The organism is Priestia sp. TGN 0903, assembly GCF_050846855.1.
GTDB lineage: Bacteria > Bacillota > Bacilli > Bacillales > Bacillaceae_H > Priestia > Priestia zanthoxyli.
Map to the genome: position 1 here is coordinate 228433 of NZ_JBOZGL010000006.1, position 57671 is coordinate 286103.

A 57671-nucleotide genomic window follows, 5' to 3' on the forward strand; every position below is an offset into this window, starting at 1 on the left:
GCTGAGCCGTTACTGTAACAATTGCTTCGAACTCTTCTGGTCGCTTTTTAAGCTCTAATACTAGAGGAGCCATTTTAATTGCTTCTGGTCTTGTCCCGAATATCGTCATTACTTTAATTGGCTGCTTCATGTTCATCACCCAAATCTACAAATTATTTTGTACCGAATAAACGATCCCCTGCATCACCTAAACCTGGAACAATATATCCATGGTCATTTAATTTTTCATCTAATGCTGCAATGTAAATATCTACGTCAGGGTGTGCTTCTTTTACAATTTCCACGCCTTCAGGAGCAGCAATTAAACACATAAATTTAATGTTTTTAGCGCCTCTTTTTTTCAGAGAGTTGATTGCTTCTACAGCTGACCCTCCTGTTGCAAGCATAGGATCTACTACAATAAAGTCACGCTCTTCTACATCATTAGGTAGCTTTACATAATATTCAACAGGCTGTAATGTTTCTGGATCACGATATAAGCCAACGTGTCCAACTTTAGCAGCTGGCATTAGTTTTAAAAATCCATCTACCATGCCGATACCAGCACGAAGAATTGGAACGATACCAAGCTTTTTCCCTGCAATAACTTTTGACTTTGTTTTGCAAACCGGTGTTTCAATTTCAACATCTTCTAGCGGTAAATCACGTGTTGCTTCAAAAGCCATTAAGCTTGCCACTTCATCAACTAATTCACGAAACTCTTTCGTTCCCGTTTTTACATCGCGTATGTAAGTTAATTTGTGTTGAATAAGCGGGTGATCAAATACGTATACTTTGCCCATTGATATCTCTCCTTATATATAAAGATGTACACATTAAAATACCATTCAACGAATTGAATGGTACGTACTAGTAAAAACATATCTCTTGCTAATTAAATTTATACATTGCATTCATTTTACAGAAAAAAGTTTTTGAGTTCAAGCATTATTCAAAAAATGATTGGATTGCTACCACTTTCTCCATAAAAAAACAGGCACAAAGGCCTGTCTCTCTTAAAGTGATTTATACATTTCAAACTTGCTTGTTAAAGCTTCAACACGTGTTTTAGCTTCAGCTAACTTTTCTTCATCTTCAATATTTTTAAGCGTTAATCCGATGATAGAAGCAATTTCATCCATCTCTTCTAAGCCAAATCCGCGAGTTGTAACCGCAGCTGTACCAATACGGATACCGCTTGTTACAAATGGGCTTTGCTCATCATAAGGAATTGTATTTTTGTTTGTTGTAATACCTACATCATCAAGCGCTTTTTCAGCTACTTTACCTGTCAAATTCATTGAGCTTACGTCGATTAACACAAGGTGATTGTCTGTTCCTTCAGATACAAGAGCAAATCCTTCTTTCTTTAATCCTTCTGCTAAACGATTAGCATTGTCGATGATATTTTGAGCATAGTGCTTAAACTCATCTTGTAATGCTTCACCAAATGCTACTGCTTTTGCAGCGATAACGTGCATCAATGGACCACCTTGAATACCAGGGAAGATCGACTTATCAATCTTTTTCGCAAATTCTTCTTTACATAAAATCATACCGCCGCGTGGTCCGCGTAGTGTTTTATGTGTTGTAGTTGTAACGAAATGAGCATGTGGCACAGGATTTTGATGAAGTCCTGCAGCTACTAGACCAGCAATATGAGCCATGTCTACCATTAAATAAGCGCCTACTTCATCAGCGATTTCACGGAAACGCTTGAAGTCGATTGCGCGTGGATATGCGCTTGCACCAGCCACAATTAATTTTGGTTTGTGTGTACGAGCTTTTTCTAATACGTCATCGTAGTTAATGCGATGTGTTTCGCGATCTACACCATATTCGATGAAATTGTACTGAACACCACTAAAGTTAACAGGACTTCCGTGCGTTAAGTGACCGCCGTGCGATAAATTCATACCAAGTACTGTGTCTCCAGCCTCTAAAACAGTGAAGTATACAGCCATGTTTGCTTGTGCACCTGAGTGAGGTTGAACGTTCACGTGCTCTGCTCCGAAAATTTCTTTTGCACGATCACGAGCTAAGTCTTCTACTACATCCACGTGTTCACAACCACCGTAGTAACGTTTAGCTGGATAGCCTTCAGCATATTTATTTGTTAAAACTGAACCTTGTGCTTCCATTACCGCTGTTGTTACAAAGTTTTCTGAAGCAATTAGCTCAATCTTAGTACGTTGTCTTTGTAATTCATCCTTGATCGCATTATAAACTGCTGGATCTTGTTGCATTAGTTGTTTCTCCATCAAAATCCTCTCCTCGTTTCGTATTCGCAATGTTCGTTATTTGTTAATTCAACTACATTGTAACATGATTTATTTAGAATAAAAAAGAAAAAATGTGTATTATTTTAATATATTTAATTACGAAAGTTCGTAAAACGCTCTCATTCCACCGATTAGTTTTGGACGCGTCTTTGCTAAAGTAACATGAGCGTGTCCAACTGCGTTCAACGTACAACGAACGGGTACTGCGACATGCTTTAAATGCATACCAATGAATGTATCTCCAATATCAATCCCAGCATCAGCTTTAATAAACTCTACTAAAACAGGATCTTTAAGCTGGCCATAGGCCTGTGTAGCCATTGCTCCACCTGCTTTATGAATAGGAACAACACTAACGATTTCTAAGCGTTCTTTACGAGCTAATTCTCTTTCTACTACCAGTGCTCGATTAAGATGTTCACAGCATTGAAATGCTAAGTGGACACCCGTTTTTTTTCGAAAATCTGCTAGTGTATCAAAGATCATTTCTGCAACTTCCATTGCGCCTGCGGTTCCTATTTTTTCACCAATTACCTCGCTTGTACTGCATCCAATGACAAGTGTATGTTCTGAAGATAACTGCACTTGTGCTGAAAAATCAGATAAAACTGTTTCCAACTGCTCTTTCCATTTCGTAAGTTCAGACACGTTTTTCTTCCTTTCTTCCATTGAATACGTTCACATTATGCCGTTACTGTTGCATCACTTTGCTGCTCATACTGTTTAATTTTATTCACGCGATTTTCATGTCGCCCGCCTTCAAATTCTGTCGTTAACCAAATTTTCGCAATTTCACGTGCAAGTCCCGGCCCAATGACGCGTTCACCCATTGCTAAAATGTTGCTATCATTATGTTCTCTTGTGGCTTTTGCACTAAACGTATCATGCACTAGAGCGCAGCGAATTCCCTTTACTTTATTAGCTGCTATGCTCATACCGATGCCTGTTCCGCAAATAAGAATGCCTCGACTTACTTCTTGGCTCGCCACTTTTTGAGCAACGGGAAGTGCATAATCCGGATAATCGACAGATGCTGAGCATTCACACCCTAAATCCACATATTCAATATTTAATTCTTCCATTAAAGAGATAATTTCCTGTCGTAAATTTATACCGCCGTGGTCAGATGCAATAGCTACTTTCATCTTTGTTTCCTCCTCATACATACCTTCATCTTCTATTAATTTTTGTTCAGTTTAAGTCTGCAAAAATTTATGGGACCTTTTATAATTTGTCGACTATTTTGTTAATCATACGCTCTAACTCTTCTAAAGTCTGTTCGTACGTCTGTAATGATCCGCCAAACGGATCAGATACTTCACCTTGCTCGCCGGCAAATTCTTTTAGCGTAAATAATTTATCACTTACGTATGGAGCTTGGTTCAAAATTAGCATTTTATGCTGCTCCGTCATCGTAAAAATATAAGTAGCCCACATCAATTGTTCTTCCGTTAATGCTGCCGAAGCATGAGAACAAGCTATGCCTTTCTGTTGAAGGGCAACTTGTGCATGAACAGAAGCTTCACTTCCATTTGAAGCGAATACACCTGCAGACTTCACGTTTATTCCATCTATTTTTTTAGCTTTCAGCAACGCTTCTGCCATAGGGCTGCGGCACGTGTTTCCTGTACATACAAATAAGATGTTTTTCAAGATACATCCTCCCTTGCTTTCACTATGTGCGACTATGTTGATATTCCACCCTATTGTATCTCTATTGCTGGCATAAATCCAGTTAGCTTTTTTGGGTGTTTTTTATCCATGATCTCTTTATTTATCTTGAAAAAAACACCTTCGCTTTCCTTTTTTTATTGCTGTAATTTAAAAGAAGCAAAAAAAGACCATAACCTGCATGGTCATGATCCTTTACCTATTTATATATAGTTAAAAAGGTAATAGCAATTTGATGCCAAAAGCTAATAAAATGCTCCCGCCCAGTGCCTCACTATATGAACCAAGCCAGCCTTGTACTCTTCTGCCGAGCAACAGTCCTAACCAAGTTAATAGCATACTCACTACGCCAAAAACAATAATGGTCAAAAACGTTCTTGCCCCAAAAATACCTAAGCTAAGTCCAACAGAAAAACTATCTAGACTCACGCTGAGCGCAAAAAATAACAGTCCAAAGCCAACTGGTTTGATAAACGGCGTATCGTCATGCTTAAAGGAGGAATAAATCATCTGCGCCCCAAGAATCAGCAATAAAATTCCACCGCCATAGGTAGCAAACATTCCAAGTTTATCAGACAAAAGTCGTCCAATAAACATGCCCAATAGCGGCATCCAAATATGAAATATACCGATAACAACACCAATGTAGAAAATTTGGCGAAAGCGTAAACGAATTAACCCCATTCCCAAACCAACTGAGAAAGCATCCATGCCTAAGGCAAACGCCATAATGACTAACGTGATCATTTCACTAATTAACTGAGATACATTCATCTTTACCCTCCTCGGACGTGCTCCTATTTCAAAATATGCACATTCGAAAAGGTTTAGAAGATGAATTTTATTGCTTAATCACGTGATGTCCTGCAGCTTTCATTAATCGATTCATAACGGCATGACCGACTCCTTCTTCAGAAAAACTTTCACTAACGATAATATCTACATCGCACTCATTAAATGAACGAAGAGACTCATATAAGTGGCTAGCAACCGTCTCTAAATTTGAGCGAGATCCACATGTAATGACGGCATCGGCTTTATACACATTTTCATGTTCAGATGTCGTTAATACCCCTACTCGCTTACCCTGATCTTGATAGTGATCAATAATAGATTGGAAAAAATCTGAACTGCCGTCAACAATGACAAGCGGTGCATCAGGTGCGTAATGCGTATATTTCATACCTGGAGATTTTGGCGCTTCTTTATCACTTAGTAACGCTCGATCTACTTTTACGGGACCAATTACACTTTCTAACTCTTTCTGAGTAATGCCGCCTGGACGTAAAATAATAGGAATCTCTTCAGTACAATCAAGGACAGTCGACTCTACTCCTACCCCTGTCGCTCCTCCGTCTACAACTCCGCTAATACGCCCTTCTAAATCATTCATCACGTGGTGAGCTAAAGTGGGGCTTGGCTTGCCGGAGAGGTTTGCACTAGGAGCCGCGATAGGCAAAGCCACTTTTTTCAATAATGCAAGAGCTACCGGATGTGATGGCATTCTCACTGCAATGCTGTTTAAACCAGCCGTAACCTTATCTGAAACTTGATCTTTTTTAGGTAATATCACAGTAAGAGGACCTGGCCAAAAAGCATCAATCACTTTCTCTGCTTTTGAAGGAATTGACTCTACAAATGTATGCAGCTGCTCTTTATCTCCAATATGAACAATAAGAGGGTTATCACTAGGACGTCCTTTCGCTGCAAAAATTTTATCCACAGCTTTATCCGATGTTGCATCTCCTCCTAATCCATACACCGTCTCTGTAGGAAAAGCAACCACTTCGTGGTTGCGCAGCAAATCTGCTGCTTCTTCTATCTGTGGATAAATATCTTTTTCGTTCATAAAATTATCCACAACCCATAACTTAGTTTCCATCTTCTTCAACTCCTTTTTCTTTCTATATCTAGGTTTTTTTTACTTTAAAAGTACAATATGTATCAAAAACAGTAAAATACATGTATTCATTATATCAGCAAACAAGCTTTATCCACAAAATGTGGATAAAGCTTAGGTTTTTGTGAATAACATTGTGGATACCCCATTAAAATGATTTATCCACATTTCCTTTTAACTAGCTGCATAAAACATCACGTAGACATCCTTAGGATTTGGTAACTGTTTTAAATACGAATGTTCTTTTAACAAATCAGGTAGAGCACTATAAGATGTTTGCTGAAAATTCATCATTTGAAAAAAATGCAGAGAGGATGCCTTATTTGTTAGTAAATATAGTTGCTTCACACCATGCTTTTGAGCCAGCTGAACGATACTTTTAAATAGCAGCAGAATATCAGATTGCATCAAAGAAGGTGACACGACAAGGGAGCGAAGAATTCCGTCCATGCCTTCTTTTTCAAACCCAACTGTTGCTAGCAGCTCGCCTTCTTCACTTTCCATGATGACAAATTGATGAATATGTTCTTCTACACCCGCTGTGCTAATACCCGCTTTTTGTAAAAACTTCTGAATTCGAATATAATCATTTTCACTGGCAATTTTTAATTGTTCTCTCATTTTAATCACCTCAACTTGTTTTCTAGTAACAAATCTATGAGATGGTTAAAAAAAGTAGAACTGAATTTTATTTTTAATGATTCTATTAATTAAATACGGACGATACCCATTCTACTACAAAAAACTTAACTTCTACAGAATCTTCTTTCGATTTAGCATCAGCTTTTTTCTTAGATGAAACAGACTTTTCAGCTTCCTTACTTTCCTTTTTCTCAGCCTTAGCGCTTGTTTCTTCTTTTACTGTGTTGCTTGTATCCTTTGCAGCTGCTTCTTTAGAAGATGCCGTTGGTTGAGAAGGTTCCTCAGCTTTCTGCTTAATAGAATCCGATGTAATAGTTGCAGATTGAATTTCTGTCTTCACTGCGGGTTCTTTACTTTCAGCCGACGTATCATCTGTTTTGTCTGCAGATTTTAATTCAGAAGCTGCTGGTTTTTCTTTTTCTACCTTTGGTTCTTCTTCAGATGGCTCTGGCGCTTTTACCGCTTCACCGTTTGAAAAATCTAAGAAGCATAAAGGAGGAAATAGTACACACCACCAGTTTGCTCCTTCTCCTTTACCAAGAGTAATAAGCACGGCTTCATACTCACCTGCTGGATATAAAAACTGACCGTACAACTTAGTAGGAAACTCTACTTTTCCGAATTTAACGTGAACAGATTCATTTACGCCTTCTTCTTTTAGCACTTCTTTCGCAATTGTCTCAAGCGCTGGCAAATTTTCTTTAATTGTTTTTCGAGCTACAGTTACAGATGTTAAATCTTTTACCCATTCTGTAATTTGTTCGTTCACACGGTCACGAATCAGACGTTTTACGTACTGATCTTTTTCACCGTCGCTGTTTGCTAAAATACGCAGTCGAATTGCCTCGTCTGGAATGACTGCAGGCTGATCTGCCTGCACTTGGTTATGTGTATATATAAGTTGAGCATTTGCTCCAATAATTAATAAAATAAAATAAATGATAGCATATTTCTTCATTTCGGCCACCGCCCTTTCATAGGAACAGTATGGCCGAAAGCAAGATATCTTAAACTAGTAATTTAGTAAAAAAATGCATGATTTTCAAAAACCAAAGGGAAAATCATTCCCTCTGATTTTTTTAGTTATCACGAAGTTGTGCAAAAACCATTCGATCTTTTCCATTAATATCATATACACATTCTACAAAAGCTGTCGGAAACGTTTTTTGCAGCATCTCAGCTACATCTTTTGTCTGTCCGGCCCCCACTTCAAATCCAATAATACTGTTTGACTTCGTTACATATGGCAACTCTTCCATAAAACGTCGATAAAAATCCAGACCATCTTTTCCACCAAAAAGAGCTCGATTTGGCTCATGATCTTTTACCACTGTGGACAATTTATCATCTGCTGGAATATAAGGCGGATTAGACACAATTACATCAAATTTCTGATTTGATGATAGGAATGGTTGTAATAAATCTCCCTGTATAAACGTGACAGCAGCGTCCAGATTTTGAGCATTCTCCTTGGCTACATTTAAAGATTCTATAGCTATATCTGTTGCTGTAACATTGACGCTGTCAAGCTCCAACGCTAAAGTGATAGCAATCGCCCCACTTCCCGTTCCAATATCGACAAGCTCAATAGACTGGTGTTGAAATTCTTTTTTCATTCGAGAAATCATTCCATATACGAGCTCTTCTGTTTCCGGTCTTGGAATTAATACATGTTCGTTTACAATAAATGAACGTCCGTAAAATTCTTCTGTCCCGATGAGATATTGTACAGGCATCCCTGCTTTATGAGCATGGACATCTTGTTCAAACCTTTTTAGCGTTTCTTCTTCTAGTTCTTCCTGCAGAGCACCTAGCAAATGAGTTCTCGTCATCTGTAAGTGATGGCGAAGCAAGAGTTCTCCCGCGTTTTCATCTCGCTTTGCCTCTTTCAAAAAAGAAGAAGCCCACTTAAGGGCTTCAAATACTTTCATTAGTTCGAATCTTCCATTCGGCGCGCTTGGTCTTCCATTACTAATGCATCGATGATTTCATCAAGCTTGCCTTCTAAGATTTGATCTAGCTTTTGAATCGTCAGACCAATACGGTGGTCCGTTACGCGATTTTGCGGGAAATTATACGTACGGATACGCTCAGAGCGATCTCCTGATCCAACTGCTTGTTTGCGCGTTGCATCGTACTCTGCTTGTGCTTCTCGCTGGAATTTGTCGTACACGCGAGCACGCAATACTTTCATTGCTTTTTCTTTATTTTTAATTTGAGACTTTTCATCTTGACATGATACCACTGTATTTGTTGGTAAATGTGTTAAACGAACTGCCGACATCGTCGTATTAACACTTTGGCCACCAGGTCCACTTGAAGCAAATGTATCTACACGGATGTCTTTTTCATGAATGTCCACTTCAACTTCTTCCGCTTCAGGAAGACATGCTACCGTTGCTGTAGATGTATGAATACGACCGCCTGATTCTGTTTCAGGAACTCGCTGAACACGGTGTGCACCGTTTTCAAATTTCATCTTTGAGTACGCACCTTTACCGTTAATCATAAAGATAATTTCTTTATAACCGCCTACTCCAGTAGTCGTTGCTTCCATTACTTCTGTTTTCCAGCCTTGTGATTCAGCAAAACGAGAATACATGCGGTACAAATTAGCTGCAAATAACGCTGCTTCATCTCCACCAGCCGCTCCACGAACCTCCATGATTACGTTTTTATCATCGTTTGGATCTTTTGGAATTAATAAAATACGTAGCTTTTCAACTAGCTCTTCTTGCTGCGTTTCTAACTCGGCAATTTCTTCTTTGACCATGTCGCGCATATCTGCATCAAGCTTATCTTCAAGCATTGTTTTCGCTTCTGATAACTGCTCTTTTACATCTTTGTATTCCTGATAAGCGGCTACCGTTTGTTGTATATCTGATTGTTCCTTCGAATATTCTCTCAACTTAGAGGGGTTGTTTACGATCTCAGGGTCACTCAGAAGTTCGTTTAACTTCTCATAGCGCGCCTCTACCGCTTCTAAACGATCAAACACGTCATTCACCTCATTCTTTATCCATAACATTGTAATTATAGTATAGCTTTAAAATAGAGTCAAAACCTTGTTAATACACGTATATGAACAAAAAAACAGAACTGCGCGTTCTGTTTTTATCATCATAAAATTCTTGCTTTATTTTTCGACCATTTCGCTTGAGTCCACAGACACAGCCTGTCCTTTGGACTTTTGCACAACGTGGCAATGACGACATCTTGGTTCGTACGATTCAGACGCACCGACTAAAATAATAGGGTCGTCATAAGAAGCAGGCTCACCGTTAATCAAACGCTGCGTACGGCTCGCAGGAGAGCCACATGAAGCGCACACGGCCTGTAGCTTTGTTACCGATTCTGCAATAGCCATTAACTGGGGCATTTGTCCAAAAGGTTCACCTTTGAAGTCTTGGTCTAACCCTGCTACAATCACACGAAAGCCTTGATCTGCTAAAGATTGAACAATTTCTAAAATATCTGTGTCAAAAAACTGTACTTCATCTATCGCTACTACGTCTGTCTCTTCATTTACTCGCTTTAAAATATCGCGCGATGCTGAGATTGAATAAGCCATAACAGATGTACCATTATGTGAAACGACAGCTTCTTCACTATATCGATTATCAATTGCAGGCTTGAACACTTGTGCTTTTTGTTTAGCAAACTGCGTACGGCGCACACGTCGAATCAACTCTTCTGATTTCCCTGAAAACATACTGCCACAAATTACTTCTATCCAACCGCTTTGTTTCATTACGTACACCACTGCGGGACTCTCCCTTCTTCTCGTTCCGTTTCTGAGCGAACCGCTACTAACTTAATCTACGTCTTCTATGTAGATCTTATTCCTATGATAAAGTACCCACTTTTTTATCAAGCAGACACTGTTTTTCTACTTTTTTAAGCAAAAAAACAGGCAAGAAGTTAAGCTACTTGCCTGTTTGTTTCGACAATGTGATTACTTAAGACCGTATTTTTTGTTGAAGCGATCAACACGGCCACCAGCTTCAGCGAATTTTTGACGACCAGTGTAGAATGGGTGACATTCAGAACAAGTCTCAACGCGGATCTCTTCTTTTACAGAACCACTTTCAAATTCGTTTCCGCAAGTACATTTAACCATAACTGTTTTATAGTTTGGATGAATTCCTGTTTTCATTCGTTTCATCTCCTTCCGCCCTGAATCATTCTGAAACAGAGTTTATTGATAAAGATAGTGATGAAATAATAACTATTTCACTGTGTACTTTATCAACACACATGATGAAATTATAACAAGGGTTGTATGCTTTTGCAACCACATGTTTTATAACTTATCGTTTATTTGCTAGAAGCGTTTTTTTCTCTTCCGTTAACATCGAAAAGAACTCTTCATTTGTCTTTGTTTGACGTAAACGTTTTAAGAATTTTTCTGCAAAATCAGGAGCATCTGCCATTGATTTGCGAATTGCCCATAAGTGGTCTAAATGCTCTTTTGGAATTAACAGCTCTTCTTTACGTGTGCCTGAACGACGAATGTCAATCGCAGGGAAGATACGTTTTTCAGCTAGTGAACGATCTAGATGCAGTTCCATGTTACCTGTACCTTTAAATTCTTCATAAATAACATCATCCATACGAGAGCCTGTATCAATTAAGGCTGTTGCTAGAATGGTTAAGCTGCCTCCATCTTCAATGTTACGCGCAGCTCCAAAGAAGCGTTTTGGACGATGAAAAGCAGCTGGATCAATACCCCCTGATAGTGTACGACCGCTCGGTGGAATAACTAAGTTATAAGCACGAGCAAGTCTTGTAATGCTATCCATCAAAATGACAACATCTTTTTTGTGTTCGACAAGTCTCATCGCACGTTCAAGGACAAGTTCCGCTACTTTAATGTGATTTTCTGGCACTTCGTCAAATGTAGAACTGACAACATCACCATCAACCGAACGCTCAATGTCCGTTACTTCTTCAGGACGCTCATCAATAAGAAGAACAATCAATTCCGCATCAGGATGATTGGTTGTAATGCTATTGGCAATTTCTTTTAACAGCATCGTTTTACCTGCCTTTGGCGGCGCAACAATTAGTCCCCTTTGCCCAAATCCAATTGGTGAAATCAAGTCAATAATACGCGTAGAGAAACTTCTTGGCTGAGTTTCCAGCAGCATTTGCTCATTTGGATAAATCGGGGTTAGTGCTGGAAAATGTACGCGTTCTTTTGACGTTTCTGGGTCTTCTCCGTTTACTGCTTCTACATGCAGTAACCCGTAGTAGCGCTCATTTTCTTTCGGAGGACGAACTTTCCCCGATACCTTGTCTCCATTACGCAGATCGAAGCGACGAATTTGTGAAGCTGAGATATAAATATCTTCTGAACTCGGTGAATAGTTAATTGGTCGTAAGAAACCGAATCCTTCTGACTGAATAATTTCAAGAACGCCTTCCATAAATAAAAGCCCATCTTGTTCAGCTTGAGCCTTTAAAATAGCAAAGACAAGTTCTTTTTTCGTTAATTTACTATAGTACGAAACTTTATACTCACGAGCATGTTCATATAGCTCTTTTAATTTCATATTTTCTAAACTGGATAATGTTAAGTTCATTAGGACACCACGCTTTATAATGAATAATTTTTAACCGTTCCTCCCATATTAAATTCAAATATAAAATTGAGAGATGATATGGATGGAATAAATCTGTGAAAATGGAGAATATAACCTTTGAAGTATAATAAGTAGAATCAATTGATTAACCATACACTTTTAGAAGAATAATTCCGACATAAAACCATTTATATTATCTTGATAAATTTAACGTAGCAATTTATATTCTAACCTTTTTCTATCTTTTTAATCAATCTTTTTTTACTTTAGAAGATGAATAAAAAAAAGGAAATTTAATAGCTTAAGAGAAGCAAGGAAAACCTTTTCATAATTTCACATTAAAGGAAATAAACTGGACGTTAAAATAAGAAGTGAAATTTATCTTTTAGCTTCCCCTTTTTATCTATTTACCCTATTCATAAATATATAAGCTACACAGACATAGAAGAACGTTCCTACACCTGTGTAGCTTATTTAACGGCTCATTTCTAGAATTTGCTTTCCTGACTGTTGTGCAATTTGCCTCTATGAATTTTGAAATTGTTCAATTTCTTCTTGAGTCATCTCTTCACGCCAAATCATTGCCCCTAAATCCGATAGCTTGTCTACTAAATGGCTGTAACCTCGGTCAATGTGCTCTAAACCCGTTACTTCTGTAATCCCTTTGGCCATTAAGCCTGCGGTTACAAGGGCTGCTCCTGCTCGTAAGTCCGACGCTTTCACACGTGCACCTTGTAAGTGAATGGGACCATTAATAATAGCTGAACGTCCTTCTACCTTAACAGATGCATTCATTCGTCTCAGCTCGTCAATATGCTTAAACCTTGCACCGTAAATTGTATCTGTCACAACGCTTGTACCTGATGCTCTTGTTAGAAGCGTCGTGAATGGCTGCTGTAAATCAGTTGGAAAACCTGGATATACTAACGTTTTAATATCTACGGGCTTCAACAGCTGACGAGTCGCTACGAGAATCTGATCTGAGCTTGTTTCGATATGAATACCCATTTCCCGCATTTTAGCCGTTAATGACTCTAGGTGCTGAGGGATAACGTTGTCAACAACAACTTCTTTTCCCATACTCGCTCCCATAATCATATACGTGCCTGCTTCAATTCGGTCTGGAATGATGGAATGACGGCATCCTTTTAATTGATCTACGCCATCAATTCGAATAACGTCCGTCCCTGCACCTTTAATACGGGCACCCATACTTGTCAGTAACGTAGCTACATCGATAATTTCAGGCTCTTTAGCAGCATTCTCGATAACGGTACGCCCTTTTGCTCTCACAGCAGCTAGCATGATATTGATTGTTGCTCCTACGCTCACAACGTCTAAATAAATTCGAGCACCAATCAGTTCATCAGCTCGAATGTAAATAGCTCCTTGCTCATTTGTTACTTTCGCACCAAGAGCTTCAAAGCCTTTAATGTGCTGATCGATTGGTCTTGGACCAAGGTAACAGCCTCCTGGAAGACCAACTACCGCTTTTTTAAAGCGTCCCAACATCGCCCCCATTAAATAATAAGAAGCGCGTAATTTTTTTACTTTTCCGTTCGGTAAAGGCATTGCAACCATTCCGGATGGATCTACTGTTAATTCGTCGTTATCAATGGTTACTTTCCCACCAATTTCTTCAACTAAATCCCCTAATAACTGCACGTCTGAAATATCAGGCAGACCTTCAATTGTAACAGGTGACTCGGCTAAAATTGTTGCTGGAATAAGCGCAACGGCACTATTTTTAGCACCACTGACGCGGACGGATCCACTTAAGGTAAAGCCACCTTGTATTTTTAACTTTTCCATTTATAGCTCCCTTCTAGTGAAAGAAAGTTTCTCACCTAGTAATTGAGGAAAATTTTGGTACAAAGAATACCTAAAAGAATGGTTATTTTTCCTATTACCTACTAGTGTACACGAAAATGAAAAAATCATGTATAGTTTCGACAAGATAAAAGAAAAATATGGCATTCACCTGTCAGGATGGTAAATGCCACACAAATTTATACATGTTTAGACATTTCGTTTTTCCCAATCTGCTAAAAATTGGTCAATTCCTGCATTTGTTAACGGATGTTTGAACAATTGCATTAAAACTTTGTAAGGAATTGTCGCAATATGTGCTCCATTTTTTGCAGCTTCTGTTACGTGCATCGGATGACGAATAGATGCTGCAATAATTTCGGATGGAATGTCATGAATTGCAAAAATACCTGCAATATCTGAGATTAAATCGAGGCCATTAAAACCAATATCGTCTAACCTTCCCAAGAAAGGCGATACGTAAGTAGCACCTGCTCTTGCTGCCATTAACGCTTGGTTAGCTGAGAAAATAAGCGTAACGTTTGTCTTAATACCTAAACTAGTAAATTCTTTTACTGCTTTTAAGCCATCTGGAGTCATCGGTACCTTGATTGTAATATTCGGCGCAATCGCAGCAAGCTCTTTTCCTTCGCGAATCATGCCTTCTGCATCAAGCGCAATCACTTCTGCACTTACAGATCCTTCAACGAACTCTGTAATTTCACGAAGACGATCTTCAAACGTGATGTTCTCTTTAGCTACTAAACTAGGATTTGTTGTAACCCCCGCTAACAAACCTAATGAATGCGCTTCCTTAATCTCGTCTAAATTAGCCGTATCAATAAAAAACTTCATGAATGCCATCCCCCTGTGTTATGTATTCAGAATGATAAGAAAATTATAGTAAAAATAAAACCGCCTTACAATAAAAATAAGACGGTTTTATTTTTCAGACTCAACTAACTGCAAACAGGCCATCCGAAGATTTCAAATTATGCTTTGTTAGAAGAACCGAATTCACGCATTTTACCTTGAACCGTTTCTTTGATTGCTTCGCGAGCAGGTCCTAAGTATTTACGTGGATCATATTGTTCAGGTTGCGCAGCTAATACTTCACGAACAGCTTTAGCTGAAGCAATTTGGTTTTCAGTGTTTACGTTGATTTTAGCAGTACCTAAAGAAACTGATTTTTGGATATCTTTTGTTGGAATACCAGTTCCACCGTGTAGAACTAATGGTAAGCCTGTACGATCTCCGATTTCTTTCATTTCAGCAAAACCTAGGTTTGGTTCACCTTTGTATGGTCCGTGAACTGATCCTAATGCTGGAGCTAAGCAATCGATACCTGTACGGTTAACAAGTTCTTCACACTCGTTAGCATCTGCATAGATAACACCCTCAGCAATAACGTCGTCTTCTTGTCCACCAACAGTTCCTAGTTCTGCTTCTACAGATACTCCGTGGAAGTGAGCTAGTTCAACTACTTTAGAAGTAATTGCAATGTTTTCTTCAAATGGGTGGTGAGAAGCATCGATCATTACAGAAGTGAATCCAGCATGGATTGCTTTTGCACATGATTCAAAGCTTGAACCGTGGTCTAAGTGAATTGCAACTGGTACTTGAACGTCGTAATCTTCGATTAGAGCTTCAACCATTGCTACAACAGTTTTGAAACCGCCCATGTAGCGTGCTGCACCTTCAGATACACCAAGAATAACTGGAGAGTTTTCTTCTTTTGCTGCTTGAAGAATAGCTTGAGTAAACTCTAAGTTATTTAAGTTAAATTGACCTACTGCATAGCCTTGTTCTTTTGCTGTAATAAGCATTTCTTTCATTGATACTAAAGGCATATTGAAATCCTCCTTAAAATCAACCTTAGATTAGATGCTAACCAAAAGGCACACTCAAATAGTATGCTCTTGAATTGAGTGTTTCATGTAGAAACAACGCGCATCTTTACATAATAGATTGTCGAATTATGAATACAGTAATTAGGATACCAACTAACAATGAAAACAGCAACATTTTTAGGCTGATATTCAAAATTTGTTAGGATGAAAACCCTACCAAAACCTTAATTCGACTTTACTGGTATATATTCCCTAACAACTTTGCGGATTTCATCAATATCAAAAGGTTTTGCAAAGTGAGTTAACGCTCCTAGATCTTTTGCTTCTTGAATCATATCCAATTCACCATAAGCGGTCATAATGATGACTTTAATCGTTTCATCGTGCTGCTTTAACCTTTTTAAAATTTCGATTCCATCCATTCCTGGAATTTTCATATCTAATAAGACAAGATCCGGTGCTTGCTCTTTTGTAATATCAATCGCCTGGAAGCCGTTCGCCGCTTGAAATGTCGTATAGCCTTCTTTTTGCAGCACTTCCGTTAATAAAATACGTATACCATACTGATCATCAACAATTAAAATTTTCTCTGCCAATATAATCCCACCTTTTATATTCCTCTTCTACAGACAAAACTAACATATGTATTTCGCCTTTAAAACAAAAATCCCTGCTAATTAGAGAAATTGTTACAAAACATAGCTTTTTTTGTCATCCATCTAACTTCATTGCACTTTACTTTCATTGTAGCTCATTTCAAGATAGAATACAGATAGCTTTTTTCGTTATAATGTGTAGATAGACGGCTTTAGCCGCTTAAATCGAAGGGAGATTCTATGCTTAAAATTTTCACAACTCAACTTTCAGGTTTTTTTAAACGAATTGAAGAACAAGAAGAATTCCAATTTGAAGATGCCGCGCGTATTTTAGCACAGGCCTCTGTCGGAGAAGGATTTATCTATATTTATGGTGTAGAAGAAATGCATGCCGTTACACTAGAAGCACTAAGCAGTGCAGAACCTTTAAGTCAGGCAAAACCTTTGCCTTTACATGAATTGGATCAGCTGACTAGCGTTGATCGCGTACTGCTTGTCTCTCGATTTTCAACAGATCACAAAGCTGTGGAAATAGCTGAACGTTTAAAGAAACGCGATATTCCATTTGTCAGCATTGCTGCTGTCCCTAAAGAAATAACCGAACCTTCTTTAACAGCACTCGCAGATGCTCATATTGATACAAAATTGTTAAAGCCGCTTATTCCTGGAGAAGACGGCTCACGATTTGGTTTTCCAGCAATGATGGTCGCTTTATACGCATACTACGGTTTAACTTTCACATTAAAAGAAATCGTAGAAGAATATAAATAAAAAACACGCTGTCTTTAGACAGCGTGTTTTTTATTTCACTTATTTGTTTTGACTTGATTCCATTGATGCGCGAATAAATTCTTTGAACAATGGTTGTGGTCTAGTTGGACGAGAAGTAAATTCTGGGTGGAATTGTGAAGCCAAGAACCATGGGTGGTCTTTTAGCTCTACAATTTCAATTAAACGGCCGTCTGGGCTTGTACCAGAAAAGATAAAGCCTTTCTCTTCCATTTGTTGACGGTATTCGTTATTAAATTCATAACGATGACGATGACGCTCATATACCACTTCATCTTGATATGCTTCATATGCAAGCGTATCTTCAGACAATTTACAAGGATATAGTCCTAAACGTAGTGTACCGCCTAGGTCTTCTACGTCTTTTTGTTCTGGTAATAAGTCAATAATTGGATAGTTTGTTTCAGGTGCAATTTCTGCTGAATGTGCGCCTTCTAAGCCTAATACATTACGCGCAAACTCAACTGATGCTAGCTGCATACCTAAGCAAATACCTAAGAATGGAACTTTTTGCTCACGTGCATATTGTGTTGCTACAATTTTACCTTCAATTCCACGATCACCAAATCCACCTGGAACTAAGATACCGTCTACATCACCAAGTAAATCTTGAACATTTTCTTTTGTTACAAATTCAGAATTTACCCACTTGATGTTTACATCTGCATCGAATGCATATCCAGCATGTTTCATTGCTTCTACGACAGAAATATAAGCATCTTGAAGCTCTACATACTTACCAACCAATGCAATTTTTGTTGTATTTGAAAGTCCTTTTACTTTCTCAACCAATGCTTTCCACTCAGTCATTTCTGCTTCTTTGCAATCTAATTTCAAGTGATCGCATGTGATTTGATCTAGGTGCTGCTCTTGTAGAGATAGTGGAATTTCATATAATGTTTCAGCGTCTGCACACTCAATAACCGCTTTTGGATCAATGTCGCAGAATAAAGCTAGCTTGTCTTTCATATCTTCAGAAATTGGCATTTCTGTACGAACAACGATAACATTTGGCTGAATACCTAAGCTACGTAACTCTTTTACACTATGCTGTGTTGGTTTTGTTTTCATTTCACCAGCAGCTTTTAAATATGGCACAAGTGTACAGTGGATATACATAACATTGTCACGGCCAATATCACTTTTGATTTGACGAATAGCTTCTAGGAAAGGAAGTGACTCAATATCTCCTACCGTTCCGCCGATTTCAGTAATAACAACGTCCGCATTTGTTTCTTTACCTGCACGGAAAACGCGTTCTTTAATTTCATTTGTGATGTGCGGAATAACCTGAACTGTTCCGCCTAAATAATCACCGCGACGCTCTTTTTTCAATACGGTTGAATATACTTTACCTGTTGTTACGTTGCTGTAGCGATTTAAGTTGATATCGATAAAACGCTCATAGTGACCTAAGTCTAAGTCTGTTTCCGCGCCGTCATCCGTTACGAATACCTCACCGTGCTGGTATGGACTCATTGTTCCTGGGTCTACGTTAATGTACGGATCAAACTTTTGAATCGTTACGTTCAATCCACGGTTTTTTAATAAACGGCCTAAAGAAGCTGCTGTAATCCCTTTTCCTAGAGATGATACAACACCGCCTGTTACGAAAATATACTTTGTCATCTATACTTCCCCCTCTAAATAATTTGAACTGTACAATATTAAAAGTTTTCACATAAACAATCACAATTCATTCATTGTGCATGCGAAATTATAAGAAACCTTATGAATGTGAAACGTTCAAGAACCAAAAGAAAGTTTCTATCAAGGATTTATAAGAACCTATCGGGGTGTAAAACATGGATAGATAAAATAAAAAAATTGCTCCCAATACCAAAACTGGATTGGGAGCAATAGTCTATTTTAAATAAAAACTTTTTAAATGCTTGTTTAAAGAGCCCAAAAAAGATTCTACCTACTTCGCTTGAAAAAGTCAAGAAGGATTATTTTTCTTTTTCGTCCTCATAATCTTCTTCTTCATCTTCTTCTTCATCGTCTAGATCATCTTCTAAATCGTCAAAGTCGTCTTCTGCAAGGTCATCTTCATCTTCTTCTAGCTCGTCAATATCTTCAAAATCTTCTTCTTCGTCTAGATCATCAACATCTTCATAATCTAAATCTTCTTCTAGATCATCAAAATCTTCAACTTCTTCAACAACAGCTTTTTTCGCTTTTTTCTTTTTAGGTTTTGCAACCGGAATAACTTCTTCTTCAGCTTGGTCAAAAGGATACCATCCACGAAGACCCCAGTGGTTGTCCCCTACTGTTAAAAAGCGACCATCAATATTAATATCTGTATAAAACTGAGCTAATCTCGTTTTTAATTCTTGATCTGACATTTCAGCTGCTGCTTTAATTTCAGCAATAATTTCTTGGAATGACATTGCTTGACGATCTGTTTTTTCTTCTAGAAGCGCATAAGCAATCTCAATCATCGACATTTCTTTTAAATCCGTTTTTGAGTACTGTGCTAAACTCAAATCTGGCACATCCTTTCTATGGCTATGTATATCGAAAATCTATTAAATCAATTCATCATATGTGTAAATGATGGAAACGAATAAATACATACCATTCATTATAAACAAATTCAATACATTTATGCTAGCCTCGTTTCTAAAATTCTCGAGAATTTCGCATAAAACAACGAAAAAATAGACATTTTATTACTATAATACATTCTACTTAATACGCCAACAGCACCCTTTAATCAAAAGGGATTCACCATCAGTTATTCTGACTCCGTTGAGGTTAGGTCTATAAAAGCCGAGAGGACCAACACACGGTCATCTCGGCTTTTAATATATCACTATATACTAACGATACATTATTACATATTTCGGCGATATTGCCCACCGCATTCATATAAAGCTCGCGTAATTTCTCCTAAGCTGGCTACTTTAACGGTCTCCATTAACTCTTTGAAAATGTTCTCTCCTTCTGTTGCAGCTTTCTTTAACCTTTTCAGCGCATCTTCTCTTTTTTCTTCATGCTGCTGTTGAAACTTCTGAAGCTGATTAATTTGGTGATTTTTTTCTTCTTTTGATGCGCGGGCTAACTGCATGTCATCAACTGAGGAGCTCTCCTCTTCATTTGGATTAATATACGTATTTACTCCTATAATAGGTAAAGCTCCCGTATGTTTTTGCATCTCATATTCCATCGATTCATCTTGAATCTTACCTCGCTGATACTGCATTTCCATCGCACCTAAAACTCCGCCTCTATCATTTAAGCGTTGGAACTCAGCCAATACCGCTTCTTCTACCAAGTCTGTTAGTTCATCAATAATAAAAGAGCCCTGTAGTGGATTTTCGTTTTTAGTTAATCCATGCTCTTTTGTAATGATTAATTGAATGGCCATCGCTCTTCGTACAGATTCCTCTGTCGGTGTTGTAATTGCTTCATCATACGCATTGGTATGAAGGGAGTTGCAATTGTCATGAAGAGCCATTAAGGCTTGCAGCGTCGTACGTATATCATTAAAATTAATTTCCTGTGCATGAAGCGATCGGCCGGATGTTTGAATATGATACTTAAGCTTTTGACTGCGTTCATTTGCGCCGTATTTATCACGCATCACAATTGCCCATATTCTTCTTGCCACACGTCCAATAACCGTGTATTCAGGGTCAAGTCCATTACTAAAGAAAAACGATAAATTAGGAGCAAAATCATCAATATGCATCCCTCGGCTTAAGTAATATTCCACGTACGTAAAACCGTTGGCTAATGTAAACGCGAGCTGAGAAATTGGATTCGCCCCTGCTTCAGCAATATGATAGCCTGAAATAGACACAGAATAATAGTTGCGCACTTTCTCGTCAATAAAGTACTGCTGAATATCTCCCATCATTTTTAACGCAAATTCTGTGGAAAAAATACACGTATTTTGGCCTTGATCTTCTTTTAAAATATCCGCTTGAACGGTTCCTCTTACTTGTTTCAACGTACCCGATTTTACTTCCTCGTATTCCTGTTCCGTTAAAGGACGCTTTAATTCTTCTTCTTTCTTTTCTACCTGCTGGCTGATAGCTGTATTCATAAACATAGCTAATAATATCGGAGCCGGCCCATTAATCGTCATCGAAACGGAAGTCGAAGGATGGCAAAGATCAAATCCCTTATACAAAAGTTTCATATCATCAAGCGTACAGACATTTACGCCGCTTTCGCCAATTTTCCCGAAGATATCCGGCCTTGGATCCGGATTTTCTCCATAAAGCGTTACAGAATCAAACGCTGTACTTAAACGCTTGGCCTCATCATCTTTTGACAAATAGTGAAAGCGGCGATTGGTTCGTTCTGGTGTTCCTTCACCTGCGAATTGACGCTTAGGATCTTCACCTTTTCGTTTGAACGGAAAAACACCTGCTGTGTATGGAAATGCACCTGGCACGTTTTCTTTATAAAGAAAACGAAGAACTTCCCCGTATTCATCAACCTTTGGAAGGGCCACGCGCGGAATACGCAGTCCTGATAGCGTATCAACTTGCAAAGACGTTTTAATTTCTTTATTTCTTACCTTTGTAATAAGTTCTTCTTGCCGATACTGACTTTTTAATTTAGGCCAGTTTTCCAGCTTTTCAATCGATTCGGCCGTTAGCTGTTTTTGATATTTCTCCTTTAGCTGAGTGAGCTCTTGCTTGGCTGTTTCTGTTTCCACTTCTTCGAGAGCACCCTCTAGCTGATAAAATTTACGCGCTGTTTGCGCTTGAACGTCCGTATTGCGGTGATAAGAGCGAACGCTGTTTACAATCTCCTGTAAATATTGCTGTTGATCATTAGGAATGATGGTATATTTCTTTTCACTTACGCGCTCTGATGATTTTTCTACGTGCCAAGACGTACGGTATGTTTGATACAGATGATTTACAAGATCTTCAAATAAAATATTTGTTCCCCCGTCGTTGAACTGACTCGCGATTGTTCCGTAAACTGGCATCGTAGAGAGACTATTTTCAAACAGCTGATGATTGCGCTGATATTGACGCTGCACTTGTTTTTTTGCGTCTTCGGAACCTTTTTTTTCAAATTTATTGATGACAATAAAGTCTGCGTAATCAATCATTTCAATCTTTTCTAACTGCGACGGCGCGCCAAATTCGCTTGTCATGACATAAAGAGAGACGTTTGCAATATCTTTAACTTGAGCATCAGCTTGCCCGATGCCGCTTGTTTCGACAATGATAATGTCGAAGCCCGCTTTTTTCACGACGGCAATTCCATCTCGAATGGCCGCCGATAGCTCATGTCCAGATGAACGCGTGGCCAAACTTCTCATATACACACGAGGAGACGCTGCGATGTTCATGCGAATTCGATCCCCAAGAAGCGCTCCTCCGGTCTTTTGTTTAGTTGGATCAACGGATAAAACAGCTACATGAATATCTGGAATATGTTCAATAAACCTTCTTACTAATTCATCCGTAAGCGAACTTTTCCCCGCTCCTCCTGTTCCTGTGATTCCAATAACCGGTATTTTTTGATCTGTCTCGCTGTCGATTACACTTTCTCGTATTTCTTCAAGAGCGGCTGCATGCTCTTTTGTGTATTCATAGGCTTCATTTTCAGCACATGTAATAAGCTGGGCAATTAAACGGTCATTAGCCGGCGTTAAGGTTCGATCATTCGGCAGTGCAGGGGGATTTGTGTAATAACAATCATCGATCATGAATTGAATCATGCCTTCTAACCCCATTTTTCGTCCATCTTCCGGAGAAAAGATTTTAGAGATGCCGTAATCATGAAGCTCTTGAATCTCACTCGGAATAATTACCCCGCCGCCGCCGCCATAAATTTTAATATGAGAAGCCTGTTGTTCTTGGAGTAAATCGTACATATACTTAAAATATTCTACATGGCCGCCTTGGTAAGAAGAAATGGCGATCCCCTGAACATCCTCTTGTATGGAAGCGTTAACAATTTCTTCAACAGATCGGTTATGCCCCAGATGAATGACTTCTACCCCCTTGGCTTGAAGAATCCGTCTCATAATATTAATAGACGCATCGTGGCCGTCAAACAGGCTAGAAGCGGTTAAAAAACGAAGCGGTCTTTTGCTTGTATTCAAACTGTCTCCCCCTCACACAGTTGTTGAAATGAAAAATTTTTAAGTAAAAAATCCAACTGCATATTTGTATATTCTTCTAGTGAATAATGCTTTTGCAGCCACCATCTGCGAAATGCCCACATCTGACCTTGAACAAATAAATGATGAGCAAACAGCGAAATTTCTTTATCCGTAAGTGCAAATTGATTGTTTTCTACGCAGCCTTCGATAATAACCTTAAACATTTCAACCATATCCAGCTCTTTTTTTAATACATATGGAAGCGCATCTTTAGACAGCGATTTCGCTTCTTGGTACATAACTAATACTTCATCTTGAAGCTCATCTACAACTTTAAAATAGTGTTGAATCGCTTGTTGAAGCTCAGCGATTGTATAACGATCCACTACCATCTCTTCTAATCGCTCTCTCACTTCGTCGTAAATGTTGTCACATACAAGATATAAAACATCTTCTTTAGATTGAATATATTCGTAAAGTGTACCGATACTGAACCCAGCGGCTTTGGCAATTTCCCTTGTTGTTGTTCGGTGAAAACCTTTTTCCTTAAATAGCGTGACGGCCCCTTTAATCATTTGATTACGACGCTCTACAATCAGCTTTTCATCTTTAATGGATGTGAGAACTTCTCTCTTTTTCATTTTTTCACCTCTCCTACAACAAGTGTTTTATTTAGCAAGATACCTAGAAATGACGAGACGCTGAATTTCTTGTGTACCCTCATAAATTTGCGTGATTTTTGCATCTCTCATAAAACGTTCTACTGGATAATCTTTTGTATAACCGTACCCTCCAAATACTTGAACAGCTTCTGTCGTTACTTTCATTGCTGTATCCCCAGCATATAATTTTGACATGGCTGATTCTTTGCCGTATGGCAGCCCTTGAGACTCGAGCCAAGCAGCTTGATAGGTTAACAGTCTGGCAGCTTCTATACTCGTGGCCATGTCGGCTAACTTAAACGCAATTCCTTGCTGAGAAATAATGGGCTTTCCAAATTGCTGACGTTCCTTTGCATAAGCCACCGCCGCATCTAACGCTCCTTGAGCAATTCCTACCGCCTGCGCTGCAATACCATTTCGGCCGCCATCTAGCGTCATCATGGCAACTTTAAATCCTTCTCCTTCATTTCCTAGCAAATTTTCTTTTGGAACACGGCAATCCTCGAAAATAATTTCTGTGGTAGGTGAAGAGCGAATGCCCAGTTTCTTTTCTTTTTTACCAACTGAAAATCCCGGCATATCTTTTTCAATAATAAAAGCGCTCGTGCGTTTTTCATTAGGATCGATGCGAGCAAATACGACGTAAATATCCGCTTCGCCGCCGTTTGTAATAAAGATTTTAGAACCATTTAAAATATAATCTTCTCCGTCCTTTACAGCGAGCGTTCTCATTCCTCCTGCGTCTGATCCAGCACTCGGTTCCGTTAACCCATAAGCACCTATTTTCTCACCCGTTGCCATAGGTTTCAGGTATTTTTGTTTTTGTTCTTCTGTTCCGAATGTATAGATTGGCCAGCCGGCAAGAGAAGTATGAGCCGACAACGTAACGCCTGTTGATGCACATACTCTAGATAGTTCTTCAACGGCAATGCAATAAGCTAGATAGTCACTGCCGATTCCTCCGTATTGCTCTGGCCATGGAATACCTGTTAATCCTAGATCAGCCATTTGTGTAAAGATTCCTCTGTCAAAACGCTCTTCTTCATCTCGTTGTGCAGCTGTCGGAGCCACTTCGTTTTTGGCAAAGTCTCGCACCATTTTTCGAATCATTTCGTGCTCTTCTGAAAGTTTAAAAAACATGATTATTCCCCCTATAGTTGACTGCTAATGACAATGCGCTGAATTTCGCTTGTACCTTCGTAGATTTCGCACACTTTGGCGTCACGAAAATACCTCTCTACTGGATAATCTTTCATATAACCATAGCCTCCCAAAACTTGAATCGCATCGATTGCTACATTCATAGCCGTCTGGGAAGCAAACAATTTCGCCATTGAGGCTTCTTTTTTGCAAGGAAGTTTTTGATCATATAAAAAAGCGGCTCTGTACATTAAAAGCTTCGCTGATTCAACAGCCGTTTCCATATCAGCCAGCTTAAAGGCAATTCCCTGCTGAGATAAAATCGGCTTTCCAAATTGATATCGTTCATTTGCATAGTTTTTGGCTGCCGTTAACGCACCTTCAGCAATTCCTACCGCCTGAGCAGCAATACCAATTCTTCCAGCATTTAAATTAGCCATAGCAATTCGAAATCCTTCACCTTCTTCTCCGAGACGATTTTCTACAGGCACCTGCATATTTTCAAAGTGCAGTTGAACCGTTCGAGAACCGTGAAGACCCATCTTATGTTCATCTTTTCCTACTGAAAATCCCTCCATCGTCTTTTCAACGATAAAGGCGCTCATCCCTCTCGACCCGCGTTCGGGATTCGTTTTAGCAAATACAATATATGTATCCGCTTCTCCCCCGTTTGTAATGAAAAGCTTTGACCCATTTAAAAGATAGTGGTCTCCTTTTCGTTCTGCTTTTGTTTTTAGGCTTGCGGCATCAGACCCTGCACTAGGTTCTGTTAGGCAAAAAGCACCTAAATATTCACCTGTCGCAAGTTTTTTTACATACTTTTGTTTTTGATCTTCCGTCCCAAATACGACAATAGGATTCGTACCTACAGAAGTATGAACAGACAAAATGACGCCGAGGGCTGGACTTACTTTTGATATTTCGTGGATGGCAATCATGTATGACACAAAGTCCAGTCCACCTCCTCCGTATGTTTGAGGAACGGGAATGCCCATCAGGCCAAGATCAGCCATCTGCTTTAATAAACCTCGAGGAAATTCACCCTTTTCCATGTTTGGCACAGCCGCAGCGACTTCTTTTTCACTAAAATCAGCTACCATCTTTTTAATCATGTGTTGTTCAGACGTAAAAAAGATCATTTTGCCACTCCTTTATGTTTCGTACGTAAAAAATCCTTTTCCTGTTTTTCGACCAAGCCATCCTGCCTTTACATATTTCCTAAGCAATGGACAAGGACGATATTTGTCATCACCAAACCCTTTATGGAGCGTTTCCATAATAAACAAACATGTATCGAGGCCGATGAAATCTGCTAATGTCAAAGGTCCCATTGGATGGTTCATTCCTAGTTTCATCACTTGATCAATATCCTCTTCGTTTGCTACACCTTCATAGAGCGTAAACACAGCTTCGTTAATCATTGGCATTAAAATTCGATTTGAAACAAACCCTGGAAAATCATGAACTTCCACCGGGGTTTTATTTAATTTTTTTGTTGTTTCATAGACTGCTTGATACACTTCATCAGCAGTAGCCAGCCCTCTAATAATTTCAACGAGCTTCATCACGGGAACAGGATTCATAAAGTGCATGCCAATTACTTTTTCAGGTCGAGTGGTCACAGCTGCAATTTCAGTAATAGGAAGCGAAGACGTGTTGGTTGCTAAAATAGTATGACTCGGGGCTAACGAATCCAACTCCGCAAAAATGGCTTGCTTGACTTCCATCTTTTCCACAACCGCTTCGACGATTAAATCTGCTTTTTGTGCTGCTGTTATTTCATTTGCCAAGTGAAGGCGCTCCATAATCCCTTCATATTCCTTAGCTGAGAGAGAACCTTTTTCCACCTGTTTTTTCAGACGTTTATCAATACCTTCTATTCCTTTTTGTGTATTTTTTTGATCAACGTCATACAAAGAAACTTGATATCCGCTCGCAGCAAATACTTGCGCAATGCCTGCTCCCATCTGACCTGCTCCAATAACCATAACTGTTTCAATATTCAAGTTGATCTCCCCCTTTTACACTTCTACCATGATGGCATCACCTTGGCCGCCGCCGCTGCAAATAGAAGCAATGCCTAGTCCGCCGCCTCGTCGTCTTAATTCATGAATGAGCGTTACAACAATACGGGCGCCGCTTGCTCCAATCGGATGTCCAAGTGCCACTGCCCCGCCGTTCACATTTACTCTTTCAGCCGGAAGCCCTGCAATCTCCATACTCATTAATGCTACTGCTGAAAAAGCTTCATTGATTTCAAACAGCGCAATATCGTCTACTGTCTTCTTTGTTTTTTGCAGTAGCTTGTTAATAGCAAACCCAGGCGTTTTCGGAAATTCCCTTGGCTCCATCGCAAGAGAAGTATGGTTTATAATCGTAGCCAACGGCTCATAGCCATTTGCTTTCGCCACATCTTCATCCATTAGCATGAGCGCAGCTGCTCCGTCATTCACGCTAGGTGCATTTCCTGCTGTAATGGTTCCACTGTGGCCAAATACAGGCCGAAGAGACGAGAGTTTTTCTAACGACGTATCTTTTCTTGGTCCTTCATCTTTTTGAACCGTTATCGTTCCTTTTTTAGACGGAATATCAACTGAAATTCTTTCTGCATCCCATCTCCCTTTTTCTTCTGACTCTACCGCTAATTGATGACTGCGAAGCGCCCATTCATCCTGCTTTTCTCGGGAAATATTCATTTCAGAAGCTATTTGATTTCCATACGTACCCATTTGCACCCCTGTAAAGCTGCATGTCAAACCGTCATGAACCATCAAATCCGTCACCACGCTATCTCCCATCCGGAATCCCCATCTTGCTTTTGGAAGAAGATACGGCGCGTTACTCATCGATTCCATTCCACCTGCAATGATTGTTTTTGCTTCTCCTAATCGAATCAGCTGATCAGCAGTTGTAATACTGCGCATACCCGATGCACAAACTTTATTAATGGTTTCCGTCTCTACTTGCCACGGTAAACCTGCATAATGCATGGCTTGCCTAGAAGGTAGCTGTCCTTGGCCCCCTTGCAGCACGCACCCCATAATAACGGAATCAATTTCTGTACGTCCCTTTGATGCTGCTTGAATCGCTCTCCCCCCTAGTTCTGCCGCTTTTAGTCCGCTTACGCTGCCACCTAATTTTCCAAAAGGTGTTCGAACTGCACTCACAATAACTGTTTTCCCCACTATTGTTTCCTCCCCTTTTTCCTACTCTTTGTCCTTGCCGATTGAACGCTTGCTCAATTTCCTTTCTTTAAAAAGTAGAGATGAATACCATCTCTACTTCTCCTTTATGAAACCTGTTCTTGCACGTCACCATAAATTGACTTTTCAAGCAGTTCTGCTACGTCATACGTATGAACCTTTTCTTCTACTTCTTTTGCTTTTGTTCCGTCACTTAGCATCGTTAAGCAGTACGGACAACCTGAACTGATAATGCTTGGATTAACGGCTAAGGCTTGTTCCGTGCGCGCTACGTTAATGCGCTGGCCGGTCGTTTCTTCCGTCCACATTAACCCTCCTCCTGCTCCACAGCACATACCATTTTCACGGTTGCGATCCATTTCAATCAAACTAACACCTGGAATCGCTTTCAAAATTTCTCTTGGTGGACTGTATACTTCGTTATATCTTCCTAAATAACAGGAATCATGGAAGGTAATTTTTTCATTAACCGCATGTTTTGGTGTCAGCTTACCTTCTTTCACCAATATAGCTAATAATTCTGTGTGATGATACACTTCTCCTTCAAAACCGAAATCTGGATATTCATTTTTGAAGATATTGTAAGCATGTGGATCAATCGTAACAATTTTTTTGATTTCATTTTTTTCAAATTCAGCGATATTTTTAGAAGCTAACTCTTGGAATAAAAATTCATTGCCCAACCTGCGGGGCGTATCACCAGAATTTTTTTCTTTATTTCCTAAAATCGCAAATGAAACACCAGCTTCATTGAGAAGCTTAGCAAACGATAGAGCGATTTTTTGACTGCGGTTATCATAAGATCCCATCGAACCTACCCAGAACAAATACTCAAACGTTTCACCCGCTTTACTTACTTCTTTAACAGTCGGAATGTGAACATCTTCTCTTACATGTCGCCATTCTTCACGCTCTTTTCGGTTTAATCCCCAAGGGTTTCCTTGACGCTCAATATTCGTCATGGCACGCTGAGCATCCGCGTCCATCTTTCCTTCGGTTAATACTAAAAAACGTCGTAAATCTATGATCTTATCTACATGCTCGTTCATTACGGGACATTGATCTTCACAGTTTCGGCACGTTGTACATGCCCAAATTTCTTCTTCCGTAATGACATCTCCAATTAGGGCGGGATTATATTCCGCTGTTGCTGCGGCTTCTGCTCCGCCTTGGCTGGCCGCCATCATCGCCAGCTGATTTCCTTTTGTTTTAGAGAATGCATACGTAGGAACCCAAGGAGCCTTAGATGTCACAACCGCTCCTTTTTCTGTTAAGTGATCGCGCATCTTCAAAATTAAATCCATTGGAGACAAAATTTTCCCCGTACCCGTTGCCGGACACATATTCGTACATCGACCGCATTCTACACAGGCATATAAATCAATGAGCTGATGCTGCGTGAATTCTTCAATCTTACCAACCCCAAACGTCTCCTGCGTCTCATCTTCAAAATCAATCTTTTCAAGCTTACCTGGCTTAGAAACACGGTTAAAAAATACGTTAGCCGGTCCAGCCAGTAAATGAGCATGTTTTGATTGAGGAACATATACTAAAAACGTCAATAATACGGCTAAGTGAATCCACCATGAAACATAAAAAATGGAGATAGCGGCAGTATCATTGATTCCCTTAAACAAGATGGCAATAGATGACGCAATCGGTTCTGTCCATGCTGGTTCATGATTATGCCAGATGATTGACATGCCGTTTCCAACAAGCACTGACAGCATAAGTGCTCCAATAAAAATCAGTACTAAACCAGATTTAAATCCTCTTTTTAAACGCACAAGCTTTTCTACATAGCGACGGTGAAAAGCCCAGACAACTGCTACTAAAATCAAAAACGTCACAATTTCTTGGAAAAATGTAAAGCCGGGATATAAAGGTCCAAGCGGCAAATGTTTACCTGGAAGCAAACCTTTTATAATGAAGTCTAACGCGCCGAACTGAACTAAAATAAACCCATAAAAAAACATGACGTGCATAATTCCACTTTTTTTATCTTTTAACAGTTTCTTTTGTCCAAACACATTCACCCAAATTTTTTGCAGCCTTTCTTTTAACCGCTGATCAAATTCAACTTTTTTTCCTAATTGAATGTACTCAATGCGTGTGCGAATTAAATATACAAACAAAGAGATAGCGTAAGCGGTTACAATAATAAAAAAGAGAAAATTCACCCACAGCAACCCTGTCATCTCGTCCCCTCCTTGAATAATTTGTTACCTTTCTTTCCTCCTGACGACTAAATTTTCTGATAATATATCTGTTTTCATTGTATATAATGAATGAGCATTCAGTCAATATCTTTTCGTTCTTTTGTTCATATTCTATTTAAACAAGGTGACACTAAGAACAACATAAAATGTATTTACATCGGGAAAAGAGGTGACATGATGAGCGGCATGATTGTGATTTTACTTTTTATTATTTTTATTGCTTGGCTTGCAATTGACCTTGGTGTTGGAAAGAAAGTATTTTCCCAGGCTGAAAATACTTTTCCAAAACGCCGTGCTTCTCTCTTTTTGTTCGCAGACGGGAATGTCTTGTATAAAGATTTATTTCACGAAATAGAAAATGCCTCTTCATTTATCCATTTATCGTTTTACATTGTACAAAATGATGAAATTAGCCAAGAATTTTTAGATTTACTAGTCCAAAAAGCACAGCAAAATGTTGAAGTCAGATTATTGGTAGACCGTGTAGGAAGCTATAAAATCAAGAAAAACAAAATTGCATTCTTAAAGAAACAAGGTGTTCATTTTGCTTACAGTCGAACGCTACGGTGGCCTTATTTGTTTTATACACTCAACGCACGCAATCACCGTAAAATGGCTGTTATTGATGGGAAAGTTGGCTACATTGGCGGTTTTAATATTGGAAGAGAATATTTAGGACTCGACGCCAAGCTTGGGGTGTGGAAAGATTACCACCTGCGTATGGAAGGGGAAGGTATACAAGACCTTCAAATGCAACTATTGAGCGACTGGTATGCTGCTACCGGCTTAGACCTGCGTAAAGTGGAAAGATACTTTCCACCAACCTCTGAAGGAGACTATGTTATTCAGCTAAAGTCGACTGAAGGTTTTTCACTTGAAGAAAGCTTTTTATCGATTATCAACCAAGCCAATAGGGAATTGTACATAGGTACTCCTTATTTTATTCCAAGTGAACCTTTGATGAATGCTTTACTCCAAGCTCGTGCACGGGGAGTAAAAGTTCATATTTTAATTCCAATGCGTGCAGATCAACCGCTTGTTCATCATGCTGCGTTTGCTTATCTTCCCACATTACTTCAAGCAGGTTGTATGATTTATCAATATTATTACGGTTTTTACCATGCCAAAGTATTAATTGCAGACAATGTTATCTGCGATGTAGGAACGGCTAATTTTGATAAAAGAAGCTTGTTCTTAAATGCTGAAATCAACTGTTTAATCTATGATGCAACGTATATTGAAGAAGTAAAGAACAGCTTTAAAGCTTGTATGGGGGAATGCCCAATTTTGTCTTTAGAAGATGTCAAAAACCGAAAATGGAGTGAAAAACTAAAGCAAGGATTTGCAACCTTTATTTCTCCGTTACTTTAATGAACGAAAAGAGGAAGATTTATCATGAAAATTAGATTTGGCTATGTATCACATGCCCTGTCGCTTTGGGACTGCTCACCTGCTAAAACCCTCACGTTTACTAGATGGGGAAAAATGAAAAAAGATGAGAGGCTGGATAAGCTTCATCACGTCACAAAACAAAATTTGAATCATACTAAGCGCGCTTTGCATTTTAATATTGCCCACGAAATTATGCTGTATCGATTGTCATCTTCTCTTGTCCCTTTAGCTACTCATCCTGAAGTAGCTTGGAATTACATTGATGCGTTCCAAGAAGACTGGTCAGAGATAGGAGAATTGATTCGGAATCATCAGCTGCGCGTGAGTTTTCACCCCAATCAGTTCACATTATTTACAAGCGACAAAAAACACATTACAGAAAATGCGGTAAAAGATATGGATTATCACTATAGAATGCTTGAAGCGATGGGAGTAGCTGATCAAGCTCTTATTAATATTCATGTAGGAGGAGCTTATGGCAATAAAGAAAAAGCGATTGGTCGATTTCATGAAAACATTCAAACGCTGCCGCCTGCCATTAAAAAGCGCATGACTCTTGAAAACGATGATAAAACATACACAACTGAAGAAACATTAGCCGTATGCGAAAAAGAGAAAGTCCCTCTCCTCTTTGATTATCACCACCATAAAGCAAATGAAGGAGAAGAACCTCTTGACCTATTGCTCCCTCGTATCTTTGACACGTGGAAACATATCGGATTAAAACCAAAAGTACATATCTCTTCTCCTAAATCTGAAAAAGAATTTAGAAGTCACTCTGATTATGTCTCAACTGATTTCATCGCACCTTTTTTGCAAATAGCTAAAGATATGGGACAAGATTTTGACGTAATGATTGAAGCAAAGTTAAAAGATAAAGCGCTGCTAAAATTAGTGGAAGATTTAGCATCAATGAGAGGAGTAAAGCGTACGGGAGGCGCCACGCTTGTTTTTTAAATAAAAAAAGAGCCAAGAGGCTCTTTTTTTATTTACATTTTTTCAGGTGCTGAAACACCAATTAGTTTTAAGGAGTTTTGAAGCGTTACTTGAACAGCTTTCACTAGTTCAATACGCGCTTTACTTGTTTCAATATTATCGCTGTCTAATACTTTTTCTGCATTATAGAAGCTATGGAACGTAGAAGCAAGATCAAATACATAGTTCGTAATGCGGTGCGGAATACGTTTTGTTGCTGCTTCCGCTACGGCCTGAGGGAACTCTCCGATTTTCTTCAGCAGTTCCATTTCTTTTTCTGCACTAATTAATGAAAGGTCGGCGCCAGATGTTGATTGAATCGCCATCTCTTCACCTTGACGAAGAATACTGCAAATACGGGCATGAGCATATTGCGCGTAGTATACAGGATTTTCATTAGATTGAGAAACAGCTAAATCTAAATCAAAGTCTAAATGTGTATCCGCACTTCTCATCGCAAAGAAGTAGCGAGTTGCATCAAGGCCTACCTCTTCTACTAGGTCACGCATTGTTACTGCTTTACCTGTACGTTTGCTCATCTTCATTTTTTCGCCATTTTGATACAGTTGAACCATTTGAATAATTTCTACTTCCAGCGTATCTTTTTCATAACCAAGCGCTTGAATCGCCGCTTTCATACGAGGAATATATCCATGGTGGTCGGCTCCCCAAATATTAATTAGCTTATCAAATCCGCGTTGAATTTTGTCTTGGTGATACGCAATATCTGGCGTTAAGTACGTAAATGAACCGTCATTTTTAATTAACACACGGTCTTTATCATCACCAAATGTTGTAGAGCGGAACCACGTAGCACCTTCTTCTTCATATACGTGGCCTTGTTTTTTCAACGTTTCAAGTGCAACTGAAATTTTATCATTTTTATAAAGAGACGTTTCAGAATACCATACGTCAAATTTCACACGGAACTGTTCAAGATCACGCTTTAATTTAGCTAACTCATAATCTAATCCGTATTGACGGAAGAATTCAAAACGCTCTTCTTCAGAGGCGTTTACATACTTGTCTCCGTGCTCTTTTGCTAACTCTTTTCCGATGTTTATAATATCAGCACCATGATAGCCGTCTGCAGGCATTTCTTTCTCTAAACCAAGAGCCTGCATGTAGCGTGCTTCTACTGAATAAGCCAGGTTATTAATTTGGTTACCAGCATCATTGATATAGTATTCACGTGACACATCGTAACCTGCTTTTTCAAGAACATTACATAATGAGTCTCCAACTGCAGCACCGCGGGCATGTCCTAAATGTAAATCTCCTGTCGGATTAGCTGAAACAAACTCAACCTGTACTTTTTGTCCGTTCCCTACGTTTGTCTCACCGTATGCTTCACCAGCTTTTATAATCGTTGGAATAAGCTCTGTTAAATAAGAGTTATTCATATAAAAGTTGATGAATCCAGGGCCTGCAATGTCAATTTTTTCGATAGATGCTTTTGATTTATCGAAGTTTGCTACAAGCTCTTCAGCGATAACACGCGGTGCTTTTTTGGCAATACGAGCTAGCTGCATAGCCATATTGGTAGAATAATCACCATGTGTTTTATCTTTTGGTGTTTCTAATAGAACTTCTGGAAGTTCTGCTTTTTCAGCAAGTCCTGCTTTGACCACAGCATCTTGAATTTCAGCTTTTAATTTTTGCTGCACTTGTTCGACGATGTTCATTTTTTCTCCTCCTTGAATGTAATGGTTAACGCATATTTCCCGGTAGGCTGACCCTGTACTTCTAGATCATACGTTAAAAATAACCGACCCTTTTGAGTCATTTGTTTATATTCAATGTTATGAGCGAATGTTAGTAAATCCATACGTCCATAAGGGCTTATATAAGTTCCTTCGATCTGTACCTTTTTACGAAACGATTGCTTCATTTGAACAGCACCAGTTCGGTTAATTGATACTTCGTCTTCGCTAATTTTTACCATTGTTCTAATATCTCCGATTTCCTCTTGGCGCTCTGTGTATGTAAGATAAATTTTCGATCCTTTTTCATAATACATACCTTTTGCATTTACCGATGTTGTCTCTTTTCGGTGACCATCACGGATATCCGTCACAATTTTAACTTCAATGGGTTTTTTGACTTCTGAAGCGTTACTCACAAAAGACACTTCCTTATTAAAATGAATACGTTATAACTTAAATAGTATAAACATTCTAAAGAAAGAATTCAATAATACTTCAAAGGAAATATGATAGATAAGCCGAGAATTCCTTTTTTCACTGTGTTTGACGTACTCACATATCTCAAACAAAAAAGGCGGCCGTAGGCGGCCGCCTTTTTACTTTATTTATTTCTTTTGAACCCAGCCTAAGATCATTTCGCGAATAAGCTTGCTTGCTGTATTAGCTGTTTGTTCAGACGGATCATAAATTGGAGCTACTTCGACTAAATCTCCTCCGACAATACGAAGATCTGATTTAGCAATTGCGTGAATAGAAGCTAAAAGCTCTTTTGATGTGATACCGCCTGCATCTACTGTTCCTGTACCAGGAGCGTGCGCTGGATCTAATACATCGATATCAATTGTTACATAAACAGGACGACCTGCAAGTGTTGGTAGAATCTCTTTTAACGGCTCTAGAACTTCAAATTTTGAAATATGCATACCGTTTTCTTTTGCCCATTGAAATTCTTCTTTCATTCCTGAACGAATACCAAATGAATAAACATTCTCCGGTCCGATTAGTTCAGCAACTTTACGAATTGGAGTGGAATGAGAAAGTGGTTCTCCTTCATACTCTTCACGAAGGTCTGTGTGAGCATCCATATGGATAATGGCTAAATCCGGGTATTTTTTATACATAGCTTTCATAACAGGCCAAGAAACCAAATGCTCTCCGCCCATGCCTAATGGGAACTTGTCCGCTGCTAAAAGCTGGTCGATATACTCTTCAATTATGTTCAAGCTGCGCTGAGGATTCCCAAATGGAAGTGGAATATCTCCTGCATCAAAATATTTCACTTCTTCTAGCTCCCGATCTAAATACGGGCTGTATTCTTCTAATCCAATTGATACTTCACGAATACGAGTTGGGCCAAATCGTGAACCTGGACGATAGCTAACTGTCCAGTCCATTGGCATTCCGTAAAGAACCGCTTCACTTTCTTCAAAAACAGGGTGACTGCCAATAAATACATTACCTGAATAAGCTTCATCAAAACGCATATTTTGTTCCTCCTTCATTACTCATAGAAAAGATGCCAGCCTTAAACCTCTGGCATCTCACTTGTATGTGATAACTTATTTAATAAGATCTTGCACAAATTTAGGTAAGGCAAATGCCGCTTTGTGCAATTCTTTTGTGTAATATTTTGTATCAATATCAAAGAAACGATCTTCGCTTACTTCCAATGGATCATGTTTCTTTGAGCCCATTGTAAATGTCCATAAACCGCTTGGGTACGTTGGAATATTTGCTACGTATAGACGTGTAATCGGGAAGATTTCTCTTACATCACGCTGAACATTTGAGATAAGTTCTGGCGTGAACCAAGGGTTGTCCGATTGAGCAACAAAGATACCATCTTCTTTAAGTGCTTTTGAGATACCTGCATAGAATCCTTTTGTAAATAAATTCACAGCTGGACCTACTGGCTCTGTTGAATCCACTAAAATGACATCGTATTCGTTCTCGCTTTTAGCGATGTGCATAAATCCGTCATCTACTTGTACATCAACACGAGGATCTTCTAGTTTACCCGCAATTGAAGGTAAGAATTTTTTTGAGTACTCAATAACTTTTCCATCGATATCAACTAACGTCGCTTTTTTTACGCTTGGGTGTTTTAAGATTTCACGAATTACGCCTCCGTCTCCTCCACCTACAACTAGTACGTTTTCTGGATTTGGATGCGTAAATAACGGTACATGTGCAACCATTTCATGATAAACGAACTCATCTTTTTCTGTTGTCATAACCATACCGTCAAGTAGGAGCATGTTACCAAACTCTTCTGTTTCAACCATGTCTAATTTTTGAAACTCCGTTTGCTCTGTATGTAAAGTGCGATTAATTTTAGCTGTAATACCAAAGTTCTTTGTTTGCTTTTCTGTGAACCATAATTCCATTTCAAAATCTTCCCTTCTATTTTGAGAATTAACCTATGCATAGATTACCCTAACATAATTTATACAAACATGAAAAAAGTATAGATGAATTCAGCAAAAAAGCAAGTAAAATTTTTAGCAATGGAGGTTTAAAACCTCCTTTTCTATTTCATACTGATGATAGATACAAGCTTTAGAATCTACTTGCACCGCTCTTTTAATAGAATTTTGTTGTGTTGAAAGCAACATGTATGGTGCATAGTGACACATATTGGTGGTGAATAGAAATGGAAACGGTATTAACCGAACATTTAAAAAAGGCAAGACGCATCTTCCGAATTCTTCTCGTCCTTGGTATATTAGCGGGGGCTTTATTGTTGTTTGCCTACATAAGCATCTTTCTCTATGCCAAAATCGCTGGCCCCCCTCCGCTAAACGTTTCTCAAACAGCTGTTTTCTACTCAGCAAACGGTAAAGTTCTTGATGAAGTTCACAATGGACAAAAGCGCTACTGGGTTTCACTTAATCAAATTTCACCTTACGTAAAAGATGCGACTTTAGCCGTTGAAGATAAGCGCTTCTATGAGCATCACGGCTTTGATATGCATCGAATCGCCGGAGCAATTGTAGCTGATATAAAAGCTATGGGAAAAGTACAAGGTGCGAGTACTATTACTCAGCAGTATGCACGAAACTTGTTTTTAGAGCACGACAAAACGTGGACTCGAAAGCTTCAAGAAGCTCTGTATACGATTCGGTTAGAAATGAATTATAGCAAAGACCAAATTCTAGAAGGCTACATGAATACGATTTACTACGGCCATGGAGCTTATGGAATTGAAGCGGCAGCTAGGCTGTACTTTGATAAGCACGCCAAAAATTTGACGTTAAGTGAAGCGAGTATGTTAGCCGGTATTCCAAAAGGCCCTAGCTACTACTCTCCTCTTATTCATCAGGAAAATGCAAAAAAACGACAAAATATCATTTTATCTCTCATGAAAGAGGATGGAATTATTACGTCGAAGCAAGCAACAAAAGCGCTGGTAACTCCCCTAGCATTTTCAAAGCCTGCTGAAAAAGATCCTAACAAAGAAGACGCTTCTTACTTTATGGATGCAGCGCTAGCAGAATTAAAGCAAGATTTAGGCATTGATGAAACCATGATTTATACAAATGGACTTCGCGTTTATACAACGCTGGATGAAAAGATGCAGCGAACGGCAGAAGAAAAAATGAAAGATGTTATCAGCAGCTCTTCAGACGTACAAAGTGCATTTGTTGCGATGAATCCTAAAAATGGACAAGTGAAAGCTCTTATTGGTGGAAGAGATTATGAAAAGAGCCCGTTTAACCGCGCTACTCAAGCAGTAAGACAGCCTGGCTCAACGATGAAGCCATTTTTATACTATGCGGCATTAAAAGATGGTTTTACTGAATCCACTCCAATGAAAAGTGAAGAAACGACGTTCAAATTAGAAGATGGTGTTTCGACATACACGCCTAGTAACTATCACAATTATTATGCAGATGCGCCTATTACAATGGCTCAAGCCATCGCACTTTCAGACAATATTTATGCGGTCAAAACGCATTTGTTCATTGGGGAAAATCGCTTGATCGAAACCGCTAAAACACTTGGTATATCATCACCTTTAAAGAAAGTTCCATCTTTAGCTCTTGGAACTTCACCTGTCAAAGTCATTGATATGGTTAATGCGTACGGCATCTTTGCTAATGGCGGAAAAGAAATTCGTCCAACATTTATTAAACGAATTGAAACCCATGACGGAGAAGTTGTTTATCAAGCTCCTTCTGAACGGAAACAAGTCATTGATAGACGCTATGCTTTTCTTACTACCCATTTAATGACAGGCATGTTTAATCAAAAGCTAAATGGCTATACAACCGTCACAGGAAAGCCTATTTCTAAATATGTATCTCGTCCTTACGCGGGAAAATCCGGCACAACCTCTACGGATAGCTGGATGATTGGCTACTCTCCTCAGCTCGTTTCAGGCGTTTGGGTTGGATATGATCAAGGAAGGACAATGGATGATGTAGCTGAAAAAGGATACGCAAAAAAAATGTGGGCGCTATTTATGGAAGATGCTTTAAAAGGGAAGAAAAAAGAAAAGTTTAAAGCACCAAACGGATTAATGAGCGTCAACATTAATCCTCAAAATGGAAAGTTAGCATCCAAATCATGTCCTGTTCAATATAAAGCTTATTATTTAACTGGAACACAGCCTAAAACATATTGTACTGATCACATCGATCATGCAGCAAAAACGAAGAAAAAAGAGCGTGAAACAGAAGGTAAAAAATTTCACTGGTTCCCAAAATGGTTTGATTAAAAAAAGCTTAAGGCCTTGGCCTTAAGCTTTTTTTAGCATTACGATGTTTGAAGCGCTTCTTTTAAGTCATCATTAGATAACGTCCAGATTTCTTCATTATGAGACTTCAAAAACTCACGAAGCAAAGCCTTAGACTTGTTATCCATTTCTTCTACCATAATGCGTCGTTTTAAGGATTTATCCATTTTGTTTACATGTTCAGGAAGTGACTTATAGCCGCGGCGAATTTCACGATCAACGGTCATTTCACATGCTGTCATACCTGCGTAGTAAGGTCCTTCGTGCTTGCGATCAATCGTTACCCATACAAGCCAATATAACTTGCCGTTTGGCACCTCGTCTTTATTCGGTAAGAACTTAATTCCTTTTTCTACTACACTTCTGGCATGCATCGCACCAATATCGACAAATACTTCTTCATCGCTTGGGCAAACAAAAACCGGTGAAATGTTTTCTAAACTTAACGCTCCAACCCCGTAGCCGCCGTGGCCGTCGGTTGAATCGTCTTTTATGATATTAAATCCTATACTTTTCTTTTTTGGCTGAGTCATAGTAAGCCTCCTCTATTTAGTAAATCAGTGGTGCTAATATCTGCTGAAAGATATTCATCACAAACGTTGCTGCTCCGTTTAGAAGCGGCCAGATTACAATTCGATCCAGAGGTGTAATCACAAGAATCAAAAATACAAAAATACCCCAAGACTCATACTGCGTCATTTTGGCTCGCGTAGACGGCGGAACGAGATCTTCAATCACGCGGTAGCCGTCTAAAGGCGGAAAAGGCAACAAGTTAAATACGCCTAGTGTTAGGTTTATTTGAATAAATAATGTAAAAAAACGATAAAGCGCATCGTTGTCCACTGCGGCATTGTTCATCAAATAGTAAATAAGCAAGCCGATAAATGCCAACAACAAGTTGCTAAACGGTCCCGCTATCGATACTAGAATACCAGCTAAACGAGGCTTTTTAAAGAAATAGCGATTAACAGGAACCGGCTTCGCCCATCCAAAACCTGCGATAATTAACAAAAGCGTTCCAAATGGATCTAAATGTGCCAGCGGAGAAAGCGTTAGCCTTCCTTGCTTTTTAGCCGTGTGGTCTCCAAATAAATAAGCTACATACGCATGTGCAAACTCATGCAGTGTGAATGCAACAATAAGGGTCATCACCACGTAAGGAAGGTCTTGCAATGAAAAAGCTAAAAAATGTTCCACTCTTTATCTCCTTTATTTTAAAATAATTTCTACACATCATATCTACTAAATAAACCGTTTGCTTAGGAAGAAGGATACAAGACTTCTTGAATATGGCCTCAAAGGTCTCAAAAACCAGACATGGGCTCCCTATGTCCCCACCTGGTTTTTAGCATCGATGTTATGATAAAAAGTATACTACAGATTATGACCTGCATCACTACCTCATACTGTCATTTTATTCAGAAAACGGGTACACTAATCATATACTGACCAAAAAGGAGTGTACACATTATGCCAGTTGTAACTGTTAAGATGCTTGAGGGCCGTACAGATGATCAAAAAAGAGCTCTTGTTGAAAAAGTAACGGATGCTGTTGTAGAAACAACAGGTGCATCACCTGAAAAAGTATCGATTATCATCGAAGAAATGTCTAAAAACCATTACGCTGTAGCGGGCAAGCGCATGAGCGATCAATAACGCCTACATAAAAAAAATGCCATAGGAGTTGACCTATGGCATCTTTTTAATGTACAGACAGAGTTGCCTGAAGTTTTTCAATATATTCGTATGCTTCTGCAATGTCTTCTTCTGTATAGTTTTGCTTACGCTTTAACGTAAACACTTTTTCTTTTACTTCTTCTTTAGGTAAGTTATCAAAATATAAAATCGTAGAGACGAGCTCCAAAAATTTAGAGCTTTGCTCGTTCATATCCTTCATACATTCCTGCAAGTGAGGAAGCTCTAAGTCATAGTGACTTAAAAATCCTTCTCCCGCTTCTGTTAATACGTAACGATACTGCATATACCCGCCTTTTTTCTCTTTAATTTCACTTAAAAAGCCCAAGTTACACAGCTCCTCAATTCGAAGCGTTAATTCCTCAGAATAAGGTCCAAAAAAGTGAAAATTATACTTTTCATAAAAAGGAAACTTCAGTTTTTTTCCGATAAATATCATCTTTTGTAACTTTTTTCTGCCAACAACTTCTCCCGCCGCGGAAAATACTTTCACAATCTTTGCGTGATCGTTTAACACAGCCCCTTCAACTCCTATACTATTTAACTCTGATCTCCTTTTAGTAAGTTTATAATCTGATCTTTAACTTTTCGCTTAGACGACAATTGATCAATGAGATCTTGTGGAAAATATAATTTATGATCGGTTCTCTTTTTCCCTGAAATTGCTTCAACAATCTCCGACTGACGTGATAATTCACGCACTTCATTATTTGGCATCAACAGATGAATCGGCAAACGTTCTTCCTCTTCACCCGGTCGATAAAAATCGTATGGTAGGTCGCTTGAAGAATCGACGACTAAATAATAATCTGGGTTAATGCCCGCTTTTTTAAAAAGTGTTGTAAGCTCCATCCACATTTTCATTTGTGAATTTGGATTAAACTCAATGTATTTAAAAAGCTGACGATTCATAAATCTTCGGCATAGATCAGATAAAATTTCATCCTCTTCTTCTTCCCATGCTTGAAAATAAAATAAAATAACAGATTCATCTAATTTCAAATACTCTTTTAGCGATATTTCTTCTTCAAAAATCGAATAAAAATGAGTAGGCTCCTGCTTGAACTCATAGTAATGATGATGGAGCTCTTTCGCGCGATGTAAAATTTTTGTCAAAATAACTTCAGCACTTCTCGTAACAGGATGAAAATACACTTGCCAGTACATTTGGTAGCGACTCATAATATAATCTTCAACCGCATGCATACCGCTGTGTTTAATCACGGCTTGGTCTTCCCGAGGACGCATAACACGAAGAATTCGTTCCATATCAAAGTGACCGTAGCTTACTCCTGTGTAATACGCATCACGCTGCAAATAATCCATGCGATCTGCATCAATTTGACTGGAAATTAAACTAACGACAAGCTTATTTTCATATGTTTTCGCGATTACTTCGGCCACTTTTTTAGGAAAATCCTTTCCCACTTTCGTCAACACTTGATTTACCTCCGTGTCACCTACGATAATGGCTTGTGTAAATTCTTCATGATCTAAGTGGAAAACCTTCTCAAATGAATGTGAAAACGGACCGTGACCTAAATCGTGCAGTAAAGCAGCACAAAGACAAAGAAGACGCTCATCTTCATTCCATTCAGGGCGTCCTTGAAAACCGTCGTCAATAATACGGCGCACAATTTCATAAACACCTAAGGAATGACTAAAACGGCTGTGTTCAGCCCCATGAAACGTTAAGTATGTCGTTCCTAGCTGTCTAATACGACGTAGCCTTTGAAATTCGGCTGTCCCAATTAGCTCCCAAATAACACGATCTCTTACATGGATATAGCGGTGAACAGGATCTTTAAATACTTTTTCTTCACTGAGTTTTTCATTAGGATATGTCATTTACATACCTCTCTATCTTCACTTTGTTGTTGCTATAATTTTTCGACACTCACTTCCTATTTTCCTATTCAGAATAAAAAATCACCTTGTCAAGCAACCAAGGTGATTTACCTAACAAACAAGGCGATTCTGTTTGTAAGAAGCTCGTTCGACAAATAAGTAGCAGAAAAGCAGCTATTTATTGTTTCACTATCTATTTTTTTACTTTTTTTTCAATCTTCTCGATTAATTCGTCCTCTGTTGGCGCTGCTACAGGACGGTTATTTACAAATGCAAATGACTTTTTACGTCCGGGTCCACAGTAAGACTGGCAACCGATTTGTACTTCAGCTTGTTCATCTATTTTTTTAAGTCGAGGTAACAACGTTTTGACGTTTGTTGCCTGACAATCATCACAAATTCTAAATTCATTTGCCATGTTGACACAATCCTTTCAAAATTGGTTCATCATTTTGTCTAAGGGGTATTTTACCCCTATTTGAAGTCCGATGCAAGTTAAAGAAGGAAGCAAAATCTATCATACTCCTAGAAGAAATGGTATAAAGTATGGATTTTTTGTACATGATGATACTACAAAACATGATTACTATGAGTCATGGAAAATAGAGGAGTGAACAAAGTGAAAGATAGACAAGATGCTTGGACAGAAGAAAACGACTTATTATTAGCTGAAACAGTATTGCGCCATGTCCGCGAAGGAAGTACGCAGTTGAATGCGTTTGAAGAAGTTGGAGATGAATTAAATCGAACTTCAGCAGCATGTGGATTCAGATGGAATGCTGTTGTACGCCATCAGTATGAAAAAGCACTGCAGCTAGCTAAAAAACAGCGAAAACAGCGTATGCGTGCACTTGGACAAGAGCAAGGCAAAAAGAAATTATTATATACGCCACCAGCATCTGTAGAGCATGTGGAACAAATGATGTCTGCGCCTACAGCAACATATAGCTTACCTGAAACACACGTAGAAAGAAGCAGCAGTGAGGAGCTTTCAATGGCTGATGTTATTCGCTTCTTGCAAACAATGCCAAATCAAGCGAGCAATTTACAAGCATTGCAAAGCGAAAACAAACGCTTGATGCAAGAAAATGCAGAGTTAGCTAAGAAAAACACAGAGTTGGAAAAACAAATTAAACATCTCGAAGCTAATGCTACTACTATTCAAGAAGACTATGAAACATTAATGCAAATCATGAACCGTGCGCGAAAGTTAGCTCTATTTGATGAAGAAGAGCGTTCTTCTACTACGTTTAAAATGGATCGTAACGGAAATCTTGAGAAAATGGCTGAATAAGCTACACGAACGAAGAAAGAGGGATGTCAAACTTGGCTCTGCTTTCTTCTTTTTCTATTTTACAGACAATGACCTGACGCCTTTATGCTATAATATGTTCGTTTACTGTTTATAAAGGGGTTTGAGATATGCAGCAGAATAGTTTGAAACTTTTAGCACAGCCCGCTTGGCGTATTATTGATCAATCCAGTCTAGGTCCTCATTTTGATGCCCGTCATTCTTTTGCCATCGATGACACGCTTTGTACAACCGTTGGAAGAGGTGAATCTCCAGCTGTCATGCGCTCATGGGTGCATCACGATACGATTGTATTAGGCATTCAAGATACAAAGCTCCCTCACCTGGCTGAAGGTGCAGCTTATTTACATGAACAAGGGTATAAAACAATCGTCCGCAATTCAGGCGGCCTCGCTGTCGTACTTGATCAAGATGTTCTAAACATTTCTTTAATTTTTCCAGATGCAGAAAAAGGAATTGATATTGATCGTGGCTATGAAGCCATGTTTGATTTGATTAAGGCCATGTTTGCATCTTACGGTACCGCAATTGAAGCGAAGGAAATCGTAGGATCCTATTGTCCCGGCAGCTTTGATTTGAGCATTCGCAATCAAAAATTTGCAGGCATTTCACAGCGACGCGTTCGCGGCGGTGTGGCCGTACAAATTTACTTATGCGTTAACGGAAGCGGCTCTAAACGCGCTTCTCTCATTCAAGAGTTTTACAAAAAAGGGCTCCAAAACACAGAAACTAAATTTTCATACCCAGATATCGAGCCTCATACAATGGCTTCTCTATCTGAACTATTACAGATTGATTTAACCGTTTCTGATGTCATGCTGCTTTTATTGCAAACACTGAATAGCATGAGCTCTTCTCTTGTAAATATGCCTTTAAATGCTACCGAACAAATGCTGTTTGAGACGCAGCTGCAGCGCATGTATGACCGCAATGAAAAAGCGTTGGGTTCATTAGCCGAATAAAAAAACTCCGCCCTAGGACGGAGTTTTTTTATTAAAGTGCTTGAGCAGCTGTGATTAAAGCAAGCTTGTACACATCTTCTTCGTTACAACCGCGAGATAGATCGTTTACCGGTTTGTTTAGACCTTGTAAGATTGGACCTACTGCTTCGAAGTTTCCTAAGCGCTGTGCAATTTTGTAACCAATGTTACCTGCTTCAAGGCTTGGGAATACAAATACGTTTGCATCTCCTTTGATCACTGAACCTGGTGCTTTCTTTTCAGCTACAGAGGGAACAAATGCTGCGTCGAATTGGAATTCGCCGTCTAATGTTACGCTTGGTGCTAATTCTTTTGCAATTTCTACTGCGTTTGCTACCTTTTCTGTTTCCGGAGATTTTGCTGATCCTTTTGTTGAGAAGCTTAGCATAGCAACACGAGGATCGATATCGAACATTTCAGCTGTACGAGCACTTTCGATAGCAATTTCAGCTAAATCTTGGCTGTCAGGTGAAATATTAATTGCACAGTCAGCAAATACGTATTTTTGATCGCCGCGAACCATGATAAATACGCCAGATGTTTTCTTAACACCTTGTCTTGTTTTGATAATTTGTAGAGCAGGTCGCACCGTGTCTGCTGTAGAATGAGCAGCTCCGCTTACAAGACCGTCAGCTTTGTTCATATGAACAAGCATTGTGCCAAAATAATTTTCATCTAATAAAATTTTGCGAGCATCTTCTTCTGTTGCTTTGCCTTTACGACGCTCAACAAATGCTGCCACCATTTCATCAAATTCAGAGTAGCTTTGAGGATCTAAAACCTCAACACCGTCTAATTTTACGTTTAATTCTGCTGCTTTTGATGCTACCGCGTCTTTATTTCCAACAACGATAGGCTTTAAGATATTGTCGGCAGCTAAACGAGAAACAGCACCTAATACGCGCTCATCTAATCCCTCTGGGAATACGATTGATACATCGCTAGCTGATACTTTTTGTTTTAAACCTGTAAATAAATCACTCAAAGTAAATCCTCCTCGATATGTAAAAAACTTTTCTCATAATAGGATACTCCACTTTTTTTAAAAATCAAAGGCATGTCCTTCAAGAATCCATGATTACGAAAAAGTCTTTTAATTCTTAATTTTCCGCTAACACTCAAAATAAAACCTGTTTTTACTTTGCAACAATTGTTTAAAGTTTAGTCACAAAATCACAGGTTTTTCATTCCAGTTCTTCGGACAAACTATGATATAGTAGAATTGGAATTTATCATAATCGGACAATAGGAGTGAAACGAAATGGCAGAAGCAGCACAAACATTAGACGGTTGGTATGCACTTCATGATTTCCGTTCAATCGATTGGGGCGCTTGGAAGCAGTTATCAAGCGACGATCGCCAAGCGGCCATCCATGAATTTTTAGGTTTGATTGAGAAATGGAAAGGAACTGAAGCTGAAAAGCAAGGCAGTCATGCTTTATATACCATTGTCGGCCAAAAAGCAGATTTTATGCTAATGCTTGTTCGTCCTACTATGGAAGAACTAAATGAAATTGAAACAGAATTTAACAAAACAAAGCTTGCTGAGTTTACCATTCCTACTTATTCATATGTATCAGTAGTTGAATTAAGCAACTACTTACCTGCTGGGGAGGATCCTTATGAAAATCCTCAAATCCAAGCTAGACTATATCCAACTTTACCAAAAGCTAGTCACGTTTGCTTTTATCCAATGGATAAACGTCGTCAAGGAAATGACAATTGGTACATGCTTCCTATGGAAGAACGACGCAGCTTAATGCGCAGCCACGGAATGATTGGACGTCAATACGCTGGAAAAGTAAAGCAAATCATTACGGGTTCTGTTGGGTTTGATGATTATGAGTGGGGCGTTACTCTTTTTGCAGATGACGTTCTTCAATTTAAAAAATTAGTATACGAAATGCGTTTTGACGAAGTAAGTGCTCGCTACGGGGAATTTGGCAGCTTCTTTGTCGGAAATTTATTAAAAGAAGAAGCTATTGCACGCTTTTTACACGTTTAAACTAAGCTGCAAAAGCGTTCATCTCTTTTATAAAATTTAGTATATAAAAAACCTGTTTCCACTTGGAAACAGGTTTTTTTATTTTCTACCCATGGCATATTCGCATCTACAGGACCATATATATACAACAGTGTCACAAGTAAGCGAGGTGGGATAATGGCAGTCGTTGCACACAACGAAGAAGATGTTAAGCTCCTAGCCAGACTCATTCGAGCTGAAGCTGAAAGTGAAGGAAAACAAGGGATGTTACTGGTAGGAAATGTAGGCGTGAACCGCGCTAAAGCTCCCTGTTTGGATTTTAGAAATATAAGAACCATTCGTCAGATGGTATTTCAAAACCCAGGCGGATTTGAAGCAACTCAAAAAGGCTACTTTTATCAGCGTGCCCGCCAGTCTGAAATTACACTTGCACGACGTGTATTAAGAGGGGAACGTTTTAACCCCGCGGAAAACTCACTGTGGTTTTTCAAGCCCAGCGGCGACTGTCCTGCTCAATGGTATAACCAAAATAACACAGGACGATTTAAATCTCACTGTTTCTTTGCACCAACTCAAGCTGATTGTCCAGGAGTTTACTAATTTCTTTTTGTTTGAAGGAGGTTCCTATGAAAAAACCAAAGTCTAATCAACCGCAACAGCAATATATGCAAAATCCGTATATGAGTCCAAACTACCCTTATTATATGCCTCAGCCGCAGCAGCCCCAGCCAGGCGGCCAGCCGCAGGTTCAAGGGCAAAGCCAAGGAGGGCCACCCCCTACCTCTTCTGGAGGCAGTGGTGCCCCGCAAGACCCAAATCAACTGCCTATTGAAGAATCATATATTGAAAATATTTTACGTTTAAATCGAGGAAAAATAGCGACTGTATATATGACGTTTGAAAATAATACGCAGTGGAACGCGAAGGTCTTTAGAGGTATTATTGAAGCGGCCGGACGCGATCATATCATTTTAAGCGATCCACAGACTGGAACGCGCTATGTACTGCTTATGGTTTATCTTGATTACATTACCTTCGATGAAGAAATTAAATACAATTATCCATTTGGCGGTGGAGGCCAACAGTTGAGCAATTATTCTCCGCGTTAAAAAAACCCCTTTTCAGGGGTTTTTTTATAGCCATTTTACAGCTGCAACAACAATTAAAATCCAGGCTACAATAAAAGCAACTCCACCTAGGGGAGTAATCGCGCCAAGAACTTTAATACCGGACGTACTTAATACATAGAGACTGCCTGAAAACAGCACAATCCCTGCAAACATAATCCAGCCCGAAGCTGTTAACAAAGAAGACTGAGGAAATTTGCTTAATAAAAACGCAATAACGAACAGCCCCATTGCATGGAACATTTGGTACTGCACTCCTGTTTTCCATACCTCTAAATACTTCTCTGAGATTTTCCCTTCTAACCCGTGTGCTCCAAAGGCACCAAGAGCAACCGCTAACATCGCATTGATTGCACCGATTATTAAAAATAGTTTCATGTTTTTCTCCTCACTTTAGAAATCAAACAAACTATCGCCGTTTGCATCATCTGATTTCAATTTCGTTCCTTCAAAATTAGGTTTGGATGACTGAATAATCTGTTGCTGCATAATCTCAGGCGATTGCATAATTTCCGGTGAAGACATGACAACAGGTTTTGAAACCGAGACAGGTTTCGATGCTGAAACCTCTTCATTTTGATCTAATGCAAGCTCACACAGTGCTTTGATAGCAACCAATTGATCTCGAACGTTCCCACTATTCGAATGGTGCTTCGCTTTTTGTACTTCTGCACTAATTTTATCAAGGAGCTGCGCCATTTTTATATCCATGTAGACACCTCATCTTACATTCAATATGACTTTATACAGCTATTTTATCAAAAGATGAAATAGGAGGCTATGTCTGAAGCTAATCTTCATGAAATGCTCACTTTTACACATCATCAATTTGCCAATCGATGGATTGACGTCCGTGTTGGAGCAAAAACTCATTTGCTCGTTGAAAATGATTATTGCCAAAAAAGCCTCGATTAGCTGAAAATGGGCTAGGATGCGGGCTTTCCAAAATTAAATGGTGTGAATGATGAATGAGCTCTTTTTTAGCTTGTGCATGTTTGCCCCACAGCAAAAACACGACCGGCTCCTCTTTTTGTGCCACTAATTCAATAATGCGGTCCGTCAGCTGTTCCCATCCTTTTCCTTTGTGAGAATTCGCTTCCCCTCTTCTAACCGTCAAAACAGTGTTAAGCAAAAGAACACCTTGTTCTGCCCATTTGACTAAATAACCGTTATTCGGAATGTGATAGTCCATTTCATTTTTCAGCTCTTTGTAAATATTCACTAAAGAAGGCGGTGTTTTGACTCCTGGTTGAACAGAGAAGCTCAGTCCATGCGCTTGATTTGGTCCATGATAAGGATCTTGTCCCAATATGACAACTTTTACATTTTTATAATCCGTATAGTGTAAAGCGTTAAAAATATCATATTTATCAGGATAAATGGTGTGGTGATTATATTCATCCACTAAAAATTCTCGAAGCTGTATGTAATAGTCTTTTTGAAATTCTTCTTCTAATAAAGGAGCCCAGTCATTTTTTAAAATACTCATTGCTTATCACCTCATAATAATCTTTTTTGTTATTTTATCGTAAACTCTGCCGCCTGCTCAAACGTTGCCTGCTTTAAATACGCTGAGAGCCTGGGCATATTTTAATATTGTCATGTTCAATGAAACTTTGTATACACTTATAAAGAGTGTATTTTTATATTAAAGGAGGGATTCCATATGATCATCAGCAATCCCCACCAAATAGACGTAACCTACAGCCTGGGTGTTACACCCGTTGAACCAATGATACCAAGAAAATACACCGTTTTCCCAGGTCAACACACTTCTGTTCCTTCCATTCAAATCGGCATTGAATTTGCCTACGATCATATGCAAAAAGAGCGGAACGAATATTTAGCATCCTTCGTCTTCGATAAAGGTTTTTATTCCCTTACTGTGTATTATTACATCGGTGCGCATACATCAACAGATGAAACCATTACACGCTACCTTCACTTTTTAGAACAGCTCCCTGTTATTCTATCGTCTATCTATCACGCTGATGCTTCCTTTTTCGAAAAACATCCACTTTTAATGCACTGTCCTATTTTTATCATTGCCGATAGCCCTGAGCTGCCATTTTCAACAAAAAAATCTATCGGTTCCCTGTATCAATATAAATAAATGAGAAAAGCTACTGTTAAAATAACGGTAGCTTTTTCTCCGTATTCGAAACAAAATACTTTTAAACTTGTTAAAAACATGGAATAATAACTACAAATTGTTTTAATCTATTTGCGTTAACCCTTTAAAATCGTTACAATTTATTAGTAGTTCTATACATAAAGGAAAAGGTAAACAAGCAATCATTCGTTTGTTTATAAAGGCCGAGTTTAACGGGCAATGAATCCCCAGATTTCATTTAAGTGTTGTCTGTTAAAGCGGAAAAAAATTGAACGTAACTACGACAAAGTGAGGTCCTAGAAGTAATGACAAATGTACAACCAAAATCCATTATCGTAATTTTTGGCGCTACAGGTGATTTAGCAAAACGTAAGTTATTCCCCTCTATTTTCCGCTTATATAAAGCGAACAAACTATCGGAAGATTTCGCTGTTGTTGGTGTCGCAAGAAGACCTTGGACTAATGACGAATTACGCGAAAATGTAAAAAAATCAGTGAGCAGTTTCAAAAACAGTGACGCTGACATTGAAAAGTTTGCTTCACATTTTTATTACCAACCGTTTGACGTAACAGATGTCGCTTCTTATCAAGAATTAAAAAGCCTAACAGAAAGCCTTGATGAGCAATACAACGTGCCTGGAAATCGTATTTTCTATCTAGCAATGGCACCTGAATTTTTCGGAACGATTGCTTCGAATTTAAAAAATGAAGGTTTAACACAAACAGAAGGCTGGAGCCGCCTAGTCATTGAAAAGCCGTTTGGCCATGATTATCCTTCTGCTAAAGAATTAAATGAACAAATTCGCCATGCATTTAAGGAAGATCAAATTTATCGTATCGACCACTATCTCGGTAAAGAAATGGTGCAAAATATCGAAGTTATCCGTTTTGCAAATGCTCTATTTGAACCGATGTGGAACAACCAATACATTTCAAACATCCAAATTACGTCTAGTGAGACGCTTGGTGTAGAAGACCGTGGCCGTTACTATGAATCTTCAGGTGCCCTTCGAGATATGGTACAAAACCATATGCTTCAAATGGTGGCCCTACTTGCAATGGAACCGCCGATTAAATTAACACCGGAAGAAATTCGCAGTGAAAAAGTAAAAGTATTGCGTGCTCTTCGCTCTTTATCAGTGGATGAAGTAGATGATTATTTTGTACGAGGTCAATACGGCAAAGGTGTACTTGAAGGAGAAGAAGTTATCGGCTATCGCGAAGGAAACTCGGTTGATCCTGAGTCTAATACCGCTACATTTGTATCTGGTAAGCTTATGATTGATAACTTCAGATGGGCTGGCGTACCGATTTATATCCGTACAGGTAAACGCATGAAAGAAAAAGCAACGACAATTGTTGTACAGTTCAAAGACTTACCAATGAACCTGTACTTCAATAAAGATAAAGAAATTCATCCAAACTTGCTTGTCATTCATATCCAACCGGAAGAAGGCATTACGCTTCACTTGAACGCGCGTAAAACGCCAGGTGCCACATCATCCACACCGATTAACTTGAACTATTGCAATAACTGTGGAGATAAAATGAATACACCGGAAGCTTATGAACGCCTTATTTATGATTGCATGCTTGGAGATGCAACGAACTTTACTCACTGGGATGAAGTAGCCCTTTCTTGGAAATTTGTTGATACTATCTCAGAAGCATGGGAAAGCACAAAAGCACAAAACTTCCCGAACTACGAATCAGGTTCAATGGGACCAAAAGAATCAGACGCATTGCTTGCTGAAGACGGTTTCCACTGGTGGCCAGTCGGAGAAGACAACTTCTCACCTAAAGAGTAAATAAAAAAAGCAGCTGTAGTATACAGCTGCTTTTCTTGTTTTTTATTTTAACCACTCAGTATGGAATACGCCCTCTTTATCAACACGTTGATATGTGTGAGCTCCGAAGTAGTCACGTTGCGCTTGTAAAAGGTTCGCTGGTAGCGTTTCTGTACGGTAGCTGTCATAGTAAGCTAATGCACTTGAGAAACTTGGTACAGGAATACCTTGTTTAACCGCAATTGAAATAACTTCACGAAGAGCCGACTGATAGCCTTCTACGATATCCTTGAAGTATGGGTCTAACAATAAGTTTGTTAGATCTGCATCGCGATCGTAAGCTTCTTTAATTTTTTGTAAGAATTGTGCACGGATGATACAACCACCGCGGAAGATCATCGCAATATCACCGTACTGTAAATTCCAGTCATATTCTTCAGAAGCTGCTTTCATTTGAGCAAACCCTTGCGCATATGAACAAATTTTACTCATGTACAATGCTTTACGAATTGCTTCTACTAATTCGGTTTTATCGCCTTCAAATGCAGCTGCATTTGGACCGCTCAATACTTTGCTTGCTTTTACACGTTCTTCTTTCATAGCTGAAATAAAGCGTGCAAATACAGATTCCGTAATGATTGGTAGTGGTACACCTAAATCAAGCGCACTTTGGCTTGTCCATTTACCTGTACCTTTTTGACCTGCAGTATCTAAAATAACGTCTACAAGTGCTTTACCTGTTTCTTCATCTTTTTTCGTAAAGATATCAGCTGTGATTTCAATTAAGTAGCTATCTAGCTCGCCTTTATTCCATTCAGCAAATACTTCATGTAATTCATCTGTTTCTAAGCCTAATACGTTTTTCATGATGAAGTATGCTTCACAAATTAACTGCATATCGCCATACTCGATGCCGTTATGAACCATTTTTACGTAGTGACCTGCACCATTTGGTCCAATGTATGTGCAGCAATCATCGCCTTCAACTTTCGCTGAAATAGCTGTTAAGATTGGTTTTACAAGTTCATATGCTTCTTTTTGTCCGCCAGGCATGATTGAAGGTCCTTTTAATGCGCCTTCTTCTCCGCCGGATACGCCTGTACCGATGAAATGGATACCTAATTCTTCTAGCTCTTTGTTACGACGAATTGTATCCTGGAAGAATGTATTTCCGCCATCGATTAAAATGTCGCCTTTTTCTAAGTATGGTTTTAACGAATCAATTGTTGCATCTGTAGCAGCACCAGCTTTAACCATTAATAAAATTTTACGCGGTTTTTCAAGAGAATTAATAAACTCTTCCACACTGTATGTACCTGCAAAATTTTTACCTTCTGCTTCTGTTTTTAGGAACTCTTCTGTCTTTTCAGGAGAGCGGTTATAAACTGAAACAGAATAGCCTCTGCTCTCAATGTTTAGCGCCAAGTTTTTCCCCATAACCGCTAAACCGATAACACCGATTTGTTGTTTTGCCATGTTAAATTCTTCCCTTCATGTGTAATATGAATTGGTCAACCTAATCGTAACTGAACATATCATAAAGAAAGTTACAGATTCAAGTTTGATATAACCATAATCATACGTTTTATTATACACATTTGAAAAGAATCATGCTCACCGAACATTGATTATTTTGAAGAAAATTTCGATAAAATAAGTGAAATGAACGCAGTTACTAATCATCCGTACATTCTTAACTACCTTTAGACGCATTTTAACATTTTCTTAAACAATTACTTTTGTTAAAATATTAAGCAGTTAATCATTTCAATGAATTGATGATCAACACGGTTGTTACCGTTTTACTATATTTACTGCAGCTAAAAAAGCTGCACTAGTACTTATTTTGTTTTACGAAGAGGGATTTTATATATGACAAAACCAATCAAAGATCCGTTCAAAGAAAATTTTGATACGCTTGAAGAATTTGCTGATCGCATTAGCGAGGTATTGAACTGCCCTATTACGATTGAAGATGCTAATCATCGCTTACTAGCTTACAGCACCCATGATGAAAGAACGGACCAAGCGCGTATTGCTACGATTATTGGAAGAAGAGTTCCGGAAAAAGTCATTAACAACTTATGGAAAGAAGGCATTATTCCGAAACTGCTTGAGACAAATGAACCTGTGCGTGTGAAAAATATAAATGAAATCGGGCTTGGAGATCGTATAGCCATTTCTATCTGGAAAAATGAAGAAGTTCTAGGATTCATTTGGGCTGTGGAAATTGAGAAAGCCTTAGGCGATGAAGAAGTGGAGCTATTAAAAAAAGCTGCGAATGTATTAAAAAACAAATTGCTGCAGCTTCAAATTCGAAAATACAAACGAGAGGAGCGCTCACAGGAATTTTTCTGGAAATTATTAACTGGCCACATTAAGTCTCGCCAAGAAATTTCAGAAGCGTTTTATGAAGCTCAAATTACGGCTCCATCAGCGTTTTCCATTGCTATCTTCCGCTTCCAAGAAGATATTACGCCTGAAGCTGAACGCCAAATTTCGTATATGTTGAAAACAATGCACCGCTTAAAAATCGTTCTTTATACGATTGATTGCAATGATTTAATCTTACTGCTTTCTTTGGATGCGGTTGAAAATCCTCTTGATGAACAGCGAGATTTTGTAGACTATTTTAGAGGAAACATGCATGAACGCTTTGATGTTACTCAAATTAAAGCCAGCTGCAGCAGTATTTATTCATCGCACGATCATATCGAAAAAAGCTATAAAGAAGCTTTGAACGTATTAGATATGAAAAGTAAGTTTCCAGAAGAAACAAAAGAGATTATTAACTATCAAGAATTAGGTATTTATCAATTTCTAGATGTTATTTTAGACAAGCGCGTTCAAGATCAATTTGAAAACCATTCTTTAAAGAAGCTAACTGATTATGACCTTCGTCATAACAGTAACTTGGTGGAGACTCTTGAAGTATTTTTAAATAATGATAACAATATTAATGAAGCAGCCAAAGAATTAAATGTGCATATGAATACACTTAGCTATCGATTAAAGCGAATTTCAGAGATTGGTGATATCAACTTAAAGGATGTTAATCAAAAAATGACTCTTTATATTGATATTAAGTTAATGAAATATAAAAAATAACAGATAATGTTATATTTTTTAACAGAAAGCTATTTATTTATTTTCCGATAAATAAATAGCTCTTTTTTTATGTTTTCTTCCCTTAACAATGTTAGATAACCTGACATAAAAATTAAAAATTCTGATAAGTAAGCGGTTACATTTGTGTGTTTAAACAAAAACCGCTTCTTCAATTCTTCTTTCTAGACAAAGAAATTTCACAAAACTTTCTTTATACTAAAGATACACAAACGACCAAGGGGGAAATTAATCATGATTATTGGCGTACCAAAAGAAATCAAAAACAACGAAAACCGAGTAGCGATTACACCAGCAGGCGTAGCATCATTTGTTGGTACAGGTCATCGTGTATTAATTGAAAATGAAGCGGGTATTGGAAGTAACTTCACAAACGAAGATTATGTAAAAGCCGGAGCTGAAATTGTTGAGACAGCAGCTGACGTGTGGGCACAAGCTGAAATGGTCATGAAAGTAAAAGAACCATTAGCAAGTGAATACGGCTATTTTAGACCAGGTCTTATCTTATTCACTTACCTTCACTTAGCAGCTGAACCAGCACTGGCAAAAGCATTAAAAGATAGCGGTGTAACGGCTATTGCTTATGAAACAGTGGCAGTCAATCGTACATTGCCTCTATTAACACCTATGAGCGAAGTAGCAGGACGTATGGCTGCTCAAATTGGTGCACAATTCCTTCAAAAATCAAACGGCGGAAAAGGAATTTTATTAGCGGGTGTTCCTGGAGTTAGCCGCGGAAAAGTAACGATTATTGGAGGCGGCGGTGTTGGTACAAATGCTGCAAAAATCGCAATCGGCCTCGGTGCTGATGTAACAATTATTGATTTAAGTCCTGAACGCCTACGTCAATTAGACGATATCTTTGGCAACCAAATCAATACGCTAGTGTCAAATCCTTATAACATTGCGGATGCAGTAGCAGAGTCAGATTTAGTGATTGGTGCAGTATTAATCCCAGGTGCAAAAGCTCCAAAACTCGTAACAGAAGAAATGGTGAAAACCATGAAGCCAGGTTCTGTTATTGTTGACGTAGCAATCGACCAAGGTGGTATCGTTGAAACAATTGACCACATTACAACACACGATCAGCCTACTTATGAAAAGCACGGTGTTGTACACTATGCAGTTGCGAACATGCCAGGAGCAGTTCCACGCACATCAACGATTGCTTTAACAAATGTAACGGTACCTTACGCACTTCAAATTGCTTCTAAAGGTGTTCACAAAGCAATCGCTCAAAACGAAGCGTTAAAATTAGGAGTGAACGTTGCAAACGGAGCTATTACGTACGAAGCAGTTGCACATGATTTAGGTTATGATTATGTATCAGTAGACGTAGCTCTGGAAAAAGAATTAGCTTCTATTTAATAGATAGTAAAAAACGTCCTTAACCCTCTGTTAAGGGCGTTTTTATTTTGAATAAACAGCAATTAGCTGTAAAAAACACGACTATTTAAAGCTTTGTGTATCTGTTCACCGGTAATCTCCGGTACCATTGGCCAGAATTCAGGAGTAGGAAACATAAGGTTGCTAGGCGTTCTATTATGATTACCATCTAATTCATGAAATGGTTCAGGATCATCTGTCTCGTTAAACCGATTCGTAATAAACATAAAGTGACCTAATTCATGTGCAAGAAGATACTCATCTGTACTTGCGTTTGTCATAATCACAAGTGGAAAAGAGTTATAAGTTACAGCAAGAGTCGATGAATAGTCAAAATTAACAGGCCCAAATCTATTTCCATTCATATAAAATACGTATACATCAGCGTCTTGACAAACTTTTCGGCCAGTTTCAAGCATTGCTTGTACCATTGTAAGATGACTAGCTCCTCTAATTGGAAAATTTTCCGCATTACTTACAATGCCACTGATGTTTTCCAAAAAAACAAATGAACGTGTAATAGTAAATGTAACCCCCTGGATTAATTGGTTTTTCTCATATTGTTTCCATATCCTATTAGCAGCCGCTATGTCTCTTTTTACACGGTTGGGAACTGTAGACGGATTATCTTTAGAGTTTCAATCAACTTTAGCTCCTGGTAATACGATTATACAAACATTTAAAGTACCTGTCTTAACAGTTTTGAAGTTATCGCTCATTAAATTCGATTTCATATAACAGTCTTTGTGATTTCTCTTTTGAAGTTGTGATTGATTAGAAGAATCCGGGGCATCTTTATAACTGTCATGATTATAATGTTTTTTTATGTGAATCACCCTTTCTTAAGTTTCTATTCATTTTATTCATTAAGAAAAAGAGTGCTTGTACAATAAGGTAAAAAGCCTTTTAATAAGAAGTTTTTTAGCATCCGATTACTTGTGAAGGTGGTTACTCTTAAGTTTATGTAAAGTAAATGTTCAAATCACCTTATATCTCATTCGCTAACGTTCATTTAACTCATGCTTCACAGTCAGTCATGATAATTCTAAATTACACGTAGGATTCATACAGTTTTTAGAAATTGAATATCTACATT

General features: G+C 38.7%; 57 protein-coding genes (1 of these 57 running past the window's edge). 14 read left to right on the forward strand and 43 right to left on the reverse strand.

The window, feature by feature from the left end; all coding sequences use genetic code 11:
- From wecB to ACRPLY_RS20695, 19 genes are all read right to left on the reverse strand, one after another.
- Positions 1-130 carry the 5' end (the start) of a non-hydrolyzing UDP-N-acetylglucosamine 2-epimerase gene (wecB, locus tag ACRPLY_RS20605; RefSeq protein ID WP_063248427.1) on the reverse strand. 1022 nt of this gene lie to the left of the window's left edge, so only the first 130 of its 1152 coding nucleotides appear in the window; its start codon is at positions 128-130; its stop codon lies beyond the left edge, outside the window.
- 22 nt (positions 131-152) lie between these two features.
- Positions 153-782, reverse strand: a complete 630-nt coding sequence (upp, locus tag ACRPLY_RS20610; protein ID WP_013059810.1) for a uracil phosphoribosyltransferase — start codon at positions 780-782, stop codon at positions 153-155.
- A 213-nt stretch (positions 783-995) separates the two neighbouring features.
- On the reverse strand, positions 996-2240 hold the full coding sequence (gene glyA, locus ACRPLY_RS20615) for a serine hydroxymethyltransferase (RefSeq protein WP_013059811.1): 1245 nt from the start codon (positions 2238-2240) through the stop codon (positions 996-998).
- Between the two features lie 117 nt (positions 2241-2357).
- Positions 2358-2909 carry a TIGR01440 family protein gene (locus ACRPLY_RS20620; protein WP_028411982.1) on the reverse strand — a complete coding sequence of 184 codons (552 nt, stop codon included), beginning with the start codon at positions 2907-2909 and terminating at the stop codon, positions 2358-2360.
- 35 nt (positions 2910-2944) lie between these two features.
- Positions 2945-3406: a ribose 5-phosphate isomerase B gene (gene rpiB, locus ACRPLY_RS20625; protein WP_028411981.1), complete on the reverse strand. Its 462-nt coding sequence runs from the start codon at positions 3404-3406 to the stop codon at positions 2945-2947.
- A 79-nt stretch (positions 3407-3485) separates the two neighbouring features.
- Entirely contained in the window at positions 3486-3914 is a 429-nt protein-coding gene (locus tag ACRPLY_RS20630) for a low molecular weight protein arginine phosphatase (RefSeq protein WP_028411980.1), read from the reverse strand.
- A gap of 231 nt (positions 3915-4145) precedes the next feature.
- On the reverse strand, positions 4146-4706 hold the full coding sequence (locus ACRPLY_RS20635; RefSeq protein WP_028411979.1) for a manganese efflux pump MntP: 561 nt from the start codon (positions 4704-4706) through the stop codon (positions 4146-4148).
- Positions 4707-4773: 67 nt separating this feature from the next.
- A complete protein-coding gene (locus tag ACRPLY_RS20640; protein ID WP_325077558.1) occupies positions 4774-5814 on the reverse strand; it encodes an L-threonylcarbamoyladenylate synthase in 1041 nt (346 codons plus the stop codon).
- A gap of 192 nt (positions 5815-6006) precedes the next feature.
- Positions 6007-6453 carry a GNAT family N-acetyltransferase gene (locus ACRPLY_RS20645; protein ID WP_033580397.1) on the reverse strand — a complete coding sequence of 149 codons (447 nt, stop codon included), beginning with the start codon at positions 6451-6453 and terminating at the stop codon, positions 6007-6009.
- A gap of 85 nt (positions 6454-6538) precedes the next feature.
- Positions 6539-7432 (reverse strand): stage II sporulation protein R, encoded by an 894-nt coding sequence (gene spoIIR, locus ACRPLY_RS20650; protein WP_099000242.1) that lies wholly within the window; start codon positions 7430-7432, stop codon positions 6539-6541.
- A 121-nt stretch (positions 7433-7553) separates the two neighbouring features.
- Complete coding sequence (prmC, locus tag ACRPLY_RS20655) at positions 7554-8405, reverse strand: peptide chain release factor N(5)-glutamine methyltransferase (protein ID WP_047749575.1); 852 nt, start codon at positions 8403-8405, stop codon at positions 7554-7556.
- Positions 8405-9472 (reverse strand): peptide chain release factor 1, encoded by a 1068-nt coding sequence (prfA, locus tag ACRPLY_RS20660; RefSeq protein WP_013059820.1) that lies wholly within the window; start codon positions 9470-9472, stop codon positions 8405-8407. Before prfA ends, prmC begins: the two co-directional genes overlap by 1 nt.
- A gap of 138 nt (positions 9473-9610) precedes the next feature.
- On the reverse strand, positions 9611-10225 hold the full coding sequence (locus ACRPLY_RS20665; protein WP_153252841.1) for a thymidine kinase: 615 nt from the start codon (positions 10223-10225) through the stop codon (positions 9611-9613).
- Between the two features lie 204 nt (positions 10226-10429).
- The gene (gene rpmE, locus ACRPLY_RS20670; RefSeq protein ID WP_013085477.1) at positions 10430-10630 is read right to left on the reverse strand and encodes a 50S ribosomal protein L31; all 201 of its coding nucleotides are present in this window, start codon (positions 10628-10630) and stop codon (positions 10430-10432) included.
- Between the two features lie 154 nt (positions 10631-10784).
- Positions 10785-12059, reverse strand: coding sequence for a transcription termination factor Rho (gene rho, locus ACRPLY_RS20675; protein ID WP_014457752.1), 1275 nt, complete (start codon positions 12057-12059; stop codon positions 10785-10787).
- A gap of 525 nt (positions 12060-12584) precedes the next feature.
- Complete coding sequence (locus tag ACRPLY_RS20680; RefSeq protein WP_028411974.1) at positions 12585-13871, reverse strand: UDP-N-acetylglucosamine 1-carboxyvinyltransferase; 1287 nt, start codon at positions 13869-13871, stop codon at positions 12585-12587.
- Positions 13872-14078: 207 nt separating this feature from the next.
- Complete coding sequence (gene fsa, locus ACRPLY_RS20685; RefSeq protein WP_099000243.1) at positions 14079-14723, reverse strand: fructose-6-phosphate aldolase; 645 nt, start codon at positions 14721-14723, stop codon at positions 14079-14081.
- Between the two features lie 137 nt (positions 14724-14860).
- Positions 14861-15718, reverse strand: coding sequence for a class II fructose-bisphosphate aldolase (locus tag ACRPLY_RS20690; RefSeq protein WP_013059826.1), 858 nt, complete (start codon positions 15716-15718; stop codon positions 14861-14863).
- Positions 15719-15942: 224 nt separating this feature from the next.
- Positions 15943-16317, reverse strand: coding sequence for a response regulator (locus ACRPLY_RS20695; RefSeq protein WP_087944205.1), 375 nt, complete (start codon positions 16315-16317; stop codon positions 15943-15945).
- Between the two features lie 237 nt (positions 16318-16554).
- Here ACRPLY_RS20695 and ACRPLY_RS20700 point away from each other — a divergent pair, with 237 nt between their 5' ends.
- Positions 16555-17085, forward strand: a complete 531-nt coding sequence (locus ACRPLY_RS20700) for a DUF2529 family protein (RefSeq protein ID WP_028411973.1) — start codon at positions 16555-16557, stop codon at positions 17083-17085.
- Between the two features lie 39 nt (positions 17086-17124).
- Here the strand turns inward: ACRPLY_RS20700 and ACRPLY_RS20705 are convergent, their stop codons facing one another.
- The 9 genes from ACRPLY_RS20705 to ACRPLY_RS20745 form a co-directional block, all read right to left on the reverse strand.
- Positions 17125-18732 carry a CTP synthase gene (locus ACRPLY_RS20705; RefSeq protein ID WP_014457748.1) on the reverse strand — a complete coding sequence of 536 codons (1608 nt, stop codon included), beginning with the start codon at positions 18730-18732 and terminating at the stop codon, positions 17125-17127.
- 320 nt (positions 18733-19052) lie between these two features.
- Positions 19053-19589 carry a DNA-directed RNA polymerase subunit delta gene (rpoE, locus tag ACRPLY_RS20710; RefSeq protein WP_028411972.1) on the reverse strand — a complete coding sequence of 179 codons (537 nt, stop codon included), beginning with the start codon at positions 19587-19589 and terminating at the stop codon, positions 19053-19055.
- 350 nt (positions 19590-19939) lie between these two features.
- On the reverse strand, positions 19940-23182 hold the full coding sequence (gene icmF, locus ACRPLY_RS20715; RefSeq protein ID WP_432232101.1) for a fused isobutyryl-CoA mutase/GTPase IcmF: 3243 nt from the start codon (positions 23180-23182) through the stop codon (positions 19940-19942).
- The gene (locus ACRPLY_RS20720) at positions 23179-23823 is read right to left on the reverse strand and encodes a TetR/AcrR family transcriptional regulator (protein WP_014457745.1); all 645 of its coding nucleotides are present in this window, start codon (positions 23821-23823) and stop codon (positions 23179-23181) included. Before ACRPLY_RS20720 ends, icmF begins: the two co-directional genes overlap by 4 nt.
- 27 nt (positions 23824-23850) lie before the next feature.
- On the reverse strand, positions 23851-24984 hold the full coding sequence (locus ACRPLY_RS20725; RefSeq protein ID WP_013059833.1) for an acyl-CoA dehydrogenase: 1134 nt from the start codon (positions 24982-24984) through the stop codon (positions 23851-23853).
- Between the two features lie 11 nt (positions 24985-24995).
- Positions 24996-26123, reverse strand: coding sequence for an acyl-CoA dehydrogenase (locus ACRPLY_RS20730; protein WP_028411970.1), 1128 nt, complete (start codon positions 26121-26123; stop codon positions 24996-24998).
- A 12-nt stretch (positions 26124-26135) separates the two neighbouring features.
- Positions 26136-26990 (reverse strand): 3-hydroxybutyryl-CoA dehydrogenase, encoded by an 855-nt coding sequence (locus ACRPLY_RS20735; RefSeq protein ID WP_033580390.1) that lies wholly within the window; start codon positions 26988-26990, stop codon positions 26136-26138.
- Positions 26991-27005: 15 nt separating this feature from the next.
- Positions 27006-28169: an acetyl-CoA C-acetyltransferase gene (locus tag ACRPLY_RS20740; RefSeq protein WP_028411968.1), complete on the reverse strand. Its 1164-nt coding sequence runs from the start codon at positions 28167-28169 to the stop codon at positions 27006-27008.
- Positions 28170-28273: 104 nt separating this feature from the next.
- On the reverse strand, positions 28274-30385 hold the full coding sequence (locus ACRPLY_RS20745; protein ID WP_325077561.1) for a (Fe-S)-binding protein: 2112 nt from the start codon (positions 30383-30385) through the stop codon (positions 28274-28276).
- Between the two features lie 198 nt (positions 30386-30583).
- Between ACRPLY_RS20745 and cls the strand changes: the two genes are divergently transcribed.
- Both cls and uvsE read left to right on the forward strand, forming a co-directional pair.
- Positions 30584-31777 carry a cardiolipin synthase gene (gene cls, locus ACRPLY_RS20750; RefSeq protein WP_051137078.1) on the forward strand — a complete coding sequence of 398 codons (1194 nt, stop codon included), beginning with the start codon at positions 30584-30586 and terminating at the stop codon, positions 31775-31777.
- Between the two features lie 24 nt (positions 31778-31801).
- Positions 31802-32755 (forward strand): UV DNA damage repair endonuclease UvsE, encoded by a 954-nt coding sequence (gene uvsE, locus ACRPLY_RS20755; protein ID WP_034263994.1) that lies wholly within the window; start codon positions 31802-31804, stop codon positions 32753-32755.
- A 32-nt stretch (positions 32756-32787) separates the two neighbouring features.
- Here the strand turns inward: uvsE and argS are convergent, their stop codons facing one another.
- The 4 genes from argS to speE all read right to left on the reverse strand — a co-directional run bounded on the left by argS (position 32788) and on the right by speE (position 36866).
- The gene (argS, locus tag ACRPLY_RS20760) at positions 32788-34458 is read right to left on the reverse strand and encodes an arginine--tRNA ligase (RefSeq protein ID WP_325077562.1); all 1671 of its coding nucleotides are present in this window, start codon (positions 34456-34458) and stop codon (positions 32788-32790) included.
- Positions 34455-34895, reverse strand: a complete 441-nt coding sequence (locus ACRPLY_RS20765; protein WP_014457736.1) for a DUF1934 domain-containing protein — start codon at positions 34893-34895, stop codon at positions 34455-34457. Before ACRPLY_RS20765 ends, argS begins: the two co-directional genes overlap by 4 nt.
- A 189-nt stretch (positions 34896-35084) precedes the next feature.
- Positions 35085-35963 carry an agmatinase gene (gene speB, locus ACRPLY_RS20770; RefSeq protein ID WP_028411962.1) on the reverse strand — a complete coding sequence of 293 codons (879 nt, stop codon included), beginning with the start codon at positions 35961-35963 and terminating at the stop codon, positions 35085-35087.
- Between the two features lie 75 nt (positions 35964-36038).
- A complete protein-coding gene (gene speE, locus ACRPLY_RS20775) occupies positions 36039-36866 on the reverse strand; it encodes a spermidine synthase (RefSeq protein ID WP_013059843.1) in 828 nt (275 codons plus the stop codon).
- Between the two features lie 266 nt (positions 36867-37132).
- Here speE and ACRPLY_RS20780 point away from each other — a divergent pair, with 266 nt between their 5' ends.
- On the forward strand, positions 37133-39199 hold the full coding sequence (locus tag ACRPLY_RS20780; protein WP_028411961.1) for a transglycosylase domain-containing protein: 2067 nt from the start codon (positions 37133-37135) through the stop codon (positions 39197-39199).
- Between the two features lie 38 nt (positions 39200-39237).
- Here ACRPLY_RS20780 and ACRPLY_RS20785 read toward each other — a convergent pair whose 3' ends face one another.
- Entirely contained in the window at positions 39238-39750 is a 513-nt protein-coding gene (locus tag ACRPLY_RS20785; protein ID WP_325076959.1) for a YwhD family protein, read from the reverse strand.
- A gap of 16 nt (positions 39751-39766) precedes the next feature.
- On the reverse strand, positions 39767-40414 hold the full coding sequence (locus ACRPLY_RS20790) for a site-2 protease family protein (RefSeq protein ID WP_028411960.1): 648 nt from the start codon (positions 40412-40414) through the stop codon (positions 39767-39769).
- A gap of 273 nt (positions 40415-40687) precedes the next feature.
- Here ACRPLY_RS20790 and ACRPLY_RS20795 point away from each other — a divergent pair, with 273 nt between their 5' ends.
- Positions 40688-40873 (forward strand): 2-hydroxymuconate tautomerase, encoded by a 186-nt coding sequence (locus ACRPLY_RS20795; RefSeq protein WP_013085497.1) that lies wholly within the window; start codon positions 40688-40690, stop codon positions 40871-40873.
- Positions 40874-40919: 46 nt separating this feature from the next.
- On the opposite strand, the gene ACRPLY_RS20800 is transcribed toward ACRPLY_RS20795, so the two are convergent.
- The 3 genes from ACRPLY_RS20800 to ACRPLY_RS20810 all read right to left on the reverse strand — a co-directional run bounded on the left by ACRPLY_RS20800 (position 40920) and on the right by ACRPLY_RS20810 (position 43178).
- The gene (locus tag ACRPLY_RS20800) at positions 40920-41429 is read right to left on the reverse strand and encodes a YwgA family protein (RefSeq protein WP_013085498.1); all 510 of its coding nucleotides are present in this window, start codon (positions 41427-41429) and stop codon (positions 40920-40922) included.
- A 23-nt stretch (positions 41430-41452) separates the two neighbouring features.
- Positions 41453-42760, reverse strand: a complete 1308-nt coding sequence (locus tag ACRPLY_RS20805) for an HD domain-containing protein (protein ID WP_013059849.1) — start codon at positions 42758-42760, stop codon at positions 41453-41455.
- Positions 42761-42953: 193 nt separating this feature from the next.
- Positions 42954-43178: a DUF1450 domain-containing protein gene (locus ACRPLY_RS20810; RefSeq protein WP_013059850.1), complete on the reverse strand. Its 225-nt coding sequence runs from the start codon at positions 43176-43178 to the stop codon at positions 42954-42956.
- 201 nt (positions 43179-43379) lie between these two features.
- Between ACRPLY_RS20810 and ACRPLY_RS20815 the strand changes: the two genes are divergently transcribed.
- Both ACRPLY_RS20815 and ACRPLY_RS20820 read left to right on the forward strand, forming a co-directional pair.
- Positions 43380-44054, forward strand: coding sequence for an RsfA family transcriptional regulator (locus ACRPLY_RS20815; protein WP_033580385.1), 675 nt, complete (start codon positions 43380-43382; stop codon positions 44052-44054).
- A 128-nt stretch (positions 44055-44182) separates the two neighbouring features.
- Positions 44183-45034 (forward strand): lipoate--protein ligase family protein, encoded by an 852-nt coding sequence (locus ACRPLY_RS20820; protein WP_028411958.1) that lies wholly within the window; start codon positions 44183-44185, stop codon positions 45032-45034.
- Positions 45035-45065: 31 nt separating this feature from the next.
- On the opposite strand, the gene pta is transcribed toward ACRPLY_RS20820, so the two are convergent.
- Positions 45066-46037 (reverse strand): phosphate acetyltransferase, encoded by a 972-nt coding sequence (gene pta, locus ACRPLY_RS20825; RefSeq protein ID WP_013059853.1) that lies wholly within the window; start codon positions 46035-46037, stop codon positions 45066-45068.
- A 276-nt stretch (positions 46038-46313) separates the two neighbouring features.
- On the opposite strand from pta, the gene hemQ reads away from it, so the two are divergent.
- From hemQ to gerQ, 3 genes are all read left to right on the forward strand, one after another.
- A complete protein-coding gene (gene hemQ / locus ACRPLY_RS20830) occupies positions 46314-47057 on the forward strand; it encodes a hydrogen peroxide-dependent heme synthase (protein WP_013059854.1) in 744 nt (247 codons plus the stop codon).
- Positions 47058-47213: 156 nt separating this feature from the next.
- Positions 47214-47636 (forward strand): cell wall hydrolase, encoded by a 423-nt coding sequence (locus ACRPLY_RS20835; protein WP_016765947.1) that lies wholly within the window; start codon positions 47214-47216, stop codon positions 47634-47636.
- A 26-nt stretch (positions 47637-47662) separates the two neighbouring features.
- Positions 47663-48145 carry a spore coat protein GerQ gene (gerQ, locus tag ACRPLY_RS20840; RefSeq protein WP_028411957.1) on the forward strand — a complete coding sequence of 161 codons (483 nt, stop codon included), beginning with the start codon at positions 47663-47665 and terminating at the stop codon, positions 48143-48145.
- A gap of 24 nt (positions 48146-48169) precedes the next feature.
- On the opposite strand, the gene ACRPLY_RS20845 is transcribed toward gerQ, so the two are convergent.
- The 3 genes from ACRPLY_RS20845 to ACRPLY_RS20855 form a co-directional block, all read right to left on the reverse strand.
- Positions 48170-48541 carry a DUF423 domain-containing protein gene (locus ACRPLY_RS20845; RefSeq protein ID WP_013059856.1) on the reverse strand — a complete coding sequence of 124 codons (372 nt, stop codon included), beginning with the start codon at positions 48539-48541 and terminating at the stop codon, positions 48170-48172.
- A 15-nt stretch (positions 48542-48556) separates the two neighbouring features.
- Positions 48557-48874 carry a YwdI family protein gene (locus ACRPLY_RS20850; protein WP_028411956.1) on the reverse strand — a complete coding sequence of 106 codons (318 nt, stop codon included), beginning with the start codon at positions 48872-48874 and terminating at the stop codon, positions 48557-48559.
- Between the two features lie 103 nt (positions 48875-48977).
- Positions 48978-49652 carry a uracil-DNA glycosylase gene (locus ACRPLY_RS20855; protein WP_028411955.1) on the reverse strand — a complete coding sequence of 225 codons (675 nt, stop codon included), beginning with the start codon at positions 49650-49652 and terminating at the stop codon, positions 48978-48980.
- Between the two features lie 177 nt (positions 49653-49829).
- Between ACRPLY_RS20855 and ACRPLY_RS20860 the strand changes: the two genes are divergently transcribed.
- A complete protein-coding gene (locus ACRPLY_RS20860) occupies positions 49830-50276 on the forward strand; it encodes a staygreen family protein (protein ID WP_013085507.1) in 447 nt (148 codons plus the stop codon).
- Between the two features lie 305 nt (positions 50277-50581).
- Positions 50582-52084 (forward strand): glucose-6-phosphate dehydrogenase, encoded by a 1503-nt coding sequence (gene zwf / locus ACRPLY_RS20865; RefSeq protein WP_013085508.1) that lies wholly within the window; start codon positions 50582-50584, stop codon positions 52082-52084.
- A 42-nt stretch (positions 52085-52126) separates the two neighbouring features.
- On the opposite strand, the gene gndA is transcribed toward zwf, so the two are convergent.
- Positions 52127-53539: an NADP-dependent phosphogluconate dehydrogenase gene (gndA, locus tag ACRPLY_RS20870; protein ID WP_013059861.1), complete on the reverse strand. Its 1413-nt coding sequence runs from the start codon at positions 53537-53539 to the stop codon at positions 52127-52129.
- Between the two features lie 396 nt (positions 53540-53935).
- Between gndA and ACRPLY_RS20875 the strand changes: the two genes are divergently transcribed.
- Together ACRPLY_RS20875 and ald are read left to right on the forward strand one after the other, a co-directional pair.
- Positions 53936-55171, forward strand: coding sequence for a PucR family transcriptional regulator (locus tag ACRPLY_RS20875; RefSeq protein WP_028411954.1), 1236 nt, complete (start codon positions 53936-53938; stop codon positions 55169-55171).
- A 252-nt stretch (positions 55172-55423) separates the two neighbouring features.
- The gene (gene ald, locus ACRPLY_RS20880) at positions 55424-56557 is read left to right on the forward strand and encodes an alanine dehydrogenase (RefSeq protein ID WP_013059863.1); all 1134 of its coding nucleotides are present in this window, start codon (positions 55424-55426) and stop codon (positions 56555-56557) included.
- A gap of 62 nt (positions 56558-56619) precedes the next feature.
- Here ald and ACRPLY_RS20885 read toward each other — a convergent pair whose 3' ends face one another.
- Positions 56620-57006 carry a hypothetical protein gene (locus ACRPLY_RS20885; RefSeq protein ID WP_224980621.1) on the reverse strand — a complete coding sequence of 129 codons (387 nt, stop codon included), beginning with the start codon at positions 57004-57006 and terminating at the stop codon, positions 56620-56622.
- Positions 57007-57671: the final 665 nt, after the last annotated feature.

Bases quoted from the DNA above. Each gene is read 5' to 3' on its own strand.
- upp (WP_013059810.1), bottom strand. From the start codon at position 782: ATGGGCAAAGTATACGTATTTGATCACCCGCTTATTCAACACAAATTA.
- glyA (WP_013059811.1), bottom strand. From the start codon at position 2,240: ATGGAGAAACAACTAATGCAACAAGATCCAGCAGTTTATAATGCGATC.
- rpiB (WP_028411981.1), bottom strand. From the start codon at position 3,406: ATGAAAGTAGCTATTGCATCTGACCACGGCGGTATAAATTTACGACAG.
- ACRPLY_RS20635 (WP_028411979.1), bottom strand. From the start codon at position 4,706: ATGAATGTATCTCAGTTAATTAGTGAAATGATCACGTTAGTCATTATG.
- ACRPLY_RS20640 (WP_325077558.1), bottom strand. From the start codon at position 5,814: ATGGAAACTAAGTTATGGGTTGTGGATAATTTTATGAACGAAAAAGAT.
- ACRPLY_RS20645 (WP_033580397.1), bottom strand. From the start codon at position 6,453: ATGAGAGAACAATTAAAAATTGCCAGTGAAAATGATTATATTCGAATT.
- spoIIR (WP_099000242.1), bottom strand. From the start codon at position 7,432: ATGAAGAAATATGCTATCATTTATTTTATTTTATTAATTATTGGAGCA.
- prmC (WP_047749575.1), bottom strand. From the start codon at position 8,405: ATGAAAGTATTTGAAGCCCTTAAGTGGGCTTCTTCTTTTTTGAAAGAG.
- ACRPLY_RS20665 (WP_153252841.1), bottom strand. From the start codon at position 10,225: ATGAAACAAAGCGGTTGGATAGAAGTAATTTGTGGCAGTATGTTTTCA.
- rpmE (WP_013085477.1), bottom strand. From the start codon at position 10,630: ATGAAAACAGGAATTCATCCAAACTATAAAACAGTTATGGTTAAATGT.
- rho (WP_014457752.1), bottom strand. From the start codon at position 12,059: ATGAACTTAACATTATCCAGTTTAGAAAATATGAAATTAAAAGAGCTA.
- ACRPLY_RS20680 (WP_028411974.1), bottom strand. From the start codon at position 13,871: ATGGAAAAGTTAAAAATACAAGGTGGCTTTACCTTAAGTGGATCCGTC.
- fsa (WP_099000243.1), bottom strand. From the start codon at position 14,723: ATGAAGTTTTTTATTGATACGGCTAATTTAGACGAGATTAAGGAAGCG.
- ACRPLY_RS20690 (WP_013059826.1), bottom strand. From the start codon at position 15,718: ATGCCTTTAGTATCAATGAAAGAAATGCTTATTACAGCAAAAGAACAA.
- ACRPLY_RS20700 (WP_028411973.1), top strand. From the start codon at position 16,555: ATGCTTAAAATTTTCACAACTCAACTTTCAGGTTTTTTTAAACGAATT.
- ACRPLY_RS20705 (WP_014457748.1), bottom strand. From the start codon at position 18,732: ATGACAAAGTATATTTTCGTAACAGGCGGTGTTGTATCATCTCTAGGA.
- ACRPLY_RS20720 (WP_014457745.1), bottom strand. From the start codon at position 23,823: ATGAAAAAGAGAGAAGTTCTCACATCCATTAAAGATGAAAAGCTGATT.
- ACRPLY_RS20725 (WP_013059833.1), bottom strand. From the start codon at position 24,984: ATGTTTTTTAAACTTTCAGAAGAGCACGAAATGATTCGAAAAATGGTG.
- ACRPLY_RS20730 (WP_028411970.1), bottom strand. From the start codon at position 26,123: ATGATCTTTTTTACGTCTGAACAACACATGATTAAAAAGATGGTAGCT.
- ACRPLY_RS20745 (WP_325077561.1), bottom strand. From the start codon at position 30,385: ATGACAGGGTTGCTGTGGGTGAATTTTCTCTTTTTTATTATTGTAACC.
- cls (WP_051137078.1), top strand. From the start codon at position 30,584: ATGAGCGGCATGATTGTGATTTTACTTTTTATTATTTTTATTGCTTGG.
- uvsE (WP_034263994.1), top strand. From the start codon at position 31,802: ATGAAAATTAGATTTGGCTATGTATCACATGCCCTGTCGCTTTGGGAC.
- argS (WP_325077562.1), bottom strand. From the start codon at position 34,458: ATGAACATCGTCGAACAAGTGCAGCAAAAATTAAAAGCTGAAATTCAA.
- speB (WP_028411962.1), bottom strand. From the start codon at position 35,963: ATGCGTTTTGATGAAGCTTATTCAGGTAATGTATTTATTGGCAGTCAC.
- speE (WP_013059843.1), bottom strand. From the start codon at position 36,866: ATGGAATTATGGTTCACAGAAAAGCAAACAAAGAACTTTGGTATTACA.
- ACRPLY_RS20780 (WP_028411961.1), top strand. From the start codon at position 37,133: ATGGAAACGGTATTAACCGAACATTTAAAAAAGGCAAGACGCATCTTC.
- ACRPLY_RS20785 (WP_325076959.1), bottom strand. From the start codon at position 39,750: ATGACTCAGCCAAAAAAGAAAAGTATAGGATTTAATATCATAAAAGAC.
- ACRPLY_RS20795 (WP_013085497.1), top strand. From the start codon at position 40,688: ATGCCAGTTGTAACTGTTAAGATGCTTGAGGGCCGTACAGATGATCAA.
- ACRPLY_RS20805 (WP_013059849.1), bottom strand. From the start codon at position 42,760: ATGACATATCCTAATGAAAAACTCAGTGAAGAAAAAGTATTTAAAGAT.
- ACRPLY_RS20810 (WP_013059850.1), bottom strand. From the start codon at position 43,178: ATGGCAAATGAATTTAGAATTTGTGATGATTGTCAGGCAACAAACGTC.
- ACRPLY_RS20820 (WP_028411958.1), top strand. From the start codon at position 44,183: ATGCAGCAGAATAGTTTGAAACTTTTAGCACAGCCCGCTTGGCGTATT.
- hemQ (WP_013059854.1), top strand. From the start codon at position 46,314: ATGGCAGAAGCAGCACAAACATTAGACGGTTGGTATGCACTTCATGAT.
- ACRPLY_RS20835 (WP_016765947.1), top strand. From the start codon at position 47,214: ATGGCAGTCGTTGCACACAACGAAGAAGATGTTAAGCTCCTAGCCAGA.
- gerQ (WP_028411957.1), top strand. From the start codon at position 47,663: ATGAAAAAACCAAAGTCTAATCAACCGCAACAGCAATATATGCAAAAT.
- ACRPLY_RS20845 (WP_013059856.1), bottom strand. From the start codon at position 48,541: ATGAAACTATTTTTAATAATCGGTGCAATCAATGCGATGTTAGCGGTT.
- ACRPLY_RS20850 (WP_028411956.1), bottom strand. From the start codon at position 48,874: ATGGATATAAAAATGGCGCAGCTCCTTGATAAAATTAGTGCAGAAGTA.
- ACRPLY_RS20855 (WP_028411955.1), bottom strand. From the start codon at position 49,652: ATGAGTATTTTAAAAAATGACTGGGCTCCTTTATTAGAAGAAGAATTT.
- ACRPLY_RS20860 (WP_013085507.1), top strand. From the start codon at position 49,830: ATGATCATCAGCAATCCCCACCAAATAGACGTAACCTACAGCCTGGGT.
- zwf (WP_013085508.1), top strand. From the start codon at position 50,582: ATGACAAATGTACAACCAAAATCCATTATCGTAATTTTTGGCGCTACA.
- gndA (WP_013059861.1), bottom strand. From the start codon at position 53,539: ATGGCAAAACAACAAATCGGTGTTATCGGTTTAGCGGTTATGGGGAAA.
- ACRPLY_RS20875 (WP_028411954.1), top strand. From the start codon at position 53,936: ATGACAAAACCAATCAAAGATCCGTTCAAAGAAAATTTTGATACGCTT.
- ald (WP_013059863.1), top strand. From the start codon at position 55,424: ATGATTATTGGCGTACCAAAAGAAATCAAAAACAACGAAAACCGAGTA.
- ACRPLY_RS20885 (WP_224980621.1), bottom strand. From the start codon at position 57,006: ATGGTACAAGCAATGCTTGAAACTGGCCGAAAAGTTTGTCAAGACGCT.